The 55,222-nt window shown below is 67.5% G+C and carries 54 protein-coding genes and 1 riboswitch (1 of these 55 cut by a window edge); of the genes, 24 read left to right on the top strand and 30 right to left on the bottom strand.

Annotation, left to right across the window (positions count from 1 at the left end; genetic code table 11):
* Positions 1-907: the 3' portion of a nickel/cobalt transporter gene (locus tag AC6LKD_RS16090; protein ID WP_498116774.1), read on the top strand. Its footprint begins 167 nt before the window's first position; 907 of the gene's 1,074 nt are visible here — the last part of the coding sequence; the start codon falls outside the window, past its left edge; the stop codon is at positions 905-907.
* Between the two features lie 57 nt (positions 908-964).
* Here AC6LKD_RS16090 and xerC read toward each other — a convergent pair whose 3' ends face one another.
* The 5 genes from xerC to AC6LKD_RS16065 are packed head-to-tail and all read right to left on the bottom strand — an operon-like array spanning position 965 to position 5,397.
* Positions 965-1,960, bottom strand: coding sequence for a tyrosine recombinase XerC (gene xerC, locus AC6LKD_RS16085; RefSeq protein ID WP_498116773.1), 996 nt, complete (start codon positions 1,958-1,960; stop codon positions 965-967).
* Between the two features lie 20 nt (positions 1,961-1,980).
* Positions 1,981-2,658, bottom strand: coding sequence for a DUF484 family protein (locus AC6LKD_RS16080; protein WP_498116772.1), 678 nt, complete (start codon positions 2,656-2,658; stop codon positions 1,981-1,983).
* A gap of 3 nt (positions 2,659-2,661) precedes the next feature.
* Positions 2,662-3,573: a diaminopimelate epimerase gene (gene dapF / locus AC6LKD_RS16075; RefSeq protein WP_498116771.1), complete on the bottom strand. Its 912-nt coding sequence runs from the start codon at positions 3,571-3,573 to the stop codon at positions 2,662-2,664.
* 30 nt (positions 3,574-3,603) lie between these two features.
* Entirely contained in the window at positions 3,604-4,494 is an 891-nt protein-coding gene (locus tag AC6LKD_RS16070) for a lysophospholipid acyltransferase family protein (protein WP_498116770.1), read from the bottom strand.
* A 36-nt stretch (positions 4,495-4,530) separates the two neighbouring features.
* Positions 4,531-5,397, bottom strand: coding sequence for a lysophospholipid acyltransferase family protein (locus tag AC6LKD_RS16065; protein ID WP_498116769.1), 867 nt, complete (start codon positions 5,395-5,397; stop codon positions 4,531-4,533).
* Between the two features lie 277 nt (positions 5,398-5,674).
* Here AC6LKD_RS16065 and metK point away from each other — a divergent pair, with 277 nt between their 5' ends.
* Positions 5,675-6,838: a methionine adenosyltransferase gene (metK, locus tag AC6LKD_RS16060; protein WP_013396824.1), complete on the top strand. Its 1,164-nt coding sequence runs from the start codon at positions 5,675-5,677 to the stop codon at positions 6,836-6,838.
* A gap of 61 nt (positions 6,839-6,899) precedes the next feature.
* Here metK and AC6LKD_RS16055 read toward each other — a convergent pair whose 3' ends face one another.
* Positions 6,900-8,327: an amidase gene (locus tag AC6LKD_RS16055; protein WP_498116768.1), complete on the bottom strand. Its 1,428-nt coding sequence runs from the start codon at positions 8,325-8,327 to the stop codon at positions 6,900-6,902.
* Positions 8,328-8,408: 81 nt separating this feature from the next.
* Positions 8,409-9,725 carry an MFS transporter gene (locus AC6LKD_RS16050; protein WP_013396822.1) on the bottom strand — a complete coding sequence of 439 codons (1,317 nt, stop codon included), beginning with the start codon at positions 9,723-9,725 and terminating at the stop codon, positions 8,409-8,411.
* 81 nt (positions 9,726-9,806) lie between these two features.
* Here AC6LKD_RS16050 and AC6LKD_RS16045 point away from each other — a divergent pair, with 81 nt between their 5' ends.
* Positions 9,807-10,811 carry an Lrp/AsnC family transcriptional regulator gene (locus tag AC6LKD_RS16045; RefSeq protein ID WP_207472660.1) on the top strand — a complete coding sequence of 335 codons (1,005 nt, stop codon included), beginning with the start codon at positions 9,807-9,809 and terminating at the stop codon, positions 10,809-10,811.
* 43 nt (positions 10,812-10,854) lie between these two features.
* Here AC6LKD_RS16045 and AC6LKD_RS16040 read toward each other — a convergent pair whose 3' ends face one another.
* Positions 10,855-11,778, bottom strand: coding sequence for a LysR family transcriptional regulator (locus AC6LKD_RS16040; RefSeq protein WP_013396820.1), 924 nt, complete (start codon positions 11,776-11,778; stop codon positions 10,855-10,857).
* Positions 11,779-11,904: 126 nt separating this feature from the next.
* Here AC6LKD_RS16040 and AC6LKD_RS16035 point away from each other — a divergent pair, with 126 nt between their 5' ends.
* From AC6LKD_RS16035 to metF, 9 genes are all read left to right on the top strand, one after another.
* Positions 11,905-12,882 (top strand): tripartite tricarboxylate transporter substrate binding protein, encoded by a 978-nt coding sequence (locus tag AC6LKD_RS16035; protein WP_498116767.1) that lies wholly within the window; start codon positions 11,905-11,907, stop codon positions 12,880-12,882.
* Positions 12,883-12,918: 36 nt separating this feature from the next.
* The gene (leuC, locus tag AC6LKD_RS16030; protein ID WP_498116766.1) at positions 12,919-14,340 is read left to right on the top strand and encodes a 3-isopropylmalate dehydratase large subunit; all 1,422 of its coding nucleotides are present in this window, start codon (positions 12,919-12,921) and stop codon (positions 14,338-14,340) included.
* Positions 14,337-14,984 (top strand): 3-isopropylmalate dehydratase small subunit, encoded by a 648-nt coding sequence (gene leuD, locus AC6LKD_RS16025; protein WP_013396817.1) that lies wholly within the window; start codon positions 14,337-14,339, stop codon positions 14,982-14,984. The genes leuC and leuD overlap by 4 nt, the downstream gene beginning before the upstream one ends.
* A complete protein-coding gene (locus AC6LKD_RS16020; RefSeq protein ID WP_498116765.1) occupies positions 14,981-15,868 on the top strand; it encodes an alpha/beta fold hydrolase in 888 nt (295 codons plus the stop codon). Before leuD ends, AC6LKD_RS16020 begins: the two co-directional genes overlap by 4 nt.
* Before the next feature lie 119 nt (positions 15,869-15,987).
* Positions 15,988-16,224 (top strand): DUF1289 domain-containing protein, encoded by a 237-nt coding sequence (locus tag AC6LKD_RS16015; RefSeq protein WP_013396815.1) that lies wholly within the window; start codon positions 15,988-15,990, stop codon positions 16,222-16,224.
* Positions 16,225-16,302: 78 nt separating this feature from the next.
* Positions 16,303-17,409: a glycosyltransferase family 4 protein gene (locus AC6LKD_RS16010; protein ID WP_498116764.1), complete on the top strand. Its 1,107-nt coding sequence runs from the start codon at positions 16,303-16,305 to the stop codon at positions 17,407-17,409.
* A 35-nt stretch (positions 17,410-17,444) separates the two neighbouring features.
* Positions 17,445-17,579: riboswitch (S-adenosyl-L-homocysteine riboswitch) on the top strand.
* Positions 17,580-17,679: 100 nt separating this feature from the next.
* A complete protein-coding gene (gene ahcY / locus AC6LKD_RS16005; RefSeq protein ID WP_013396813.1) occupies positions 17,680-19,098 on the top strand; it encodes an adenosylhomocysteinase in 1,419 nt (472 codons plus the stop codon).
* 120 nt (positions 19,099-19,218) lie between these two features.
* Positions 19,219-19,554 (top strand): phage holin family protein, encoded by a 336-nt coding sequence (locus tag AC6LKD_RS16000; protein WP_006389784.1) that lies wholly within the window; start codon positions 19,219-19,221, stop codon positions 19,552-19,554.
* Positions 19,554-20,402: a methylenetetrahydrofolate reductase [NAD(P)H] gene (gene metF, locus AC6LKD_RS15995; RefSeq protein WP_013396812.1), complete on the top strand. Its 849-nt coding sequence runs from the start codon at positions 19,554-19,556 to the stop codon at positions 20,400-20,402. Before AC6LKD_RS16000 ends, metF begins: the two co-directional genes overlap by 1 nt.
* 79 nt (positions 20,403-20,481) lie before the next feature.
* Here the strand turns inward: metF and AC6LKD_RS15990 are convergent, their stop codons facing one another.
* From AC6LKD_RS15990 to AC6LKD_RS15940, 11 genes are all read right to left on the bottom strand, one after another.
* Entirely contained in the window at positions 20,482-21,456 is a 975-nt protein-coding gene (locus AC6LKD_RS15990) for a Bug family tripartite tricarboxylate transporter substrate binding protein (RefSeq protein WP_013396811.1), read from the bottom strand.
* 29 nt (positions 21,457-21,485) lie between these two features.
* Complete coding sequence (locus AC6LKD_RS15985) at positions 21,486-22,643, bottom strand: CaiB/BaiF CoA transferase family protein (RefSeq protein ID WP_013396810.1); 1,158 nt, start codon at positions 22,641-22,643, stop codon at positions 21,486-21,488.
* Positions 22,644-22,645: 2 nt separating this feature from the next.
* Positions 22,646-23,503, bottom strand: a complete 858-nt coding sequence (locus AC6LKD_RS15980; RefSeq protein WP_498116763.1) for an HpcH/HpaI aldolase/citrate lyase family protein — start codon at positions 23,501-23,503, stop codon at positions 22,646-22,648.
* Between the two features lie 23 nt (positions 23,504-23,526).
* Entirely contained in the window at positions 23,527-23,979 is a 453-nt protein-coding gene (locus AC6LKD_RS15975) for a MaoC family dehydratase (RefSeq protein WP_042796041.1), read from the bottom strand.
* Between the two features lie 294 nt (positions 23,980-24,273).
* Positions 24,274-25,041, bottom strand: coding sequence for an IclR family transcriptional regulator (locus AC6LKD_RS15970; protein WP_013396807.1), 768 nt, complete (start codon positions 25,039-25,041; stop codon positions 24,274-24,276).
* 58 nt (positions 25,042-25,099) lie between these two features.
* The gene (locus tag AC6LKD_RS15965) at positions 25,100-26,098 is read right to left on the bottom strand and encodes a tripartite tricarboxylate transporter substrate-binding protein (RefSeq protein ID WP_013396806.1); all 999 of its coding nucleotides are present in this window, start codon (positions 26,096-26,098) and stop codon (positions 25,100-25,102) included.
* A gap of 222 nt (positions 26,099-26,320) precedes the next feature.
* Complete coding sequence (locus tag AC6LKD_RS15960) at positions 26,321-27,184, bottom strand: proteasome-type protease (protein WP_013396805.1); 864 nt, start codon at positions 27,182-27,184, stop codon at positions 26,321-26,323.
* 55 nt (positions 27,185-27,239) lie between these two features.
* The gene (locus AC6LKD_RS15955; RefSeq protein ID WP_498116762.1) at positions 27,240-28,043 is read right to left on the bottom strand and encodes a transglutaminase family protein; all 804 of its coding nucleotides are present in this window, start codon (positions 28,041-28,043) and stop codon (positions 27,240-27,242) included.
* A 10-nt stretch (positions 28,044-28,053) separates the two neighbouring features.
* Positions 28,054-29,025: an alpha-E domain-containing protein gene (locus tag AC6LKD_RS15950; protein ID WP_013396803.1), complete on the bottom strand. Its 972-nt coding sequence runs from the start codon at positions 29,023-29,025 to the stop codon at positions 28,054-28,056.
* 2 nt (positions 29,026-29,027) lie between these two features.
* Complete coding sequence (locus AC6LKD_RS15945) at positions 29,028-30,461, bottom strand: circularly permuted type 2 ATP-grasp protein (RefSeq protein ID WP_498116761.1); 1,434 nt, start codon at positions 30,459-30,461, stop codon at positions 29,028-29,030.
* A gap of 424 nt (positions 30,462-30,885) precedes the next feature.
* The gene (locus AC6LKD_RS15940) at positions 30,886-31,560 is read right to left on the bottom strand and encodes a 5-formyltetrahydrofolate cyclo-ligase (protein ID WP_492273936.1); all 675 of its coding nucleotides are present in this window, start codon (positions 31,558-31,560) and stop codon (positions 30,886-30,888) included.
* Between the two features lie 117 nt (positions 31,561-31,677).
* On the opposite strand from AC6LKD_RS15940, the gene AC6LKD_RS15935 reads away from it, so the two are divergent.
* Both AC6LKD_RS15935 and AC6LKD_RS15930 read left to right on the top strand, forming a co-directional pair.
* Complete coding sequence (locus AC6LKD_RS15935; RefSeq protein ID WP_013396800.1) at positions 31,678-33,822, top strand: lytic transglycosylase domain-containing protein; 2,145 nt, start codon at positions 31,678-31,680, stop codon at positions 33,820-33,822.
* The gene (locus AC6LKD_RS15930) at positions 33,819-34,919 is read left to right on the top strand and encodes a tRNA nucleotidyltransferase/poly(A) polymerase-related protein (protein ID WP_013396799.1); all 1,101 of its coding nucleotides are present in this window, start codon (positions 33,819-33,821) and stop codon (positions 34,917-34,919) included. The genes AC6LKD_RS15935 and AC6LKD_RS15930 overlap by 4 nt, the downstream gene beginning before the upstream one ends.
* A gap of 38 nt (positions 34,920-34,957) precedes the next feature.
* Here the strand turns inward: AC6LKD_RS15930 and AC6LKD_RS15925 are convergent, their stop codons facing one another.
* The 3 genes from AC6LKD_RS15925 to AC6LKD_RS15915 all read right to left on the bottom strand — a co-directional run bounded on the left by AC6LKD_RS15925 (position 34,958) and on the right by AC6LKD_RS15915 (position 39,053).
* Complete coding sequence (locus tag AC6LKD_RS15925) at positions 34,958-36,145, bottom strand: class I SAM-dependent methyltransferase (RefSeq protein WP_498116760.1); 1,188 nt, start codon at positions 36,143-36,145, stop codon at positions 34,958-34,960.
* A gap of 89 nt (positions 36,146-36,234) precedes the next feature.
* Positions 36,235-38,016, bottom strand: coding sequence for a DEAD/DEAH box helicase (locus tag AC6LKD_RS15920; protein WP_498116759.1), 1,782 nt, complete (start codon positions 38,014-38,016; stop codon positions 36,235-36,237).
* 275 nt (positions 38,017-38,291) lie between these two features.
* The gene (locus tag AC6LKD_RS15915; protein WP_498116758.1) at positions 38,292-39,053 is read right to left on the bottom strand and encodes a uracil-DNA glycosylase; all 762 of its coding nucleotides are present in this window, start codon (positions 39,051-39,053) and stop codon (positions 38,292-38,294) included.
* A gap of 115 nt (positions 39,054-39,168) precedes the next feature.
* Between AC6LKD_RS15915 and AC6LKD_RS15910 the strand changes: the two genes are divergently transcribed.
* The 3 genes from AC6LKD_RS15910 to AC6LKD_RS15900 all read left to right on the top strand — a co-directional run bounded on the left by AC6LKD_RS15910 (position 39,169) and on the right by AC6LKD_RS15900 (position 43,347).
* Positions 39,169-39,675, top strand: coding sequence for an RNA polymerase sigma factor (locus tag AC6LKD_RS15910; RefSeq protein ID WP_013396795.1), 507 nt, complete (start codon positions 39,169-39,171; stop codon positions 39,673-39,675).
* An 11-nt stretch (positions 39,676-39,686) separates the two neighbouring features.
* Positions 39,687-40,682, top strand: coding sequence for a FecR family protein (locus tag AC6LKD_RS15905; protein WP_498116757.1), 996 nt, complete (start codon positions 39,687-39,689; stop codon positions 40,680-40,682).
* Between the two features lie 196 nt (positions 40,683-40,878).
* Entirely contained in the window at positions 40,879-43,347 is a 2,469-nt protein-coding gene (locus AC6LKD_RS15900) for a TonB-dependent siderophore receptor (RefSeq protein WP_498116756.1), read from the top strand.
* 52 nt (positions 43,348-43,399) lie between these two features.
* On the opposite strand, the gene tenA is transcribed toward AC6LKD_RS15900, so the two are convergent.
* From tenA to nhaA, 4 genes are all read right to left on the bottom strand, one after another.
* On the bottom strand, positions 43,400-44,062 hold the full coding sequence (gene tenA / locus AC6LKD_RS15895) for a thiaminase II (RefSeq protein WP_498116755.1): 663 nt from the start codon (positions 44,060-44,062) through the stop codon (positions 43,400-43,402).
* Positions 44,063-44,162: 100 nt separating this feature from the next.
* On the bottom strand, positions 44,163-44,948 hold the full coding sequence (locus AC6LKD_RS15890; RefSeq protein WP_498116754.1) for a 3-hydroxybutyrate dehydrogenase: 786 nt from the start codon (positions 44,946-44,948) through the stop codon (positions 44,163-44,165).
* Between the two features lie 126 nt (positions 44,949-45,074).
* On the bottom strand, positions 45,075-45,467 hold the full coding sequence (locus AC6LKD_RS15885; protein ID WP_498116753.1) for a DUF488 domain-containing protein: 393 nt from the start codon (positions 45,465-45,467) through the stop codon (positions 45,075-45,077).
* A 65-nt stretch (positions 45,468-45,532) separates the two neighbouring features.
* Complete coding sequence (gene nhaA / locus AC6LKD_RS15880; RefSeq protein ID WP_041654507.1) at positions 45,533-46,753, bottom strand: Na+/H+ antiporter NhaA; 1,221 nt, start codon at positions 46,751-46,753, stop codon at positions 45,533-45,535.
* A gap of 228 nt (positions 46,754-46,981) precedes the next feature.
* On the opposite strand from nhaA, the gene AC6LKD_RS15875 reads away from it, so the two are divergent.
* On the top strand, positions 46,982-47,359 hold the full coding sequence (locus AC6LKD_RS15875; protein ID WP_013396788.1) for a hypothetical protein: 378 nt from the start codon (positions 46,982-46,984) through the stop codon (positions 47,357-47,359).
* Between the two features lie 2 nt (positions 47,360-47,361).
* A complete protein-coding gene (locus AC6LKD_RS15870; protein ID WP_013396787.1) occupies positions 47,362-48,519 on the top strand; it encodes a glycosyltransferase in 1,158 nt (385 codons plus the stop codon).
* A gap of 13 nt (positions 48,520-48,532) precedes the next feature.
* On the opposite strand, the gene AC6LKD_RS15865 is transcribed toward AC6LKD_RS15870, so the two are convergent.
* The 4 genes from AC6LKD_RS15865 to AC6LKD_RS15850 all read right to left on the bottom strand — a co-directional run bounded on the left by AC6LKD_RS15865 (position 48,533) and on the right by AC6LKD_RS15850 (position 51,891).
* Positions 48,533-48,997 carry an HIT family protein gene (locus AC6LKD_RS15865; protein WP_492273937.1) on the bottom strand — a complete coding sequence of 155 codons (465 nt, stop codon included), beginning with the start codon at positions 48,995-48,997 and terminating at the stop codon, positions 48,533-48,535.
* Positions 48,994-49,443 carry a GNAT family N-acetyltransferase gene (locus AC6LKD_RS15860; RefSeq protein ID WP_492273938.1) on the bottom strand — a complete coding sequence of 150 codons (450 nt, stop codon included), beginning with the start codon at positions 49,441-49,443 and terminating at the stop codon, positions 48,994-48,996. The genes AC6LKD_RS15865 and AC6LKD_RS15860 overlap by 4 nt, the downstream gene beginning before the upstream one ends.
* Positions 49,444-49,466: 23 nt before the next feature.
* The gene (gene pap / locus AC6LKD_RS15855; protein ID WP_013396784.1) at positions 49,467-50,933 is read right to left on the bottom strand and encodes a polyphosphate:AMP phosphotransferase; all 1,467 of its coding nucleotides are present in this window, start codon (positions 50,931-50,933) and stop codon (positions 49,467-49,469) included.
* A gap of 94 nt (positions 50,934-51,027) precedes the next feature.
* The gene (locus tag AC6LKD_RS15850; protein WP_041654502.1) at positions 51,028-51,891 is read right to left on the bottom strand and encodes an MBL fold metallo-hydrolase; all 864 of its coding nucleotides are present in this window, start codon (positions 51,889-51,891) and stop codon (positions 51,028-51,030) included.
* Positions 51,892-52,014: 123 nt separating this feature from the next.
* On the opposite strand from AC6LKD_RS15850, the gene AC6LKD_RS15845 reads away from it, so the two are divergent.
* The 5 genes from AC6LKD_RS15845 to AC6LKD_RS15825 all read left to right on the top strand — a co-directional run.
* Positions 52,015-52,350, top strand: a complete 336-nt coding sequence (locus tag AC6LKD_RS15845; RefSeq protein ID WP_013396782.1) for an ArsR/SmtB family transcription factor — start codon at positions 52,015-52,017, stop codon at positions 52,348-52,350.
* Positions 52,347-52,778: a YeeE/YedE family protein gene (locus AC6LKD_RS15840; protein ID WP_013396781.1), complete on the top strand. Its 432-nt coding sequence runs from the start codon at positions 52,347-52,349 to the stop codon at positions 52,776-52,778. Before AC6LKD_RS15845 ends, AC6LKD_RS15840 begins: the two co-directional genes overlap by 4 nt.
* A 1-nt stretch (position 52,779) precedes the next feature.
* Positions 52,780-53,199, top strand: a complete 420-nt coding sequence (locus AC6LKD_RS15835; protein WP_498116752.1) for a DUF6691 family protein — start codon at positions 52,780-52,782, stop codon at positions 53,197-53,199.
* Between the two features lie 18 nt (positions 53,200-53,217).
* Entirely contained in the window at positions 53,218-54,453 is a 1,236-nt protein-coding gene (locus AC6LKD_RS15830) for an NAD(P)/FAD-dependent oxidoreductase (RefSeq protein WP_013396779.1), read from the top strand.
* Between the two features lie 8 nt (positions 54,454-54,461).
* Positions 54,462-55,222 (top strand): sulfite exporter TauE/SafE family protein (locus tag AC6LKD_RS15825; RefSeq protein ID WP_498116779.1); only part of this gene is annotated, 761 nt, incomplete at its 3' end.

Raw genomic sequence — 55,222 nt, 5'->3', positions numbered from 1 at the left:
CTACCGGCAGCTGACGGGCGCGGTGCGCGCCTGGCAGGCGGACGGCGGCGCGGCCTGGGCCTTGATCGGGCTGTCGTTCGCCTACGGCGTGTTCCATGCGCTGGGGCCTGGGCACGGCAAGGCAGTGATCTCTTCCTATGTGCTGGCCAACCGCCAGACCGCGCGCAACGGCGCGCTGCTGGCGCTGGCGTCCGCGCTGATCCAGGCGCTGGTGGCGATTGTGCTGGTGGCGGTGCTGGCGTTGATTTTCAACGCCACCGCCGCAACGATGAACAACGCGACGCGCTGGCTGGAGCTAGGCTCCTATGCGCTGGTGACATTGCTGGGGGCATGGCTGGTGTGGGTCAAGGCAATCCGTCCGCTGCTGCGGACCCGCGCGTGGCGCGCATCCGGCGGTTCCATGCATGAGCACGAGCACTACAACAGCCAGGCCCGCAGTCGCGGGCAGGGCCGGCAGCATGTGTTGCAGCATGCTCACACTCACGCCCCTGTCCATCACCACCACGATCACCATCACGACCACGATTGCGGCTGCGGTCACGCGCATGTGCCCGCGCCCGAACAGGTGTCAGGTCCGCTGAACTGGCGCCGCGCGGGAACGGCGATCCTGGCCGTGGGCCTGCGCCCCTGCAGCGGCGCGCTGATCGTGCTGGTGTTCGCCCTGGCGCAGGGCTTCTTCCTGGCCGGCGTGGCCTCGGCCCTGGCGATGGGCCTGGGCACCGGGTTGACGGTGGCGGCGCTGGCCTGTCTGGCGGTCGCGGCCGGCGGCGCGGCCACGCGTATCGGCAGCCGGCTGTCCGGCGCGGGCGCGGCGCGCCTGCGTTACGGCGTGGAAGCGTTGGCTGCTTTGGCGGTGCTGTTGCTGGGTGTGATGCTGCTGGGCGGTGTGATCGCCGGAGGCGGTTAAGGCCAGCGCTATGAGCGTGCGGCGCCGCTCACGTCTGACGAAGCGGACCCGAGACGTTCAGGATTTACGCCCGGCGCGAGGATGCGCCTGGTCGTAGGCGCGGGCCAGATGCTGGAAATCCAGCCGCGTGTAGATCTGGGTGGTGGAGATGTTGGCGTGGCCCAGCATTTCCTGCACGGCGCGCAGGTCCTGTGCGGACTGCAGCACATGGCTGGCGAAGCTGTGGCGCAGCACGTGCGGATGCACATGCGTGGGCACGCCGGCCTGTTGCGCGATGCGCGCCAGCTGTAGCTGCACCACGCGCGGCGAGATGCGGCGTCCGCGTGCGCCCAGGAACAGCGCGGCCGCGTCCTCGGGCTGCGCGGTGAAGGGCGTGAGCTGCGGGCGCACCGCGATCCATTTGCGCAGGGCCTCCAGGGCGGCCTGGCCCACGGGCACCGAGCGGCGCTTGCCGCCCTTGCCCAGCACGATGACCTCGGCCTCTTCCAGGCTCAGCCAGCCGCGCGATTCATAGTTGCCGGAACGTTCGTAGCGCAGGTCCAACCCCACCAGCTCCGACAGCCGCAGACCGCTGGAATAGAGCAGTTCGAGCATGGCCTGATCGCGCAGCGCGGCGGGTTCGGTCGCGACTTGCGCGGGCGCGCGGTCCAGCAGGGCTTGGGTCTGTTCCACCGACAAGGCCTTGGGCAGGCCGCGCGGCGCCTTGGGGGCGCGCACGCCCGCCACGGGATTGCCTGCAAGTTCGATGGCCGGGGCCCACCATTGATAGAAGCCGCGCCAGGCCGCCAAGGTGCGCGCCAGACTACGCGGCCCGCGCCCCTGGGCATGCAGGCGCGCCACGAACTGGCGGATGTGGCCGTTGCCGATCTTGCCCAGCGGCAGCTTGGCGTGGTCGGCAAGCTCGCGCAGGAAATGCAGTTCGCGGCGGTAGCCGTCCAGCGTATGGGGCGAATAGCGCCGGTTGGTTTCCAGATGGCGCAGCCAGGCGCTCATCGCGTCCGGCAGGGGAGTTTCGGGCGGGGCCGTGTCCTGCGCTTGCGTGGTTTTCGGCATGGCGTCCGCCCGTGTCGCCGCTAGGCCTTGGGTGAGGCCGGATTCAGGCGATGCAGCGCCGCCGAAGCCAGCTGGCTGATGGATTCCAGGAAGGTCGTGCCCATTTCGGGCGTGAAGCGTTCGGCGTCGTCCGAGCCCAGCACCAGCAGGCCGACGGCAGGGCCGTCCGCTTCCAGGCGCAGCGGCACCAGCGCCAGCGACTTGGGCTTGGCGTCCAGCCAGCCTGCCGCTTCGAATTCGGTGTCGGTGCCGCAGTAGGGCGTCTTCAGGCTGTCGGTAAAGGTGCGCACGTCCTGGGTGACGGGCTCGCCGTAGCCGGTGGCGGGCAATTCGGACAGATCCCACAGGCGCAGCGCCACGTGGTTCAGTTCGAATTGTTCGGCCAGCCCCAGGGCGATTTCGCCCGGCACATGCTGCGGATCGCATTCGGACAGCAGGCGGCAGCACCATTTGGCCACGTGCGTGCCGATGCTTTCATTGGCGCTGGCGTTGCGCACCAACTCGTTCAGGCGCCATTCGAGTTCGCGGTTGCGCTCGCGCAGGGTCAGGATCTGGCGTTCGCCCAGCGAAATGGCGCGCGAGCCGTGCGGATGCGGCACCTGCAGCGTGGCGAAGACATCTGCGTGATCGTCGAAGAACCCAGGATTGTCTTGCAGGAAAGCAGCGATGTCCTGGGCGGTAATAGCGGTATCAGTCATGGCTTATCGGTTCAGTCCCATGGAGAAGACGAGCTTGTCGATGTCGACCTGCCCCGTGAAGACGGACTCGGCAGGGCCCGTCATGCGCAGTTGCTCGCCGTTCCAGGCGACGGTCAGCACGCCGCCGCGCGCTTGCACGCGCACCGGCGAGTCCAGCAGGCCGCGGCGGATGCCGGCCGCGACGGCGGCGCAGGCGCCGGTGCCGCAGGCCAGCGTTTCGCCGGCGCCGCGTTCGAACACGCGCAGGCGGATGTTGTTGCGGTCCACGATCTGCATGAAGCCGGCGTTGACGCGGCGCGGGAAGCGCGGATGGGTTTCGATCAACGGCCCGAGGATGGCTACGGGCGCGGTGTCGACGTCGTCCACGACCTGCACGGCGTGCGGGTTGGAAATGGCCACGGCGGACAGCGCGACCGTGCGCGGCAGGCCGGCGGGCGCGTCCAGCTCCAGTTCCCACAGCGTGTCCTGTCCTTCGACGCGCGAGGCCAGGCCGGCGGTGTCGAAAGGCAGGGCGGCGGGTTCGAAGCGCGTGCTGCCCATGTCGACGGTGACTTGCTCGTCGTCGCCCTGGTCCAGCAGCAGAATGCCGGTGGCGATCTCGGCGCGCAGCGGGTTGCGGTCGGACAGGCCTTGCTCATGCACGAAGCGCACGAAGCAGCGCGCGCCGTTGCCGCAGTGCTCAACTTCGCTGCCGTCGGAATTGAAAATGCGATAGCGGAAATCGGCGTCGGGCCGCGTCGCGCGCTCGACCAGGAGGATCTGGTCGGCGCCGATGCCGAAATGCCGGTCGCCCAAGGCGCGGGCGCGCTCGGGCGTCATGTCGATGGTCTGGCGGACCCCGTCGAGCACGACGAAATCATTGCCCGCGCCATGCATTTTGGTGAAGTTCCAGTTCATCACCGGATTATCGCCCATATTGGGGCGCGAGCGGCGCGGACCGCGGACTCAGTAGAGTTTGGGCTCGCCCGGCGGACGCGTCTTGAAGCGCCGGTGGACCCAGTAGTACTGGCTGGGGCAGCGGCGGACCCAGGATTCCAGCTCGCGGTTCAGGCGGGCGGTGGCATCTTCCAGCGAATCAGTTCCCGGAAAGTCGGCCAGCTGGGGCAGAACTTCGATGTGATAGCGGCCGGTATCCGGATTCCAGAAGCCCAGGACCGGCAGTACCGCCGCATCCCATTTCTTGGCCAGTTGGGCGGTTGCCAGCAGAGTGGCCGCCTGGATGCCGAAGAAGGGCACGAATACCGAGCCCTGGCGGCCGAAATCCATATCGGGCAGGTAATAGACAGGGCGGGGCGCGCGCAGATGGCGGATCAGTTCACGCACGCCGTCCTTGCGGCTGACCAGGTAAGCCTCATTGAAACGAGCCCGTCCGGCGGCCATGACGGCGTCGATGTTGGGGTCGCTTTGCGGGGTATACATGGTGGCGGCGCTGGGGATATCCATCGTCAGCCGGGTGCCGCCCGCGTCCATGGCGATGAAATGGGGCGCCAGCAGGATCACCGACCGGCCTTGGGCGATCAGCTCGTTGACTTCGTCCACGCCGCTGAGCGTCACCATCTCCCTGACAGCCTCGGGCGTGCCGTACCAGAGCACGCCGCGGTCGACGATGGATTGCGCCAGCGCGCGGAAGTGGTCTGCGACCCACTGTTCGCGGACCTGTTCGGGCTGCTCGGGAAAGCACAGCTCAAGATTGCGGCGCACGATGCGCGCGCGCGATTTGACCAGCCGTGGCGCCAGCCAGCCCAGGCCCGCGCCGACGCGCAGCCGCGTCGATGGCTTGATGCGGGCGAACCATTTCAACAGGGATACCAGCGCGCGCGTTTTGAAATTAGTCATAGGGTAAGGAAAGTGGAGCGGACGGGGCGCGATGCTTCAGTTGACTGGGGATGCAGTGTCGGCGGCAGGTGCCGGCGGTGCGCCGCGCGGCGTCTTGTAGCGGTTGTAGCTCCAGAGGTATTGCTCCGGGCAGCGGCGGATCAGCGTTTCCATGGCGGCGTTGAGCAGTGCGGCCTGCGCTTCCGCGTCGGCCGGCAGCGGCTCGGGCACGCGCACGTAATGGATGCGCCAGCCCCGGCCTCCCGGCAGCCGTTCGCCCGCGGTCAGGATGATGGGTACGTTCGTCTGCGTGGCCAGCTTGCCCGGCAGCGTCATGGTGTAGGCCATGCGCCCGAAGAACGGGGCCCAGACGCCGTCGCCCACGCTGGGCGCCTGGTCGGGCAGCATGCCCACGGATTCGCCACGGCGCAGGGCGCGCACGAACTCGCGCACCCCCTGCATATTGGCCGGCACGGCATTGACGGCCGAAGTGTTGCGAGCGGTTTCCAGCAGCGGCGCCAGGATGTCCTTGCGCGGCGGCCGGAACATGACCGTCATGGGCATCTGGCGGGCCAGGTAACGGGCCGTGATCTCGAAGCAGCCCAGGTGCGGCGTCAGGAACAGAATGCCGCGGTTTTCCGCGCGGGCCGCGCTGACCACGTCGTTGTCGTCCGAGATCACCTGGGCCAGGCTTTGTTCATTGCGGAACCAGACGCGCGGGCTTTCCAGGATCATGGCGCCGATTTCGCCCGCCGCGCGGCGCGCGAAGGCCGGGTCGGGGTAGCCGGCCTGGACCGCGTTGGCTTGCAGGCGCTGCCGGTATTTGCCCGGCCAGGCGTAGATCGCGCGCCCGGCGAGGCGCCCCGCGGCGTGCGCGACGGACAGGGGCAGGGCGGCGAATAATCTGAACAGGAAGAGCAGCATGCGGCAGGAAAGTGAGACGGGCGGGAAGTGCGCCTGGGGCCGGGGGAATATGTTTAGACCCCTGGCTTTGGCGGCAGAACCGCATTTTCGCTTAAAATAGCGCAGTCGCCGAGTTAACCGACAACTTGCGGAGCGACGGCAAGGGTGTAGCGCTTTGCGCGCCATTTGCCAAATCCGCTAAAGCGTCGCGCCCAGATTTGCGTATGTCATGCGGTCAGGGGTGCAACGCGCCTCGTGAACCTATGCGCCGGCCAAGCCGGTTACCAAGGACGCATCTGTGGCCAATAACGACTTTCTCTTTACTTCCGAATCCGTCTCCGAAGGGCATCCCGACAAGGTTGCCGACCAGATATCCGACTCGATTCTGGACGCGATCTTCACGCAGGACCCGAATGCGCGCGTCGCAGCCGAGACGCTCTGCAACACCGGCCTGGTAGTGCTGGCCGGCGAGATCACCACCACCGCCAACGTCGACTATATCCAGGTCGCGCGCGATACGATCCGCCGCATCGGCTACGACAATACCGAATACGGTATCGACTACAAGGGCTGCGCGGTGCTGGTCGCCTACGACAAGCAGTCGCCGGACATCGCCCAGGGCGTGGACCGCAGCTCCGAGGACTACCTGAACCAGGGCGCGGGCGACCAAGGCCTGATGTTTGGCTATGCCTGCGACGAAACGCCTGACCTGATGCCCGCCCCGATCTGGTACGCGCACCGCCTGGTGCAGCGCCAGAGCGAGCTGCGCAAGGACGGCCGCCTGCCGTGGCTGCGTCCCGACGCCAAGTCGCAAGTGACGTTCCGCTACATCGACGGCCGCCCGGCGGAAGTCGACACGGTGGTGCTGTCGACCCAGCACGCGCCGGAAGTCTCGCAAGAGACCATCCGCGAAGCGGTGATCGAAGACATCATCAAGCCCAGCTTCCCCGAAGGCCTGATCACGCCGCAGACGAAGTTCCTGGTCAACCCGACTGGCCGCTTCGTCATCGGCGGTCCGCAAGGCGATTGCGGCCTGACCGGCCGCAAGATCATCGTCGACACCTACGGTGGCGCTTGCCCGCACGGCGGCGGCGCGTTCTCGGGCAAGGATCCGTCCAAGGTCGACCGTTCGGCTGCCTACGCCGCCCGCTACGTGGCCAAGAACATCGTGGCCGCTGGCTTGGCGCGCCAGTGCCAGGTGCAGGTCAGCTACGCCATCGGCGTGGCCGAGCCCATCAACATCACGGTCTACACGGAAGGCACCGGCGTCATTCCTGACGACCAGATCGCCAAGCTGGTGCGCGAGCACTTCGACCTGCGTCCGAAGGGCATCGTCAACATGCTGGATCTGCTGCGCCCGATCTATGCCAAGACCGCCGCCTATGGTCACTTCGGCCGCTCCGAGCCGGAATTCTCGTGGGAAGCCACGGACAAGGTGCAGGATCTGAAGAAGGCCGTGTAAGCCTTTCTGATTCTGTAAGCACAGCCCCCGCACTGCGGGGGCTTTTTCTTGCGTGCGGGGTTTACAGGCCCCAGGTCGACAGGTTGGGCCGGCGCGGCGCCGGGTCCAGCACCGGCTCCAGCGCGGCAGCGCAGTCCAGCAGTGCGGCGTCGCCGCCCGCGGGCGCCAGCAGTTGCACCGCCATGGGCATGCCCTCGGTATCAAAGCCCGCCGGCAGCGAGATGGCGGCCGCGCCCAGGAAGTTGGCGGGACGCAGCAGCTTGCCCAGGCCGGCGTGACGTGTGTCGTCAGCGTCCAGCGCTTGCGCGGCCTGGTCGCAGGCGGGCATCAGCAGGGCGTCCAGGCCCTGCATGGCCTGCGCGAACGCGGCCATGTCGGCGGCGCGGCGTTGCAGTGCGGCTTCGTAGTCGGCCTGCGTGATGCGGCCGCCGGACGCGATGCGCTTGCGCACCACTTCCCACAGCGGCGTGGCCGGGTCTTCTGCCAGCGCGCCGTAATAGCGGTAGGCCTCGTACGCCAGCACCACGGAGTTGTCGTCGGCCATGCGGGCGAACGACAGGGCCGCGGGCGGATGCCAGGGAGTAGGCGTGTAGCCGGCCTGCGCCAGGTTTTCCTGGGCCTCGCGCCAGGCCCGCAGGCCGGCGTCTGCCAAGGGGGCGGGCCAGGCTTCGGGGGCCAGCACCGCTACCGGGCCCGGGCCCCGCGCGGCAGGCTGGCGCAAGGCCGCGATGGCGCTTGCCGGAAAGTCCAGCGTGGCCGGGTCGCCGATGTCGGGGCCGGCCAGCAGTTTCGTCAGCAGGCGGGCGTCGGCCACATTGCGCGTGATCGGACCCAGCACGTCCAGGGTGTCAGACAGCGGCAGACAGCCGTCGCGGCTGATCACGCCGGTGGACGGCTTGAAGCCGACCAGGCCGTTCAGCGCCGCCGGCGCGCGCACCGAGCCGCCGGTGTCGCCGCCCAGCGCCAGTGGCGCCAGGCCTGCGGCCACGGCCACGCCCGCGCCGCTGGACGAGCCGCCCGGCGCGCGCGCCGTCTGCGCGTCCCAAGGGTTGCGCGCCGTGCCTTGCGTGGGGTTCTGGCCCGACAGTCCAAAGGCGAACTCGGTCATGCGTGTTTTGCCCAGCACCACCATGCCCTGCGCGGCCAGCTTTTGCAGCGGGGCTGCCGTGGCGTCGCTGATGCGCCCCTGCAGGGCGAGTGACCCTAGGCAGACGCTCACACCCTCCCATTGCACGCTGTCCTTCACCGCCACCGGCACGCCATGCAAGGGACCCAGCAGCATGCCCGCCGCGAGCAGGCGGTCGGCGGCCTCGGCCTGGGCCAGCGCGCGCTCGGCCGTGACTTCGCTATAGGCGGCGAGCGCGGGAGCGCGCTCGATGCGGTCCAGGAAGTGGGTGGTGACCTGACGCGAACTCAGTTCGCGCCGACGGATGGCGCCGGCCAGGGCCTGGGCGTCTTGGAAGTGCAGGGCGGTGTCTTGTGCTGGCATGGGTCTCATCGGAAAAGAAAAAGCTTTCCGGTCCTGCGGGAACCGGAAAGCGCTAGTGCGTGACGCTTGTTCTTTATTGGCTTACTTCAGGCTCTGGCCCTTGGTTTCTGGCATGCGGATGAAAGTAATCAGCGTGATCACGGCGCCCGCCAGCACGTAGTAGAAGAACCAGCGCTCCATGCCCTTGCTTTGCAGCCAGGTCAGCAGATAGGGCGTGGTGCCGCCCAGCAGCGCCACGACCAGGTTGTACGGCGTGCCGATACCGACGGCGCGCACGCTGGTGGGGAACTGCTCGGACATGATGGCCGGCGCGATCGAGGTGTACATGGCGTACAGCACCAGGCCGAACAGTTCCACCGCCAGGATCGAACCGAACGAGGGGCCCAGCGTGGTCATCAGCGGATAGAAGAACACCAGGTAGCCGGCGGCGAAGAAGATCAACTGCGGCTTGCGGCCGATGCGGTCGGACAGGATGCCGAACAGCGGCTGCACCAGCATGAACACGATCAGCGCGACGGTGTTGGCGGCGAACGCGGTCTTCGGGTCGGCGTGCACCTGGCGGATGGCGTAGGTGGGCACATAGGCCACGAAGATGTAGAACGCGAACGTGGTCAGGATGGAAAAGCCCACGATGCGCAGCACTTCGCGCGGATGGTCGCGCAGCAAGGTGCGCAGCGGCTGCTTTTCGACGCCGGCCTTCTTGGCGTGCGAGAACGCCTCGGTTTCCGGGATCGAGCGGCGGATCCACATGCCGGCCAGGCCGCCCAGCGCGCCCAGGAAGAACGGAATGCGCCAGCCCCAGGCGGCCATCTCGGCCTTGGTCAAGGTCGAGGTCAGCACCCAGCCGATGGCGGACGCGGCCAGGATGCCCACGGCGGCGCTGAAGAACACGAAGCTGGAATAGAAGCCGCGCTTGTTGGGCGGCGCCATTTCCGCCAGGAAGGTCGTGGCCGAGGCATACTCCCCGCCCAGCGACAGGCCTTGCAGCAGGCGCGCGGCGGTCAGCAGCAGCGGAGCGGCCAGGCCGATGGCGGCATAGGTGGGAGTGACGGCGATGATCAGCGAGCCGCCGGCCATCATCAGGATGGTCAGGCCCAGCGCGGCCTTGCGGCCGTAGCGGTCGGAGAAAATGCCCAGCAGCCAGCCGCCCACCGGACGCATGAAGAAGCCCACGGCGAAAATGCCGAATGTGGCCAGCAGGGCCGTGGTTTCGTTGCCTTCGGGGAAGAACTGGCTGGAAAAGAAAATGGCGAAGGACGCGTAGATGGTCCAGTCGAACCATTCGACCGCATTGCCTACACTACCGGCCAGAATGGTGCGCGCGCGGGAGACGGGCGCGGGGCCGGCCGAGGCGGCTGCCCCCTGCGGCTTGCGCAGGGGCGCTGATGTGCTGCTCATGAAAACCTCAAATAAGAATTTATTTTTGGTCAAAAAGACCATTTAATTTTCTGTTTTTATCAATGCGCGAACGTTAATTTAATGAATATGGACACGTCAAGTAAGGGTAAGCCCCTAGCTCCGGGGCTGGACGACACCGATCTCGCCTGCCTGATCGCGCTGCAGGCGGACCCGCGCGCGTCCTGGCGCGAGCTGGGCGCGGCGACCGGCATCGCCGAGCGCACCGTCGCGCGCCGCCTCAAGCGGTTGATGGATGCCGACGCCTTGCGTGTCATCGCCGAACCCGATCCGCTGGCCACCGGCCGCGGCGTGGTGCTGCATGCCTGGGTGCGCTGCCGTTCGGGCCGCGTGCCGGAGGTGGCGGACCAGCTGGCGCGGCTGGACATCAGCCAACTGGTGGTCACGCTGGCCGGCTCGGCCGACCTGATGGCCGAGCTGACCCTGGCGGACGCCGCCGACATGCCGGACGTGGTGACGCGCGTGCTGCCGTCCATCGATGGGGTGGAGCACGTGGAAGCGCGGCTGGTGCTGCGGCCGTTCCGGCGCGCCGGCCAGTGGCGCATCCAGGCCCAGGCGGATGGCGCCGCAGCCGAGCCCACGCTGTCGCAGCCGCCCGCGGCCCTGACCGACGCTGAACAGCGCATGGTGGCCTACCTGATGCGCGATGGCCGCGCCAGCCTGGCGGAATTGGCCGAGCATGCCGGCGTCAGCGAGCCCACCGCGCAGCGCCTGCTGCACAACATGGTGGAGCGCCGCGCGCTGAGCTTCCGCGTGGAAGTGGAGCCGGCGCTGGTTGGCTTCCCGGTGGAGGCGGTGATTTCCGTGCAGGTGCGCCCGCAAGCCGTGGACGCGCTGGCCGCGCACCTGGCGCTGGATCCCAACACCCGTTGCCTGTTCGGCACCAGCGGCGCGTCGCAGCTGTTCTGGCACGTGCTGTGCCGCGACAGCCTGCATCTGTGGGATGTGGTGACGCGCCGCCTGGGCGAGCTGGACGGCGTGCTCAACAGCGAAGTCGGCGTGGTGATGCGGGCGCACAAGCGCTGCGGCATCGTGCGCGCCGGCGCGCGGCTGGGGGCGGGCGCCTGACGGCTGCGTCAGGGCCGCCGCGGGACAGGACGCGAGCGCCTGTTCACCAGACCGCGGCGTCCGAACCCGGTGCCCGCAGATGCCGGGCGAAGCGCTGCGACAGGAACTCCACGAACGCGATGGTCTTGGCGGGCAGGTTCAGGCGTTCGGGGTAGAGCGCGTGGATGTCGGCGGGCGGCGTGCGCCAGTCGGCCAGCACCACGCGCAAGCGGCCGGCGCGCAGATGGTCCGCGGTTTCCCATTCCGAGCGCATCACGATGCCGTGACCGTCCAGCGCCCATTCCAGGGCGCTCTGGCCGTCATTGGAACTGAGCGGCCCGCGCACCTTCACGGTCTCTGCGCGCAGGCCGGATTCCAGGCGCCAGGTGCCATAGGCCACGTCGTTCTCGCGCACCACGATGCAGCGATGGCGTTGCAGGTCGCCCGGCGCGCGCGGTTCGCCATGCGTTTCCAGGTAGCGCGGCGAGGCGCATAGCAGCCGGCGGTTGGAGGCGATCTTGCGCGCGGTCAGGCGCGCGTCGGGCAGGTCGCCAAAGCGCACCGCCACGTCGAAGCCTTCCTCGATCAGGTTCAGCGGCCTGTCGGTCAGGCGCATCTGCACCTCCACTTCCGGGTACTGGCGAGCGAAGTCCGACACGGCGGGCACGATGTGGGCGCGGCCGAAGCCGAAGGTCGCGTTCAGCCGCAGCAGCCCTTGGGGCCGGGCGCGGGCGCTCGACACGGAACGTTCCAGCGCTTCCAGGTCCGTCAGGATGCGGCCGCCTTCGGCCAGATAAAGCTCGCCTTCCTGCGTGACGCTGACCCGGCGGGTGGTGCGGTTCAGCAGCCGCACGCCCAGGCGCTGTTCCAGCTTGGCCAGGCGCGTGCTGACCGCGGGCGGAGTCAGGCCCAGTTCGCGGGCGGCGGCGGACAGATTGCCGTGCTTGACCACCAGCGAAAAGAAGGCAAGGTCGGAGAGGGCGTCCATGGGCTTATTTATAAACTGAATTTAATAAAGCTTTATTCGGATCATTAATTATAAGAACGGGACCGGCTTATACACTGGGCTCACCACTACAGAGCCGCCTGGCGCGGCCAAACGAGGAGACCAGGAATGAAGATCAACATAGCGGCCGGCGCCTTGTGCGCGGCCATCGCCGCATCCTGTTGGACCCCGCCGGCCGCCGCCGACGCCTTTCCCCAGCGCGCCGTGACGCTCATCGTGCCATTCGCGCCCGGTGGCAGCGTGGACATCGCCGCGCGCCTGATCTCCGACGCCTGGGGCCGTGCGTTGGGGCAGAGCGTGGTGGTGGAGAACCGCGCCGGCGCCTCCGGCAATATCGGCATGGCCGCGGTGGCGCGCGCCGAGCCCAACGGCTACACGCTGGCCGTCAACACCATGTCGCTGGCCATCAACCCGGCGCTGTTCCAGAGCATGCCCTTCGATACGCAGAAGGACCTGCGTTCGGTTGGCACCATAGGGACCTCGCAGCACGTGCTGACGGTGACCAACACGCTGCCGGTGGCCAACGTGAGCGAACTGCTGGCCTATGTGCGCGAGCGGCCCGCCAACGACCTGAGCTTCGGTTCGGCGGGCACCGGCAGCACCTTCCACATGGCCGCGGAACTGTTCAAGTCGGTCTCGAAGACGCAGATCCTGCATGTGCCGTACAAGGGCGGCGGCCCCGCCATGGTGGACACCATCAGCGGCCAGGTGCAGATGAGCTTTCCCGTGCTGTCCGCAGCCAAGCCGCAGGTCGACGGCAAGAAGCTCAAGGCGCTGGGCGTGACCGGTACCACGCGTTCGCCGCTCTTGCCCGACGTGCCCACCATCGCTGAATCCGGCCTGCCCGGCTACGAGTTCAACACCTGGTTCGTCATCAGCGCGCCCGCGGGTACGCCGCAAGCCGTGATCGATACCTTGAACGCCAAGCTGGAACAGGCTTTGCGTTCGCCGGAGCTGGCGCAACGCATGGGCCGCGAAGGCTTCGATCCGCTGATTTCCTCGCCCGCCAAGACCGACGCCATGGTGGCCGCCGAGATGACGCGCTGGGCCGGCATCGTCAAGGACGCCGGCATCCAGGCCAACTGATCGGGCCGCAAGACCCAACTACGAAGGACGCAAGACATGCCCGGCATGACGCTGTACGACAAACTGGTGGCCAGCCATGAGGTGGCCCGGATCGACGCGGAGCACATCCTGCTCTACGTCGACCTGCACATCATGAACGAGTACACCAGCCCGCAGGCCTTCAGCGGCCTGGCCGCGCGCGGCCGCGGTGTGCTGCGTCCCGGGCAGCAGATGGCGGTGGTGGACCACATCATTCCCACGCATCCGGTGCCGTCGGCGCTGCGCGTGATCGCCGACGATGCCTCGTCGCGCCAGGCGCTCAACCTCAAGCGCAATTGCGACGAACAGGGCATTGCGTTGTTCGACACCACCGACCCGCTGCAAGGTATCGAACATGTGATCGCGCCCGAGCACGGCATGATCCTGCCGGGCATGGTGGTGCTGTGCGGCGACAGCCACACCACCACCTACGGCGCGTTGGGCGCGCTGGGTTTCGGCATCGGCACGTCCGAAGTCGAACACGTGCTGGCCACGCAGACGCTGGCGTACCGCGTGGCGCGCAACATGCGCATCCGCGTCGACGGCGCGCTGCCGGCCGGCGTCACCGCCAAGGACCTGGTGATCTGCATCGTGCACCGCATCGGCGCGCAGGGCGCGCGCGGCCACGCGGTGGAGTTCTGTGGCGAGGCGATAGCCGCGCTGTCCGCCGAGGCTCGCATGACCTTGTGCAACATGACGGTGGAGGCGGGCGCTCGCGCCGCGCTGATCGCGCCGGACGCCACCACTGAGGCCTACGTCGCCGCGCACGCGCCCGAACTGCAAGGCGAGACGCTGGCCCAGGCCCGCGCCTATTGGGCCACGCTACGCTCGGACGAGGACGCAGTGTTCGACGTGGAGCACGCGCTGGACGCCGGCGCGATCGCGCCCTTCGTCACCTGGGGCACCAGCCCGGACCAGGCCATGCCGGTGGACGGCGTGGTGCCGGACCCGCAGGCCGAGCCCGACGCGCTGGCGCGCCTGGCGCTGGAAAAAGCCATGGACTACATCGGCCTGACCCCGGGCACGCCGATAGCCGGCCTGCCAATAGACCGCGTGTTCATCGGCTCCTGCACCAACGGACGCATCGAGGATCTGCGCGCGGCAGCAGCCGTGGTGCGCGGCCGCAAGGTGGCCGCGGGGGTGCGGGCCATGGTGGTGCCCGGATCGGGCGCGGTGCGCGCGCAGGCCGAAGCCGAGGGCATCGCCGCGCAATTGATCGAGGCCGGCTTCGAATGGCGCCAGCCCGGCTGTTCCATGTGCCTGGCCATGAACGACGACGTGCTCAGCCCTGGCGAGCGCTGCGCCTCCACCACCAACCGTAATTTCGAAGGCCGGCAGGGGCGCGCGGGCCGCACGCACCTGATGAGTCCGGCCATGGCCGCCGCCGCCGCGCTGGCCGGCCGCATCGTCGACATTCGCGCCTGGGAGCAACACGCATGACCGCAACCATAGCCGGCGTCGCCGCGCCGCTGCCTTTTTCCAATCTGGACACCGACCAGATCATGCCCAAGCAGTTCCTGCGCATCATCGACAAGGCGGGGCTGGACCGGGGCTTGCTGCATGACCTGCGCTTTGACGCCAGCGGCGCGCCCAGGCCCGATTGCGTGCTGAACCAGCCTGCCTATGCCGGCGCGTCCATCGTGGTGGCGGGGCCGAACTTCGGCTGCGGTTCCAGCCGCGAGCATGCAGTGTGGGGCCTGCAGCAATTCGGCATCCGCGCCGTGATCGCGCCCAGCTTCGGCGAGATCTTCTACTTCAATGCGGTCAACAATGGCCTGTTGCTGATCAGCCTGGCGCCGGCCGAGATCGACGCCTTGCTCGCGCGGGTGTCCAATGCGGATACCAACCGTCTCGGCATCGACGTGGCGGCCGGGCGCGTCGTCGCGGCGGACGGCTGGACGGCGGCGTTCACGCTGCCCGAGCGGCATCGCCGCATGTACGTCCAGGGGCAGGACATGGTGGGCGCATCATTGCAGCAGCTGGACGAGGTAGAACGTTTCGAGGCCCGCCATTGGGCGCGGCATCCCTGGATGAAAGACTTGGCGCGCCGCGTGCGCGACCGCCTGGACCGAGAGGCCGTATGACCGCATTTTTTGACCTGCCCGTACGCCGCATCGCCGCCAATGGCATAGAGATCGCCGCGCGTGTCGACGGTTCGGGCCCGCCGCTGCTGTTGCTGCATGGACATCCCCAGACCCACGCCATCTGGCACCGCGTCTGGCCGGAGCTGACCCGCCACCGCACTTGCGTGGCGGCAGACCTGCGCGGCTACGGAGACAGCGACAAACCTGCTGCGTCCGCGGACCATTCGGCGCATTCCAAGCGCGCGATGGCGGCCGACATGATCGGGTTGATGCGCGCCTTGGGTCACGAGCGCTTCGAGGTGCTGGCGCACGATCGCGGCGCGCGGGTGGCGCACCGGCTGGCGCTGGATCATCCCGCCGCCGTCAGCCGCATGGTGCTGCTGGACATCGCGCCCACGCTGGACATGTACGAAGGCACCACGCGCGCCTTCGCCCAGGCCTATTTCCACTGGTTCTGGCTGATCCAGCCTGCACCCCTGCCCGAAACCATGATCGAGCGCGACCCGGTGTTCTACCTGCGTTCCGTGATGGGCGGCCGGCCCGGCGGGCTGGCGCACTTTTCCGCCGAGGCCATGGCCGAGTACGAGCGCGCCGCGCGCCTGCCGGGCTGGGCCACCGGCCTCTGCGAGGACTACCGCGCCTCCGCCACGCTGGACCTGGAGCATGACCGGGCCGGCCGGGACGCTGGCGAGCGCCTGAGCATGCCCTTGTGGGTGCTGTGGGGCGAGCGCGGCACGGTAGGCCGGAATTTCGACGTGCTGGCGCTGTGGCGGGCGGTGGCGGAGGACGTGTCCGGCGGTCCGCTGCCGGGCGCGCACTATCTGGCCGAAGAGTGCCCGGACGCCCTGCTGGCGCAGGCGGCGGAGTTTTTCGGCTGGCGCTGACGCGCTCTGCGAGCCTGGTTGCCGGCGCTTAGCACTGCGGGCGCCGACAGATGTTGAAGTCCGGGCAGGACATAGGGCCTTCTAAAAGGGGACGCACTCCGGGTGTTAACCTAGGCCCAATGAATCAGCACCACGTCGACCTCTCCAAAATTCCCGAGCCCGAAGACGCGCAACGCGCCTTCAAAGCCACGGATTCCCCCTGCGTGGCGGTCTGCTCCACCTTGTTTGACGACATCTGCCGCGGCTGCGGCCGCACGGCCATGGAAGTCGCCAACTGGGTCTTCATGACGGAAGAGGAAAAGCGCGAAGTCTGGGTGCGCATCACGGCGCAAGGGTATCCCCGCCGCAACAACTAGCACCCGGCCGCGCAGGCCGTCTTGGGCATGTCATATGGCGCGGGCTAAATCGCGCTATTGCCCACTTCCGGCTCCATCATGCGCATCGTCCTGGTCACGGATGCCTGGCATCCGCAAGTCAATGGCGTCGTCCGCACCTGGACGACCATGCAGCAGATCCTCGGCGAATGGGGCCACGAGCTGATCGTGGTGAACCCGCAAGGCAGCCGCACCGTGCCGGCGCCCTCCGAGCCGGACCTGCGGCTGTGTCTGCAGCCCGGCCGCCAATTGCGCCGCATCCTGGGCGATATCGTGCCCGACGCCCTGCACATCGCCACCGAAGGTCCGCTGGGCCTGGCGGCGCGCCGCATGGCGCTGGCGCGGGGTTGGCGTTTTACGACTTCGTTCCACACTATGTTCCCCGACTACTTGCAGGCGCGCATGGGCATTCCTGCTGCCTTGCCGTGGCGCTATCTGCGCTGGTTCCACCGGCCCTCGCAGCGGGTGCTGGTGCCCACCCCCACGGTGCGAGACGTGCTGGCGCGGCGCGGCCTGGCGAACTTGCAGATCTGGTCGCGCGGCGTGGACCCGCGCAAGTTCCAGCCGGGCGCCGACCAGGCCTTCCCCGATCTGTCCCGTCCCGTATTCCTGAGCGTGGGCCGCGTGGCGCGGGAAAAGAACCTGGACGCCTTCCTGTCGCTGGATCTGCCCGGCAGCAAGGTGGTGGTGGGCGCGGGGCCGGATGAGGCGCGGTTGAAGAAGCGTTTTCCCGGCGCTGTCTTCCTGGGCATGCGGCATGACGAAGCGCTGCCAGCGCTTTATGGATCCGCCGACGTCTTCGTGTTTCCCAGCCTGACGGACACCTTCGGCCTGGTCATGCTGGAGGCCATGGCCTGCGGCACGCCGGTGGCCGCCTTTCGCAGCGAGGCGCCGTTGGCGGTGGTGGCCCAGGGCGTCACCGGATTCCTGGACGAGGACCTGGCCCACGCCTGCCGCGCGGCCTTGTCGCTGGACCGGCACGCGGTGCGTGAACACGCGCTGACGCGCAGCTGGGACTCGGTTGCCTCGACCCTGCTGGCTGCACTGGTGCCCCTGGACGGGAGCGCCCGTGGCGTGGAACACGCGGAGGTATCGTGCGTGCCCGAAGGGGCCGCGCTGGCGAGGCGGCCCGGCGGCGAAATGCCCGCCAGGGAGCCAGGGGTTTGATCCCTGGCGCACGGTTCCCGGGTACAATCCTCGGCAATCCTGAGGAGCGTTGCGACGACCCTGCGGTTCCCGCCAGCTTGTACGGCTGCGGAACCAGGCTCGCCAGGCTCAGGAATCCTTGTTCAAGCGGCGCGCTTTGCGCGGCGCTACAGCAACGGCGCTCACCTTTGTCGCATATGGCGGGAAAGGCGAGCACTCGACCATCGTGGTGTCTTCGCGTTGTCCGGCCATATCGTGCGCCGTTCGTATTTCACGTGGAGCCTACACACCATGAATGCTGTGACCGATAAATCCTTCTCCGACTACCTCGTCGCCGACATGTCGCTGGCCGGCTGGGGCCGCCGCGAGCTCGCCATCGCCGAAACCGAAATGCCCGGCCTGATGGCCATCCGCGAGGAATTCGCCGCCAAGCAGCCGCTCAAGGGCGCGCGCATCGCCGGTAGCCTGCACATGACCATCCAGACCGGCGTGCTGATCGAAACGCTGGTGGCGCTGGGCGCCGAAGTGCGCTGGGCCTCGTGCAACATCTTCTCCACGCAGGACCACGCCGCCGCCGCCATCGCCGCGTCGGGCACGCCGGTCTTCGCCGTCAAGGGCGAGACCCTGGAAGAGTACTGGCAGTACACCCACAAGATCTTCGAATGGCCCAATGGCGAAAACGCCAACATGATCCTCGACGACGGCGGCGACGCCACCTTGATGCTGCACCTGGGCACCAAGGCTGAGAAGGACCTCTCGGTGCTGGCCAACCCGGGCAGCGACGAAGAGCGCATCCTGTTCGCCGCCATCAAGGAAACCCTCAAGCGCGATCCCAAGTGGTACTCGACCCGCCTGGCCCTGATCAAGGGCGTGACGGAAGAAACCACCACCGGCGTGCACCGCCTGTACCAGATGTCGCAGAAGGGCGAACTGGCCTTTGCCGCCATCAACGTCAACGACTCGGTCACCAAGTCCAAGTTCGACAACCTGTACGGCTGCCGCGAATCGCTGGTCGACGGCATCAAGCGCGCCACTGACGTGATGGTCGCCGGCAAGGTTGCCGTCGTGGCCGGCTACGGCGACGTGGGCAAGGGCTGCGCCCAGGCGCTGGTCGCGCTGCGCGCCCAGGTCTGGGTCACCGAAGTCGATCCGATCTGCGCCCTGCAGGCCGCCATGGAAGGCTTCAAGGTCGTGACCATGGAAGAGGCCGCCGCCCACGGCGACATCTTCGTCACGGCCACCGGCAACTACCACGTCATCACGCGTGAGCACATGAACGCCATGAAGGACCAGGCCATCGTGTGCAACATCGGCCACTTCGACAACGAGATCGACGTCGCCAGCCTGGCCGACTGCAAGTGGGAAGAAATCAAGCCGCAAGTCGACCACGTCATCTTCCCGGACGGCAAGCGCATCATCCTGCTGGCCCAGGGCCGCCTGGTGAACCTGGGTTGCGCCACCGGCCACCCCTCGTTCGTGATGTCGTCCTCGTTCGCCAACCAGACGATCGCCCAGATCGAGCTGTTCACGCGCAACGAAGCCTACACCTCGGGCCAGGTCTACGTGCTGCCCAAGCACCTGGACGAGAAGGTCGCCCGCCTGCACCTGAAGAAGCTGGGCGTGAAGCTCACGACCCTGCGCCAGGACCAGGCCGACTACATCAACGTGCCGGTGGCAGGCCCCTACAAGCCCGAGCACTACCGCTATTGATGGTTGTAGCAAAATAGGGAAGTGCCGCGCCACGTCGGCGCGGGCTTTCCGGCCTGCAGGATCCCTGCCGCGAACGTATCGCCGCGGTAGGGCCGGCAGGCTCACAACAGGAGATCGAACATGGCCTTGATACTCGTCTGGATCCTGAACGCGGTGGCCTTGCTGGCCGTTGCCTACCTGCTGCCCGGCATCACCGTGGCCAGCTTCGGATCGGCGCTCATCGCCGCGCTGGTGCTGGGCCTGGTCAACATGCTGGTCAAGCCGGTGCTGGTGCTGCTGACGCTGCCCATCACGATCGTCACTCTCGGTCTCTTCCTCATCGTCATCAACGCCTTGTTGTTCTGGTTCGTCGGCTCCGTGCTGAAGGGCTTCCAGGTCAACGGGTTCTGGTGGGCCGTGGGCGGTGCGATCCTGTACAGCATCATCTCTGGCTTGCTTACCAAACTGATCCCCTGATGTCTGACTCGACTACTCCCGCCTTCAGCCTGGAATTCTTTCCCCCGCGCGACCTGGCCGGCCAAGAGCGGCTGGTGCGCGCGGCCAAGCAGATGCTGGCCATCCAGCCCAAGTACGTCAGCGTGACCTTCGGCGCGGGTGGTTCCACGCGCGCCGGCACGGCGGACGCCGTGCGTACGCTGCGCAACCTGGGCTGCGAGGCGGCGCCGCACCTGTCGTGCGTCGGCGCCACGCGCCAGGACCTGCGGGACATTCTCCAGGCCTACAAGAACGACGGCGTGCGGCGCGTGGTGGCCCTGCGCGGCGACCTGCCCTCGGGCATGGGCGGCGATGCGGGCGAACTGCGCTACGCCAATGAGCTGGTGTCGTTCATCCGCGAGGAAACGGGCGACTGGTTCCACATCGAAGTGGCGGCCTATCCCGAAATGCACCCCCAGGCGGCCAGCCCCTCGGCCGACCTGGACCATTTCGTGAACAAGGTGAAAGCCGGCGCCGACGCGGCCATCACGCAGTACTTCTTCAACGCGGACGCCTATTTCGACTTTGTCGACCGGGCCCAGGCCAAGGGCGTGAACGTGCCCATCGTGCCGGGCATCATGCCCATCACGAACCACACGCAGCTGCTGCGCTTTTCGGAAATGTGCGGCGCGGAAGTGCCGCGCTGGATCCGCCTGCGCCTGGCCGAGTTCGGCGACGACAAGGCTTCCATCCGCGCCTTCGGCGTGGACGTGGTGACCGAGCTGTGCCAGACCCTGCTGGACAACGGCGCGCCGGGCGTGCATTTCTACACCTTGAACCACGCGGAAGCGCCGATGGCGGTGTGGAAGGAACTGTCGCTGCAGGCGTAGCGGCGGCGCGTTTGGCAACCGCCGTAACGGCCAAGCCCACCCGCAAGGGTGGGCTTTTCTTTGGGCGTGCGCTGGCCGCTTACTCCGGCTGGATGCCCGCCTGCCGGATCTGTTGGCCCCAAGCGTCGTATTGGGACCGCACGAACTGCTGCAGCGGTTCGCCCGTGGCCAGATCGGGCTCCATGCCCATGGCGCGCAGCTTTTCCTGGATCGCGGGCTCGCGCATCGTGGCCGTCAGTTGCTCGGACCACCACTGTGCGGCCTCGGGCGCCAGTCCGCCGGGGCCGGCCACGCCGATCCAGCCGGTCAGGTCCAGGCTGCCCATACCCAGTTCCTGGGCGGTGGGCACGGCCGGCAGGATGGTCGAACGCTTATTGGAAACGAGGGCCACGGCGTTCAGGTTCTTGGCGCGGATCTGGGGCAGCACGGCCCCCAGGTCGGCCGCCACGAAATCGATACGCCCTCCCAGCAGGTCGGTGATGGCTGCCGGTTGGCCCTTATAGGGCACGGCCAGCACGTCGGCGCCCGCAGCGCGGCTGAACGCCGCCGCGACGACCTGACCCGTGCCCGAGCCATAGCCGCTGGTCACCGAGTTTGGCTTCTCCTTGGCCGCCGCCACCAGCTGGCGCGCATCGCCATGCTGGCCGGCGGCGCGGGTGACGATGACCACGTCGAAGCGGACCACGCGTCCGACCTGGGTGAAGTCCTTCATGGCGTCGTAGCGCTGGAAGGCCTTGGACAGGTAAGGGCCGGACGAACTGGTGGCGCTGGAACTCGGCATCATGGTGTAGCCGTCGGGCGCGGCGCGCGCCACCGTGTCCACGCCCAGCACGCCCAGCGCGCCGGGCTTGTTCTCGACGATGATCTGCGCGCCGCTGCGGGCGCGGATATCGTCGACCACCACGCGCGAGACGTTGTCGATGGTGCTGCCGGCGGGAAAGCCGACCACGAAGTGTATAGGCTTGTCCGCCTGCGGGTAGCCGGGGGCCGCGCCTGCCAGGGACGGCAGGCACAGCGCGGCGGCGATCAGGGCGGATTGGATGTTGTTTTTCATGTCTGTCTCCTCGTGCTTGGAACCTGGGCTCAGGCGGCCCGGCCGGCCTGGACTTCCGCCAGGATTTCGGCTGTGTGTTCGCCCAGTCCGGGCGGGTGCCGCCGGATATCCGCCGGCGTGCGGCTGAAGCTGACTGGCAGGCCTGCCTGGATCAGGCGCCCTTCGGTGGGGTGCTCGGATTCATGCCAGAAGCCGGTGGCCCGCAGGTGCGGATCGGCCAGCAATTCCTCGAAGCCATTGACCGGCGCGTAGGGGATGTCGGCGCTCGCCAGCAGTTCGATCCATTGCGCGGTGGTGCGCGTGCCCAACACGCTTTCGACATAGCTGTACAGCTCGGGGAAATGCTTGCTGCGGCTGTTGAGCGTCAGGTAGCGCGGGTCCTGCGCCATCTCGGGGTTGCCGGCCAGCGCGAAGAAGCGCTGCCATTGCGGCGTGGTGTAAGGCACCACGCTCATGTAGCCGTCCTGGGTGCGGAAGGGGCGGCGGTACTCGTTGAGCAGGCGCGTGTAGCCCGCCGGCCCTTCGGGAGGCACGAAGGTCAGCCCGGCCAGATGTTCGGGCGCCAGGAAGGCCACCATGCATTCGAACATCGGCACTTCCACGGCCTGGCCGCCCGCGCCGCGTTCACGCGCCAACAGCGCGCTGGTCACGGCGTTGGCCACGTACAGCGCCACGACCTTGTCGGCGACCACGGAGTTGACATAGCGCGGCGCCTCGGCGCCCGCGCCGCCCTGCAGCCAAGCCATGCCGGACGCGGCCTGGATGGTGTCGTCGATGGCGGCGCGTCCCGCGTAGGGGCCTTGCTCCGAATAGCCGTAGCAGGCGCAATAGACCAGCTCGGGAAAGCGGGGCTGCAGCGTCGCGTAGTCCAGGCCCAGGCGGCGCATGGCTGGGGCGCGCATATTGGAGATGAAGACGTCGGCGCCGCCGATCAGCGCGTCCAGCTGCGCGCGGCCTTCGGCGGTCTTGGCATCGATCACCGCGCTGCGCTTGTTGCGGTTCAGATTCAGATGGGTATGGCTCATGGCGGCGTGGCGCTGAGGCGTGACGTGGCGGAACACGTCGCCCTCGGCGGATTCCACCTTGATCACGTCGGCGCCCATGTCGCCCAGCATCTGGGTGGCCATGGGTCCCATGCCGACGCTGGTCATGTCGATGACGCGTATGCCGTGCAGTGGTCCGGGCATGGTCAGTCCTCCCCCAGCAGGCGGCGCGCCAGGCGCAGGTGCGGACGGTCGATCATCTTGCCGTCCAGCCGCAAGGTCCCCGCGCCCGGGTTTGCGGCGAAGGCCGCGATCACCGCACGGGCCCACTGCAACTGGCCGTCGTTTGGACTCAGCGCGGCGTTGATGGCATCGATGTGGCGCGGATGGATCGCCATCTTGCCGACGAAACCGTCGCGAAACGCCTCGCCGGCCTCGGCCGCGAGCACATCGGGCGCGTCCAGATCGACGCAGACCGTGTCGATCGCACGCACGCTGGCGGCGGCGGCGGACATCAGGCACAGCGAGCGCGCCAGGCGGAAGGGCTCCGTGTAGCGGCCCGCGTCGCGGTTACGCAGCGCACCGACGTCGGCGGCCAGGTCTTCCGCGCCCCAGGACAGTCCCCACAGCCTGGGTGTGGCATCGCGGTAGTCGTGCAGCCCGAACAGGGATTGCGCGGTTTCGGTGACGATGGCGAGGATGCGGGTGGCGCCGGACGCCGTATTGGCGGCGGCCTCGAAAGCGTCCAGATAGTGCGACAGGTGCAGCAGGTCGGCACGGCCGGCGCACTTGGGCAGCACGATGCCGTAGGGGGCGGCAGGCATCACCGCGGCCAGGTCGGCCAGGGCGTCGCCGCTGTCGAGCGCGTTGATGCGTACCCACAGCTGCTTGGCCGGCGCGCCACGCTCCAGCATGGCGCGGACTTCCGCGCGCGCCGCTGGCTTCCGGTCCGGGGCGACGGAGTCTTCCAGGTCCAGGATCAGGGCATCGGCGGCGCTGGCGGATGCGTGATCGAATTTGCGCCCGGAATCGCCGGGTACGAACAACAGGGAGCGGGTCATCATGGTCCTCCTGGGCGGCGGCAGGCTCAGGCCGGACGCTTGCGCATCAGGGCCGAACGCTTGCACGTGGCCACCACCTCGTCGCGATGGTTCAGCGCGGTGTGCTCGAACTCGACGATGCCCGCGTTGGGGCGCGATTTGCTTTCGCGCACCGACAGCACGCGGGTGCGCACGTGCAGGGTGTCACCCGCGAAAACGGGCTTGGGGAAGTTCACGTCGGTCATGCCCAGGTTGGCCACGGTGGTGCCCAGGGTGGTGTCGTTGACCGTCATGCCGATCAGCAGGCCCAGCGTGAACAGGCTGTTGACCAGGGGCTTGCCGAACTCCGTCTGCGCCGCGAAGTGCGCGTCCAGGTGCAGCGGCTGCACGTTCATCGTCAGGGAGCTGAACAGCACGTTGTCCATTTCGGTCAGGGTGCGGGTCCAGGCATGTTCGAACGCCTGCCCGGGAGAAAACTGTTCGTAGTAGAGGCCAGCCATATTCTTTCCTTCGTGTGTGGAGCGCCGGGAGCGGCCCGGATTTCGAGAGCGCGCTGCCGGTAAATTCGACTCGCGTTCTTATTCTTGAACAAAAGTTTATAGATATGAACGAAACCGGGCAATGGTTTTTGCTTGGCGTAAACCCGCAGCAGTCATTTCGGCGGTGGCGGGCGCGGACGCGCGCCACCAACGCGGAGAGCGCGTGGCGTGGGGGCAGGAAAGGGGGGGCGGCCGTCCCATGTCAGGGACAGGGAGGAGGCCGGGGCTTGGAGTGTCCCTTTTTAGGGACTGGCCTTAGTAGGCAGGCGCGGCGGGCGCCGGGCTGTCCAGGCGTTGCGTGAGTTCGCGGCTGGCGGCAAGCAAGGTCTGGCCGATGCGGTCTGCCTTGGCGGCAGAGCGGTCCAGCGGCGCGCCGACGACCAGCGCCAGCACGGCGCCGTACAGCACCAGCGGCGCGGCAACCGACAGGGTGTCGGCCTGATGTTCCGCCAGGTTGACGTGCCAGCCGCGCCTGGCTTCGGTTTCGATCAGCTGCAGCAGCTGCTTGTGTGTCTTGACCGTCTTGCCGGTGTAGCGGTCCAGGGGCAGGCGCGTGGCCAGCGCTTCGCGCTCGGCGGGCGGCATGGCGCCCAGCAGCGCGCGTCCGGAGGCGGAGGCATGCAGCGGTTTCTGCTGGCCGACCCTGGCGGTGAAACGCACGATGCGCTCGGGTTCGGCCACGTCCAGGTAGACCACCTGGTCGCCGGACCGTTGGGCCAGGATCAGGGTCTCGTCCAGCTCGTCGCGCAGCGCTTCCAGCGTGGGCCGGATGCGCGTGGTCAGTTGATCATGCTCGGCGACCGTGCGGGCCTCGTTCAGCCAACGGCGGGTGAGGTAATAACGGCCCGCGGTCTGATGCGCGTAGCCGTCGCCTTCCAAGGTGTCCAGCAAGGCCAGGCAACTGGACTTGGGGATGCCCAGTCCGGCCGAGATCTGCGACAGCGTGGCCGGCGCCCGCGTCGCGGCGAAGAACTGCAGGATGTCCAGGACGCGCCTGGCGCTTTTTACGTCGTTCGTACTCATGCACGGGAATATATATTCATGAACGGGCAGCGGCAACCGCCGCTGTCCCTCCGTGCCGTCAGTCGGCGTACACCCCCGCCTTGCGGATGATGCCGCCCCATTTGTCGACCTCGGACTGCAGCCAGGTCTGCAGGCCCTGCGGCGTCTGCTTGGATTCCGGCACGATCTCGGCGCCCAGTTCCGCCATCTTCTGCGTGAAGGCCGGATCCTTAAGCGCGGCACGCAGTGCCTCGTTGAACTTGGCGATGGCCTCGGGCGGCGTGCCCTTGGGCGCGTAGACGCCATGCCAGACCTTGACCTCGAAGTCCTTCAGGCCGTTTTCCTGCAGGGTCGGCGCATCGGGCAGGGTCTTGATGCGGTCCAGCGTGGTGACGCCGTATAGCTTGACGCGTTCGGCCTTGATCTGCGGAATGGTCTGGGTGGTCTGGTCGCACAGCACGTCCACCTGGCCGCCCAGCAGCGCGGTCATGGCCGGCGCTGTGCCGGCGTAGGGCACGGTGGTGAACTGCACGCCCAGCGATTCCTGCAGCAGCATGCCGCAGAGCTGCGACACCGCGCCCAAGCCGGCGTTGGCCAGGTTGATCTTGTTGCCGTTTTCCTTGGCGTACTTGATGAAGTCCTTCATGCCATCCGCGGGCAGGTCCTTGCGGCCCAGCAGCGTCATCGGTACGTCGGCCACCTGTCCGACATAGGCGAAGTCCGTCAGCGGATTGAACGACAGCTTGCGGTACAGCGCCGGCGCGGTGGCCATGCCGTTGTGGTGGATCAGGAAGGTATAGCCGTCGGGCGCGGCGCGCGCCACGTGCTGCGACGCCAGCGTGCCGCCCGCGCCGGTGCGGTTCTCGATGATGATGCTCTGGCCCAGCGTCTTGGACATGGACGCGCCCAGGCTGCGCGCCACGACGTCGGTCGGCCCGCCCGCCGCGAACGGCACGACCAGCGAAATGGGATGGTTGGGGTAGGCGCCTTGTGCGCCGGCGTTGCCAGAGACCAGGCAGGACAGGGCCAGCACGGGCCAGGCCGCGCGCTTGAGCGCGCGCGCGTAGATGGGGGGCATGTCTCGCTCCTTGTGGTGTTGTCGAGGCCCCCAAGGCAAAGCATGACGGCCGGACACCAGTGTGGCGCGCCCACGCCCGGATGAGAATTCGCGGTTCCGCAAGCCGGGCTTCGGTTGCTGGAAAGGAGGGTTTACGCGGAAGGGCGATCATCCATGTGCAAAAGCCCACCGCAACAAAGCTGTTGCCCGTGGGCTTTCGATAACGGAAGGTGAACAGTGCCCCTAGTTCGCCTGATCCTTGCCCGGATCTTCTGCCAGCACCTGTGGCGCGGCATAGCTTGCCGCGGGCACGTCCACCGGCTCTGCGCGCAGCGGCTGGTGCACGCGGCTGGGGGGCACCAGCGAATCCGGTGAGTCGGGCTGGGTCCACAGCGGGTCCGGGATCTCGGCGAAGACCTGGCGCAGGCGTTCGCCCCAGGTGCCGCGGATCATGCGGAAGTACTCGTTGTGCTCGTCGATGCTGGCGAAGTGCGTGACGCGCAGCGAGTGCGTGTCGTAGACCAGCAGGTCCAGCGGCAGGCCCACCGAGATGTTCGAGCGCAGCGTGGAATCCATGGAGATCAGGGCGCACTTGGCCGCTTCGTCCAGCGAGGTGTCGGGACGCAGCACGCGGTCCAGGATGGGCTTGCCGTACTTGGCTTCGCCGATCTGGAAGTACGGGCACTCCTGGCCGGCTTCGATGAAGTTGCCGGCCGAATACACCTGGAACAGGCGGCAGCGCTCGGTGCCGATCTGGCCGCCGAAGATCAGGTTGACGTTGAAGTCCACGCCCTGCTCGCGCAGGGCGGGGGCTTCGCGGTGATAGACGTCGCGCACCGCGGCGCCGACGCGGCGGGTGGCCTCGAACATGTCGGGCGCGTTCCAGACGGTTTCGCCGCCTTCGTCATGCTGGCGCGCCAGCGCGTTCAGCACGGCCTGGCTGACCGCCAGGTTGCCGGAGCTCATCAGCACCATTACGCGGTCGCCCGGACGTTCGAATACGGTCATCTTGCGGAAGACGCTGATCTGGTCGACTCCGGCATTGGTGCGGGAGTCGGCCAGGAAAACCAGGCCGGAATCAAGGCGGGCGGCGACGCAGTAGGTCATGATCTGAAATTGGGAAAACCACGCCGCATTGTATTGCGGCGCGGCCGGCGGGATGTTACTGCTGGGCGCTGGTCTGGACCTGCACGCTGACCTCCATGGATTCCTGGCCGCCGCCGCTGCGCACGCCGCGCACCGGCGAGGCCGAGTCGTAGTCCCGCGCCACCGCCAGCCGACAGTGGCAGTCGGAGGCGAACTGACGGTTGGTGATGTCCACGCTGGTCCAGCCCACGTCGGGCAGCCAGACGTCGGCCCAGGCGTGGCTGGCCGCGTGCTCGGCGGTGGTGTACAGGTAGCCGCTGACATACCGGGCCGGCACGCCCAGGCCACGCACGCAGGCCAGGAAGAGGTGGGCATGGTCCTGGCAGACGCCGTGGCCCATGGCCAGCACCTGGTTGGCGGCGGTGGTGACATCGGTGGTGCCGGGTTCGTAGGCGACGCGGTCGCTGACCGCGGTGGCCAGGGCCAGGATGTCGTCGGGCGTGTTCAGGCCGCTGGGCAACACGCCACGCGCGAAGGCCATGACGGTGTCGTCGGCCTGGGTCAGCGGCGTCTGCACGCAATAGGCGTGCACCGGCAGGCGGCTGTCCTCGCTGCCCAGCAGGCCGCGTTCCAGCGGCGCCACCAGCACCTGTCCGACCACGCGCAGTTCGATGTCGCTGTGCGGCTGGTTGAGCGTCAGCGTGTGCGTGATGTTGCCGTAGGCGTCCACCTGCTTGTCCAGCGCGCCGGGCGCTTCGATGTGCCAGCGCAGCACGCGCTGGTGCTCGTCGTCGCGCGGGGTCAGGCGCAGGGTCTGGATGCTGTAGGTGACCGGCGCGGTGTAGCGGTAGTGCGTGAGGTGGGTGATGATCTGTTTCATTCCGGTCTCCCTAGGCGGACAGCGGCACCAGGAAGTCCTGGCTGATGCGGTTGCCCAGATCGTTGATGCGGTCCAGGAAGCGCTCCAGGTACTGGTGCAGGCCGCTGTCCAGGATGTCTTCGACGCGCCCGTATTGCAGTTCCGCGCACAGCATGCCGGCGCGCCTCTCGGTTTCGGTCGAGCGCTGGTTGGAGACGCGCGCCAGGTCGTCGGCCACCGCGCGCATCGAGGCCAGTAGCGAGCGCGGCATGTCGCCGTGCAGGATCAGCAGCTCCGCCACGCGGTCAGGGGTGATGACGTCGCGATATACCTTGCGGTAGATCTCCAGCCCCGATACCGAGCTGAGCAGCGCCGACCAGCGGTAGAACTCGCTTTGCAGCGCCGCCGCGCCGGCGGGCTCCGTTCGGCCGTCCTGGCCATTGGCGCTGCGTTCGTGGAACTTCACGTCCAGCATGCGCGCGGTGCTGTCGGCGCGTTCCAGATGCATGCCGATGCGCAGGAAGTACAGGGCCTCGTCCTCCAGCATGGTGCCGATGGTGACGCCGCGCGCCAGGTGCGAACGGAACTTCACCCATTCGAAGAACTCGCCCGGGTTGCGCTCCAGCAGGCCGGTATGCAGATGCTTCAGCAGTTCCAGCCAGGTGGTGTTGTAGGTTTCCCAGACTTCGGTGGTGAGGCTGCCGCGCACGGCGCGCGCGTTCTCGCGGGCGGCGCGCATGCAGGCATAGATGGACGAGGGGTTCTCGGGATCGCGCACCATGTACTGCAGCACGTCGTGCGGCGAGATGGAGGCGTACTTGCTCTGGTACAGGCCCTGCAGCTCGGAGATGCGCAGCACCGCCAGCCACGAGCCTTCGCGCGTCTGCGCGTCCTGCGGCAGCAGCGACATCTGCAGGTTCACGTCCAGCATGCGGGCGGTGTTCTCGGCGCGCTCGGTATAGCGGCACATCCAGAACAGATTGTCTGCGGTTCGGCTCAGCATGTTCAGTCCTCCTCCAGCACCCAGGTGTCCTTGGTGCCGCCGCCCTGGCTGCTGTTGACCACCAGCGAACCCTCGATCAGGGCCACGCGGCACAGGCCGCCCGGCACGGTGCGGATGTCCTTGCCGCACAGCACGTAGGGGCGTAGGTCCACGTGACGCGGCGCCACGCCAGATTCCACGTAGGTCGGCACGGTGGACAGCGCCAGCGTGGGCTGGGCGATGTAGTTGGCGGGATTGGCGCGCACCCGTTCCTTGAACGCGTCGACCTCGGCGCGCGAGGCCGACGGCCCCACCAGCATGCCGTAGCCGCCCGAACCGTGGACTTCCTTCACCACCAGTTCGTGCATGTGGGCCAGCACGTGCGACAGTTCGTCCGGCCGGTTGCAGCGCCAGGTCGGGACATTGGACAGTATCGGTTCCTCGGCCAGATAGAAGCGGATCATGTCCGGCACGTACAGGTAAGTGGACTTGTCGTCGGCGATGCCGGTGCCGATGGCATTGGCCAGCGTGACGCGGCCGGCGCGGTACACCGACAGCAGGCCGGGCACGCCCAGCGCGGAATCGGCGCGGAACGACAGCGGGTCGAGGAAGTCGTCATCCAGGCGGCGGTAGATCACGTCCACCTTGCGGGGTCCCTGCGTGGTGCGCATGTAGACGGTGTTCTGCTCGACGAACAGGTCCTGGCCTTCCACCAGTTCCACGCCCATCTGCTGCGCCAGGAAGGCGTGCTCGAAGTAGGCCGAGTTGTACATGCCTGGCGTCAGCACCACCACGGTGGGATCGTCGCCGCCGTGCGGCGCCACTTCGCGCAGGTTGTCCAGCAGCAGGTCGGGGTAATGCGCCACCGGTTCCACCTTGATGCGGCTGAAGGCGTCCGGCATCAGCCGCATCGACATCTTGCGGTTCTCCAGCATGTAGGACACGCCGGACGGCACGCGCAGATTGTCTTCCAGCACATAGAACTCGCCCGCGCCGGCGCGCACGATGTCCACGCCGGCGATGTGGCAGTAGATGTCCTCGGCCACGTCCACGTCCTGCATTTCGGGGCGGTATTGGGCGTTGAGGAAAACCTGTTCGGCAGGCACGACGCCGGCCCGCACAATGTCGTGCCCGTGATAGATGTCGTGGATGAACATGTTGAGCGCGCGCACCCGCTGTTTCAGGCCAGCTTCCAGCAGGCGCCATTCGTCGGCCGGGATGATGCGCGGGATCAGGTCGAAGGGGATGAGCCGTTCGGTGCCGGCCGCGTCGCCCGCCACCGAGAACGTGATGCCCACCCGGCGAAAGCTCAGGTCCGCTTCCAGGCGGCGCGCGGCCATGGCCTGCGCGGACTGCTCATCGTGCCAGCGCTCGAAAGCCTGGCAATGGGAGCGTATGCCGCCGGCGCTGTCGCGCATTTCGTCATAGGCGGCGGGACGGGCTGATCTGTCCTTCATGGCTCCTCCGGTACAGGTGCTGGCCGCCGCGCTCGCGCGCGACAACCGCCCGGCCGATGTCCGGCCGGTTGCAAAGGATTAAGCAACACGCGTGCCAGCCTGGCTGGCACGCGCGGGGCGCGCCCCTGGGGACCAATATCCTCCGAAGGGCGTTGCGGCGCCATCGCCGCGGCGGCTGAGGCCAGGGATGGCGCAAGCGCCAGGCGCGGACTGGCCGGGGCTGGCGGGTGGAACGGGGTCAGTCGGGCTGGCGCGGAAAAGCTGGGCCAGGGGGAACGGATGGGGCAGCGCGGTGGCGCCGCCGAGACGGGCCGCGCAAGGTGCGCGACGTGCTGCGTAATAGGGCCGGGGACGTGGCCGGCCTCGCAGGCTATGTTAGGTCATGCACCGTTTTGGTGCAAGCTGGCGGGCCTAAGCTGGTGCGTCAGTTCATGCGGAAGCTGTGCAGGGTGGTGCCGCCCGTGCCGCCTTGTTCCAGCGGCGCCTGGGGCACCCAGCCGTCCTGGGTCAGCACCGCGTCCAGCGGGAAGTCGTGCGCGGCGGGTTCATGGCCGGCGTCCAGTTCGCCGCAGCTCCAGGCGATGCCGATGGCGATGAACGGGTGGCCGCGGTCGCGTAGCGCGGCCAGGGTGCGGTCGTAATAGCCGCCGCCGTAGCCCAGGCGGTCGCCCTGTTCGGTGTAGCCCAGAGTAGGCACCAGCACCACGTCCGGCAGCAGTTCGGGGCCTGCGACCGGTTCCTGGATGCCGTAGGGGCCGGCGCGCAATTCGGCGTCCGGCGTCCAGGGCAGGAAGGCCAGCGGGGCGTTGCGTTCGCGCACCACGGGCAGCGCCACCGCCACGCCGTTCTCGACCCATTGTTCAAGCAGGGGGCGCAGGTCGGGCTCGTCGGCCATGGGCCAGAAGGCGGCCACGGTGGCAGGCGCGGGGCGGCCGGCGCGCACGGCTTCGTCGCGCGCCACGTTCAGCCAGGTGAACAAGCGGGCGCGCATGAGCAGGCCGCCGCGGCTACGCTGGTCTTCCGGCAGTTCGGCGCGCAGTTTTCGCAATCGCGCGCGTAGCTGTACTGCGGTATCCTCTGGAGTATTTTGCGTAGTCATGCGGTGGCTGTAAGAGGGATGGACAAATGATGGCGAACGTGCGGGCGAAAGTGCGGACGAAAATGCGGATTGCCGGCATGCTGGCGTACGGCAAGGCCAGTGTATGAGGGACAGGGCATGACACAGACTCTGCAATCCGGACGGTATCAGAAAACCGCGCGGAAATCCGGGCCCGCCGCCACATCCGAAGCTGCTCCCGGCCTGCGCCGTTGGCTGCCGCTGCTGGCGCTGTTCACCGCGGCCTGTGCGCCGGTGGATGCGCAACAGCGCAGTGCGTCCGTCAAGACCCAGCCCGAGCCCGCCGTGCAGGCGGCGCAACCCGCCATTTCCGTGCCGCCGGCCGTGCTGGCGGGTCTGCCGCCCACTTCCCAGACGCCCGCGTTGGCCGCCGTGGTTGCGGCGCGCGAAGCCATGAACCGCAAGCAGTGGTCCGTGCTGGGCGCGCTGGTGCCGCAGGCCAAGCCGGACCCGCTGGGCATGTACCCCGAATACTGGCTGCTGCGCTATCAGCTGTGGACCCCGCCCGCCACGGGCCGGCCCACCGCCGACCTGCAGAAATTCATCAGCGGCAATTCCGACGCCTACCTGGCCGACCGCTTGCGCGGCGACTGGCTGCTGGCCGCCGCCCGCAGCGGCGACTTCGAAACCGTGCGCAAGCTCGCGCCCGTCAAGAACAGCAATGCGCAGATCGAGTGCGCCATCCTCGATGCCAAACACATGACCGGGCAGCGCGTTAACGCGGCGCAGGCCGCGGCCGTGTTCGCGCCGGGCGGCGCCTGCTGGGCGCTGTACGACCAGTTGGTCGCTGACAGCATCATGGGCTGGGAACAACTGGAACCCCAGCTGCGTGACGCCATCGAAGCCAACAAGACGGCCGACGCGCGCAAATTCGCTCAGTACATGTTCGAGCCGGGCGACCTGAAAACCTATGACCTGCTCATGAAGGATCCCATGAAGTGGCTGACGCGCCAGAGCCGTCAGCCCGTGGGCCGCAACGAGAAGGAGCTGGTGACCATCGCCTTGGCGCGCCTGGCGCGCTCCGATGTCAGCGTGGCCGATTCCTACCTGCGCCGCGAATGGGGCAAGTCCGGGGATTGGTCCAAGTCCATGGCCAAGTCGAACCTGGCCTGGGTCCGCGGCCAATACGCGCTGGTTGCCGCGCTGAATCTCGACAGCCGCGCCGACGACTGGTACCACGAGGCCGGCCACATCCGCATGACGGAGTACAACGCTGCCTGGAAGGTGCGCGCCGCCTTGCGCCAGCCCAAGATCGACTGGAAGTGGGTGATGGAATCCATCGACCAGATGCCGGCCTCGCAGCAGGCCGACTCGTCCTGGATCTACTGGAAAGCTCGCGGCCAGGCCGCGCGCGGCAACAAGGAACAGGCCGCCACCGCCTACGCCAGCATCGCCGACCGCTTCGACTTCTACGGCCAACTTGCCGCCGAGGAACTGGGCCGCCGCATCACCGTGCCGCCGCGTCCCGCGCCCATCAGCGACCAGGAAATCACCGAGGCCCGCGCCAATCCCGGCCTGCGCCGCGCGATCCAGCTCTTCCGCCTGGGCTGGCGCGCCGAAGCCGTGCCGGAATGGAACTTCACGCTGCGCGGCATGAGCGACCGCCAACTGATGGCCGCCGCCGAACTGGCGCGTGCCGAGAACATCTACGACCGCGTGGTCAACACCTCCGACCGCACGGAAAAAGAGTTCGATTTCAGCCAGCGCTTCATCGCGCCGTTCGAAGGCCGCGTCACCGCCAAGGCCAACGCCATCGCGCTGGACCCGGCCTGGGTCTACGGCCTGATCCGCCAGGAATCGCGCTTCATCATGGACGCGCGTTCGCACGTGGGCGCATCCGGCCTGATGCAACTGATGCCGGCCACCGCCAAGTGGGTCGCGGGCAAGATCGGCATGAGCAACTTCACGCCCGACAGCGTCAACGACTTCGACACCAATACCGAACTTGGCACCAATTATCTGAACATGGTGCTGCGCGACCTGAACGGTTCGCAGATGCTGGCCAGCGCGGGCTACAACGCCGGCCCGCGCCGTCCGCACAACTGGCGCTCGACCTTCACGCATCCGGTGGAAGGCGCCATCTTCGCCGAGACCATCCCGTTCAACGAAACGCGCACCTACGTGAAGAACGTGATGTCCAACTCGGTGTATTACGCGGCCATGTTCACCGGCCAGTCCCAGTCCCTCAAGGAACGCCTGGGCAACATCGTGCCGCTGGGCGCGGAAAGCACCTCGATTCCATGACGCGGGATCCGGCCACCGACGGCCTGCAGGTCTATATCGTGGGCGGAGCGGTGCGCGATGCGCTGCTCGGCCTGCCGCCCGGCGACCACGACTGGGTCGTGGTCGGCGCCACGCCCGAGGACATGGCGCGGCGCGGCTTCGTGCCGGTAGGCGGCGATTTCCCCGTTTTCCTGCATCCACGCAGCAAAGAGGAATACGCGCTGGCGCGCACCGAACGCAAATCGGGGCGGGGCTACAAGGGCTTCACCTTCTACACCGGCGCCGACGTCACGCTGGAAGAGGACCTGCGCCGCCGTGACCTGACCGTCAACGCCATCGCGCAGACGCAGGACGGCGAACTGGTCGATCCCCTGGGCGGCGCGGCGGACGTGCGCGACCGCATCTTCCGCCACGTCGGCGAGGCCTTCGAAGAGGATCCGGTGCGCATCCTGCGGCTGGCCCGCTTCGCGGCGCGCTTTGGCGATTTTTCCGTGGCGCCCGAAACCATCGAACTGTGCCGCCGCATGGTCGAGGCCGGCGAGGCCGATGCGCTGGTGGCCGAGCGGGTCTGGAAGGAATTGTCGCGCGGCCTGATGGCGGCGGCGCCGTCGCGCATGCTGGGCATCCTCCAGCAATGCGGGGCGCTGGCGCGCGTGATGCCCGAGCTGCAAGGTGTGGACCAGACCGCGGCGGATGTGGACCGCGCGGCCGCACAAGACCTATCGCTGCCGGGCCGCTACGCCTTGCTGTGCCGGCTGACGCCAGAACGCGACGCCATGGGCCGCCGCCTGCGCGTGCCTACCGAATGCAATGATTACGCGCGGCTGCTGCCGGAAGTGCTGGCGGGGCTGGATGCCGCGGAGCAGGGCGCGGACCCTGCCGATGCGCAGTTGGGGCTGATGGAGCGTGCCGACGCGCTGCGCAAGCCGGAACGCTTTGTCGATCTGCTGGATACGGCCGCGGTGCTGCGTGCCGTGGACCGCCCGGCTTGGCTGTCGCGCGTGGCGGCCGTGCGCGGCGTGGATGCCGGGGTCATCGCCCGCGCCTGCGCCGGAGATCCCGCGCGTATCAAGGAACAGGTCCGAGCAGCGCGTCTGGAGCGCCTGCGGGCGCAGTGATTCCGCGACCGATTTGAAAGAAGGGGCGCTGCGCGCCCTTACAGCTTGCTCAGCCGGTCGCCGCGCGAGAACCCCGCCAAGGGTTCGGTGATGCCGCGCCCCACCGCCAGCACCTTGAACAGTTCGCCCATTTCCGATTCGGACAAGAGCTTCTGCACGGGCGCTACCGCCTGCGCGTATTGCTGCACGTCGCTCGGATCCAGTTGCGCCAGCAGATCCATCAGCCCCGCGTTCATCAGGAAGCGGGCCTGGGAGGTGTAGCCCAGGACCTGCAGGCCGGCTTCGAGCGCGGCGTCTGCCATGGCGGTGAAATCGACGTGGGCGGTAATGTCCTGCAGGCCCGGCGCGGTGAAAGGATCGCCATGGGCGTGATGCCGCAGATGGCACATGAGCGTGCCGCCCGCGCGCTGCGGATGGTAGTACTCGCTGCGCGGAAAGCCGTAGTCCACCAGCAGCGCCGCGCCGCGCTCCAGCCAGCCGCCCATGGCGGCGATCCAGGCTTCGCCTTGCAGGTTGATCTCGGATACGTAGCCGGGCAGGGCCGGCATGCGGGCGGCGACGGCGGCCGCCAGTGCCGGGGGCGCGGGGCGGTCCTCCCATACGAAGTCTTGCGAGGCATCCACCGCCACGCCGCGTTCCAGTACTTCGCCGGCCTCGCTCCAGTGGAAGATCGACACCGGCATCGCGTCCAGGACTTCGTTGGCCAGCACGCAGCCAGCGAAGCTCTGGGGCAGCGCGTCCAGCCATTGCACGCGGTCGCCGAACGCCGCCAGCCTTTCGGCCTGGCGCGCGCGCAGGTCAGCCGAGACTTCCAGGATCACGTAGCGGGTCTGGGCGAGGCCCATCGCATCCAGTTCGCGCAGCACGCCTTCGGCCAGCGCGCCGGTGCCGGCGCCGAATTCCAGCACGGTCTCGGTCTGCGTCTGGCGCAGCACCTGGGCGGCTTGGCGCGCCAGCGTGCGGGCGAACAGCGGGCTCAGTTGGGGCGCCGTGACGAAGTCGCCGGCTGGGGCGCGGACGTCGCCGTCGGCGTCAGCCAGTTTGACGTTGCCGGCCGCGTAGTAGCCCAGCCCGGGCGCGTACAGCGCTTGCGCCATCCAGTGGTCGAACGACAGCCAGCCGCCATGGGCGGCGATCGTGGCGCGCAGGTGCGCGGCGGCGGCGGCGCTGTGTTCCTGGGCGGCGGGGGCAAGGGCGGGCAGGTTGGCGGGAGCGGATCGTTGCATGGTCGGGTGGTGCGTGGACAAGCAGTCATTTTCCCAAAAAACAAACCCCGCGACAGGCGCGGGGTTTGTGGTGGGCTCAAGCGGGGCGATTAGCCGCGGCGATCAGCCGGCTTGGCGAAGCGCTTGGCGGGGCCGCCGGGGCGCTTGTCGAACGTGGGTTTGCCACGGAAACCGCCTTCGGGGCGGTCGCCGCCGCGGAAGCCGCCTTCACGCTGGGGACGGTCGCCGAAGCTGGGACGGTCGCCAAAGCTCGGACGATCGCTGAAGCTGGGGCGCGAGTCACGGTCGCCGCCGCGGAAACCACCTTCACGCGGGCCGCGCTCGTTGAACGGGCGGGCATCGCGCTGGGGGCGGTCGCCATAGCTGGGACGATCGCCGAAGCTGGGACGCGAATCGCGGTCGCCGCCGCGGAAGCCGCCCTCGCGCTGGGGACGGTCACCGAAGGGACGGTTGCCCTGGTAGCCGCCTTCGCGCTGCGGACGGTCGCCGAAGCTGGGGCGATCGCTGAAGGAACGGGCCGGGCGGTCGCCGAACGGACGATTGCCTTGGTAGCCGCCTTCACGCGGGGCGCCGTCGCGATTGCCCTGGTAACCGCCTTCACGCGGCTTGAACTCGCCACGCGGGCCGCCGAAGGAACGGCCCTCGCGGTTGCCCTGGTAGCCGCCGCCGGGGCGCTTGCCGAAAGGCTTGCCGCCGCGCGGGCCGGCGCCGCCAGCCGAGGGGCGCGGGGTGCGCTTGGGTTCCAGGCCGGCGATGACTTCAGGGGTGATCGATTGGCCGATGTAGTGCTCGATGCGACGGACCTTGTGGCGCTCGGAGTGCGTGGCCAGCGTGAAGGCCAGGCCGCTGCGGCCGGCGCGGCCGGTACGGCCGATACGGTGCACGTAGTCTTCGGCCTGCATCGGCAGGTCGAAGTTGACGGCGTGGCTGATGCCTTGCACGTCGATGCCGCGAGCGGCCACGTCGGTGGCGACCAGGATGCGCAACTGGCCGCGTTGCAGTTGCGACAGCGTGCGGGTGCGCTGGCGCTGGTTCATGTCGCCGTGCAGGGCGGCGGCGGCAAAGCCTTGGTCGGCCAGGCGGTCGGCCAGGTCGTCGGCGCCGCGCTTGGTCGACGTGAAGACGATGGCCTGGTCCAGCGCGGCGTCGCGCAGCACGTGGTCCAGCAATTGCATCTTGTGGCTGGCATCGTCCGCGTACAGCAGGCTTTGCGTGATGTTGGTGTGCTTTTCCTTGGCGCCGGCCATTTCGATGCGCTGCGGATCGCGCATCATGCGCGCCGCCAGCTTGGCGATGGTGCCGTCCAGCGTGGCCGAGAACAGCAGCGTCTGACGGTCTTCCGGCAGGCGGCCGACGATGGTCTCGATGTCTTCGATGAAGCCCATGTCCAGCATGCGGTCGGCTTCGTCCAGCACCAGCGTGTGCACGGTGTTCAGCTTGACGCGGCCCGAGTTCAGGTGATCGATCAGGCGGCCGGGGGTGGCGACCAGCACGTCCACGCGGCGCGACAGCGCCTTCAGCTGCGCGCCGTAGGGCATGCCGCCCACGACGGTGGCGGTGCGCAGGTCGGCCAGTTTGCGGCCGTAGGTGGCGGTGGCGTCGGTGACTTGCAGGGCCAGTTCGCGGGTCGGGGTCAGCACCAGCACTTGCACGCCGACGCCCTTGTTGGCGGGCATCTGGGCGATGCGGTGCAGGGCCGGCAGCATGAAGGCCGCGGTCTTGCCGCTACCCGTCTGCGAGGACACCATCAAGTCGTGGCCGGCCAGCGCTTGGGGAATGGCGGAGGCTTGGACCGGGGTGGGGGTGGAGAAGCCAGCTTCTTGGACGGCCGACAACAGAGCGGGCGCAAGACCCAGGGTTTCGAAAGACATTACTTTCCCTTGCCGCAATCAATGCGACGCAGTGCTTGGTCGGGCCAGGGGATTAGGCGGCCGGATCCAGGCGACGGTTGATGGAGCATCGTGCCGACCGGATCAACCATGCGCGTGGCGCGTTCTCTAGTACTGAGTGGAACGCAGGGCGAAAGGAAAGGGGTCAGGAATCGATGATAGTTCGGCATGGGGCCGGGGCTGTTACCCGGCAGACTGCGAAAACTTCCGCTAAATCAAGGCGGTAAATGCCGAACTCGTTTTGTGCAGTGCGGCGATCATAACCCGAATTCGCCCTGCATGGGAATTATTTTTTTGTCCAGCCCCCAATCAATAGGGTTTTTCCCTTGGTTGGTCAGCCACTGATTGGTCGCCAGGAAATGGCCGCAGCCCAGGAAGGGTACGGGGGGCCTTCTGGCGGAAAGCGGCGAAGGATGGTTGGACATCAAGACCAGGTGGCCGCTGTTGTCCGGGAGCAACGCCCGCTTGGCTTGGGCATGAGCGCCCCAGAGCATGAAAACCTTCGGGGAGGGATCTCTGGCGACCAGGGCGATCAACGCATCCGTCACCGTTTCCCAGCCGCGCTTGGCATGGGACGCAGGCTGTCCGTCTTCCACGGTCAGCGCGGTATTCAGCAGCAGCACGCCCTGATCGGCCCAGTCGCTCAGGTCGTTGCCGGCAGGAACGCTGCTGCCTGGATACTCCTGGGCGATCTCATTGAAGATGTTGCGCAGGCTGGGCGGCCGCTTGCAGTCGTCCGGCACCGAGAAGGCCAGCCCCTGGGCCTGACCGGGGCCGTGGTACGGGTCCTGTCCCAGGATCACCACGCGCACGTCCGACGGCGCCAGGCCGTGCAGGGCGCGGAAGGGCGTCGCGGGATAGATGGTCGCGCCTTCGCTCAGGCGCTTTTCCACGTGAGCGGTCACGGCGGCCAGCGCGTCGGCGACGGCGCCAGGTGTAAAGGCGGCGGCCCAGGCGTCGGGTAGTTGCGCGGTCTGGGTACCAAGGGCGTCAGGGACGAGGCGATTATCGGTAGGCATGGGCGCGATTTTGGCACAGAGGGTGAGGTGGCCCGTCTCGTGGACATGCTGTTGTATTCGAATTGAGAATCATTGTTAATATTGCGGCCTTCCTGCATTCGCCGCGATTGCCGCCATGTCCAGTCCTCCCAGCAGCCTGAAAGGTTGGCTCGCCCACTACGGCGAGTTGGTGGGTGCGTGGGCCAAGCGCAATTCAAGGCCCAGCGAGGCTGAGGACGCCGCGCAGGATGTGATGGCCGGCTTGCTGAGCGGCGGCAGCCGCAGCGTATCCAACGGCAAATCCTATTTGCGCCGGGCGGCGCAGAATCGGCTGATCAGCGAGATGCGGCGGCAGGCGCGGCATGATGAGGTATCGCTGGAAGCCTGGGCCGCCGATGACCCTGCCCAGTGGCATGACCCGGAGTCCAGCGCTCGCGCTCGCCAGTTGGCTGACGCGCTGGAATGCGCCCTGGCCAGCTTGCCGCTAAAGAAGCGGCAAGCCTATGTGTGGTGCCGGCTCGAAGGCTATTCGCAGCCCGAAGTCGCGGCGCGGATGGGCCTGGCGCTCAATACCGTCGAGCGCTATATCATGGACGCCACGCGAGAAGTCCGCGAACAGCTGAAACACTTCTGCCCGGATTGATCCGCCGCGCAATGACCGACCCCATCGACCCCGACACCCTGACCGATCCCCGCGATGCGGCCGCCTATTGGTTCGCCCGTGTGCATTCGGAACAGATGAGCCAGGCCGAGCGCCTGCAGTTCGAAGCGTGGCGGCGGGCGCATCCCTCGCACGACCTGGAGTTCCGCCGCGCGCGCGGCATCTGGAATGCCAGCGCGCAGTTGGGGGAAGAGCGGTTGCGCGCGCTGACGCAGGAGCCGTTAGCCGCATCCAGCCGCCGCGCGCCGCCGCGGCGTCGCCTGGCGGCAGGACTGGTCCTTGCAGGCGCCGCCGCCGTGGTCGCGGCCGTGGCATTGCCGCGATGGGGCGAGGGCGATCCCGGCTACGCCGCGCAATACGCAACGCAGTTGGGGCAACGCCAGCAGGTGTCTCTGCCCGATGCGTCCATCGTCGACCTGAACACCGCCACGCAATTGTCGGTAGCGCTACTCGCGGACCGCCGGGTGGTGGAGCTGAAAGCGGGAGAGGCGACATTTTCGGTGACGCCGGACGCCAGCCGGCCGTTCTATGTTGAGGCCGGCGGCGTGACCATCCGCGTGACGGGCACGCGCTTCAATGTCCGGCGCGACGCCGATGTTGTGCGCGTGGCCGTGGAATCGGGCACGGTGGCGGTCCAGTCTGGCCATTGGTGGAACCGCAGCCAGGTACTGCTGACGGCGGGCCAGGGCACGCGCACGGCGCAGGATGGACGCTTGTCGCCGTCCGAAAAACTGGACGTGGCGACTCTGCTGGCCTGGCAGCGCGGCCGCGCGGTATTCCGCGACGTGCCGCTGTCCGAAGCCGTTTCCGAAATGAACCGCTACGGTCACGCGCCGATCCGCGTGTCGGGTGATGATGTGGCGGCGATGCGGATTTCGGGCGTGTTCAGCGTCGACAATCCCAAGGCCTTCCTGGATTTGCTGCCCGCGATCGCGCCGGTGCGCGTGCAAAGCGGCGCGGATGGCTCGGCGCTGATCGTGCGCCGCTAGCTTCTCGCGGCCATCTCGCCGGCCCGCCTAATTACGAATAGTTACTATTCAATCGCGTTTCTCCATCAGGGATTTGTCCGCGACAGGCGTCTTGTCTCCCAAGGGCATCGATCCGATGCCGCGGCTGCGCCAGCATCCTCCGTCATGGGCTGACTGGCGCGCCTTGTCTCAAGACCCTTCCAGGAACGCTAGTCTCGTGAACCGTAAACCCTCTGGACCCACATCGCGCCTTGCCGAGCCGACGCGCGGGCTGACCGTGCTGGCCCTGTCCTTGATGCTGGCGCTGGCCATGCCGCAACGTGAGGTCCACGCGCAGGAAGCGCCGCTGGCCGTGAATATCCCCGCGCAGTCGCTGGAAGGCGCCTTGACGCAACTGGCGACGCAGGCATCGCTGGAATTGGCGTACGCGCCCGATACGGTGCGGGGGCTGCAGGCGCCAGCCGTGGCGGGCAATCTGACGCCGGACCAGGCCTTGCGGGCGCTGCTGGCAGGGTCCGGGCTGGCGTTTGAACGATCGGGCAGCAATGTGTCGGTGTCGCGCGTAGGGGACGCCAACAGCGTGGTGATGAACACCATCACCGTCGTAGGCAAGGGCAACTCGATCACCGAGGACACCGGTTCCTACACCACTGGCGCCATGAGCACGGCGACCAAGCTGCCGCTGACCATCCAGGAAACGCCGCAATCCGTCAGCGTGGTCACTCGGCAGAAGCTGGACGACTTCGCCATGCAGACGATCGACGACGTCGCCAACAGCACCACTGGCGTCACGGTCAACCATTGGAGCAATGACCGGTCGCGCTATTTCTCACGCGGCTTCACCATCAATACCTTCCTGATGGACGGCCTGCCCGTGTCGTACGAGACGGACACCTCCACCTACAGCACCACGGCCATATACGACCACGTGGAAGTCGTGCGCGGCCCCACTGGTTTGATGACCGGCATGGGCGACCCTTCCGGCACCATCAACTTTGTGCGCAAGCAGCCGACCGACGCTGCGCAATTCATTGCCACCGCGCGCGCGGGGTCATGGAACAACTTTTCGGGCGAATTCGATGCCAGCGGGCCATTGAACGACAGCGGTGCGGTGCGCGCACGCTTCGTCACGTCGCAGCAGTCGCGGGACTATTTCACCGACGGCTACAGCAGCCGCAGGCAGCTGTACTACGGCGTGGTGGACATCGATCTGACGGCTAACACCGTCCTGACGCTGGGCGGGCATTCCAATCGCGAAGACAACCCTGGCTCCGAATGGATGGGCGTGCCCACCGCCGTGGATGGCACTCCGCTGGATATCCGGCGGTCGCGCCGCTTTTCGCCGTCATGGAGCTATTGGGACAAGAGTGAATACAGCCTGTTCGCCGAGCTGAAGCACACCTTCGCCAACGGCTGGATGGCGCGCGCGGCGGCCCGGGGCGTCAATGGCAAATCGTCGCTGGATGGCGCGTACTTCGTCGCCAGCGACGGCGGCCAGAGCAGCACCGTATATGACGTGATGGGAGGCCGCTATGACTACGACAAGAAGCAGCGCAGCTTCGACTTGTCCGCCCAAGGCCCGATCACGCTGTTCGGCCGCGAGCACGATATTGCAGTGGGCGCGAGCTACCGCAATGACCACTGGCTGGACAACGGCTATAGCTACCTGGATGAGCCGGGCGGCTACCTGATGGTCTCCGGCGTCGACCCCTCCACCTGGGACCCGGATTCCATGCGCCGCCAGGACTTCGCCAAAGACACGATGTGGCGCCGCGACCAACGCTCCGAGTTGACGTCGTTCTATGCCACGGGCCGCTTCCGCCTGGCCGATCCGTTGAGCATGATCCTGGGCGCCCGCATGGATTGGTACGACTTCGACAATAAACAGACCCAGGGCAGCTGGAGCAGTCAGCGCAAGTTTGGCGAAGATGCCCACTTCACGCCCTATGCCGCGCTGATCTATGACCTGAACGACAACCATTCGGTCTACGCCAGCTATTCCAGCATCTTCAAACCGCAGTACTACCTGGACACGTCCGGCACCGTGCTCAAGCCGGTGGAAGGCACCAATTACGAAATCGGCTTGAAGGGCAGCTATCTGGATGAACGCGTCAACGCCGCCATTGCGCTGTTCTCGACCACGCAGACCAACCTGCCGCAAGCCGTCACGGACATTCCCTCGTGCTTCGTGGCCACCAATTGCTACCGCGCCGTTGGCGAGGTGAAAAGCGAGGGGGTGGAGGTCGACATCAACGGCGAATTGCTGCCGCGCCTGAATGTGGGCATCGGCTATTCGTACACCCGGGCCAAGGTCTCAAGCGGCGGCGTGGATGGCGCATCCGGCCAACCTTACGCCAGCTATGTTCCGCAGCACCAGTTCAAGGTGTCGGCGATGTATCACTTGCCAGGAAAATTGGAGCAGTGGCGGGTGGGCGGAGCGGTGCGCGCGCAAAGCAAGATCACGACGCAGTCCTTGACCAGCAGCGCCGGGTATGTGATCAAGCAATCGCCCTACGCGGTGGTCGATCTGGTGGCGGGCTATCGGGTGAACCGCCAGCTGGATTTCCAGCTGAACGTGAACAACCTGTTCGACAAGCGCTATTTCGATACGCTGGCGGGCAACAATGGTGGCAACTACTACGGTACGCCTCGCAGTTTCCTGCTGAGCACGCGCTATCAGTTCTAGATGCGGCGGGGCGCGCGTACGAACACGCGCGCCCTGGGGGTTGCGCCAGCGTTCAGACCGGCCAGCCGTCCTGGCGATAGGCCGAATCCCAGAACATCCATTCCAGCTGCGCGGCGCGCGTGTAGGCCGCGTGCATCTGCGCCAGCGTTTCGGCGGACGCCTTTTCGGCAACGCGGTCGACCGTGGCGATGACCCGCTGCACCAGGGCGTGGAAGTCCTCGCAGGCATAGGCCTCGATCCAGGCCGCATAGGGATTGGGCTGGGCCGCGTGCGCATGGATCTCGCGGCCGATCTCGGCGTAGATCCAGAAGCACGGCAGCAGGGCCGCCAGCGTTACCGGATACGGCGCGCTCCAGGCGGTGGCGATCAGGTAGCTGGTGTAGTGGTGGCAGGCCGGGGTCAGCGGCGTGGCTGCGAAGGTGGCGTCGTCGATGCCGAACTGCTTCAGGAAGCCGGCGTGCAGCGTGCGTTCGGCGACGACCGCGCCTTTGGCCGCATCCGCGAACTGCACCACGCCGTCGGCGTCGTCGGCCTTGGCCGAAGCAATGGCCAGCGCGCGTCCGAAGGCCACCAGATAATGCGCGTCCTGAATCATGTAGTGCTTGAACGCGTTCTCGTCGAGCTGGCCGCTGGCCAGTTCCCGGTTGAACGGCATGTCGCGCGTGGTTTCGTACAGCGCGGCGTTGCGCGCCCAGGCGTCGGAGCTGAAAGACATGGGGTTCCTCAAGGCAGGCTGCCGGCGCGCGACTGCGCGCCGGTCCACAAAGAGGGCTAGGGTATCAAAGACCGCGCGGCAAAAGGCGCCGCGGGCCGAATTACTGCATGTACCAGCCGTGGCTGACCACGAAGGACTGGCCGGTGAAGGCGGCGCTGGGGAAGGTGGCCAGGAACAGGGCGGTCTGCGCCACGTCCTCGACCGTCGTGAATACGCCGTCGACCGTGTCGCCCAGCATGACCTTCTTGACCACGTCCTCTTCGCTGATGCCCAGTTCCTTGGCCTGTTCCGGGATCTGCTTTTCCACCAGCGGCGTGCGCACGAAACCCGGGCAGATGACGTGCGAGCGCACGTTGTGCGCCGCGCCTTCCTTGGCCAGCACGCGCGCCAGGCCCAGCAGGGCGTGCTTGGCGGCCACGTAGGCGGACTTCAGCGGCGAGGCTTCGTGCGAATGGACCGAGCCCATGTAGATGACCACGCCGCCGCGGTCGCCCTTGTACATATGCTTGAGCGCCGCCTTGGTCGTGAGGAATGCGCCGTCCACGTGGATGGCCTGCATCTTCTTCCAGTCCGAGAATGCGAAGTTCTCGATCGGGTTCACGATCTGGATGCCCGCGTTCGAAATCAGGATGTCGATGCTGCCGTAGGCGGCCGCGACGCGGTCGATGCCCTGGTTCACGGCGTCTTCGCTGGTGACGTCCATGGCCACGCCCATGGCCTTGCCGCCGGCCTGTTCGATTTCGCGGGCGACGGCGTCGGCGCCGGCCTGGTTCAGGTCAGCGATGGCGACAGCCGCGCCGGCGCGCGCCAGCGTGAGGGCGATTTCCTTGCCGATGCCGCTGGCGGCGCCGGTGACGACGGCGACTTTTCCATTCAGGTTATGCATGCTGGAACCTCCGGTTGGGATTGCCGGTGGGCCGGGCCGTGCCCTGTCGCCCACGGATGCGGGGAGCATGGCCTGATGGTAGCGCGCCAGGATTAGAGCAGGCTGAACGCGCAAACGGACGCTGGCTCAGGCCTTCTTGCGCTTGCGATGATGGCGGACATAGTCCTGCAGTACGTCGTGCAGCACGACGGCCTGGTTGTGTTCAGTATTACGGGCGCCGTAGAGCAGGGTCAGCGGGCGGTCGCCGGCCGCATCCAGCAAGGCGGCCATGCGGGCCTGCTGCTCGGGTTCCGCCAGTTCGGCCTGGTAACGCTGGCGGAATTCTTCCCAGCGTTCCTCGATGTGGCTGAACCATTTGCACAGTTCCTGGGTGGGCGCGATGTCGCGGGCCCATTCGTCCAGGTGCAGATCCGCCTTGCGCAGCCCGCGCGGCCACATGCGGTCCACCAGCGCCTGGTAGCTGCCTTCCGGGCCCAAGCCCTCGTAGACGCGTTGCACGGCGATGGCGGACGGCTTCATGGCGGCTCCCGGATTGGTTTCGGATCCCGCTACTTTAGCGCCCGCCGTCCGTACTCAGGCCCTGCTCAAGGATTTTCGGCGGTGCCGGCGCGCGTCCCGCAGGCGCGCAGCAGCAGGAAGCCGACCACGGCGGACGCCAGCGAACCCGTCAGCACGCCGATCTTGGTGGCGTCGATGGCGGCCGGATCGGTGAACGCCAGGGCGCCGATGAACAGGCTCATGGTGAAGCCGATGCCGCACAGCAGGGACACACCATATAGCTGCGTGAAGCTGGCGTGGCGCGGCAGGGTGGCGATGCCGCTCTTGATGGCCAGCCAGGCAAAGCCGAACACGCCCAGCTGCTTGCCCAGGAACAGGCCCAGCGCCACGCCCAGGGGTACGGGCTGCGCCAGGCTGCCCAGGCCCATGCCGGCGAACGACACGCCGGCGTTGGCGAAGCCGAAAATCGGCACGATCAGCAGCGCCACCGGCTTGTGCAGCGCGTGCTCCAGCACATGCAGGGGCGAATGCGCGCCGGGATGGCCCTGGTTTTGCGGGCGCAGCGGAATGGTCAGCGCCAGCGCCACGCCGGCCAGCGTGGCATGCACGCCGGACTTCAGGACGAAGTACCACAGCACCGCGCCGATCAGCAGGTAGGGCGTCAGCCGCAGCACGCCGGCGCGGTTCAGGCAGAACAGGCAGGCCAGCAGGGCGCCCGCCATGCTCAGCGCGAACACATTCAGTTCGGCGGTATAGAACAGGGCGATGATGACGATGGCGCCCAGGTCGTCCAGGATGGCCAGCGCCGTCAGGAAGATCTTCAGCGAGGTCGGCACGCGGCTGCCCAGCAGCGCCAGGATGCCCAGCGCGAAGGCGATGTCGGTCGCGGCGGGGATGGCCCAGCCGCGCAGGGTGTCGGGACTGCCGAAGTTGATCAGCACATAGATCAGCGCCGGCAACGCCATGCCGCCCAGGGCGGCGATGCCGGGCAGCACGATGCGGGCGGCGCCGCGTAGCTGGCCGTCCAGGACCTCGCGCTTGATTTCCAGTCCGACCAGCAGGAAGAACACGGCCATCAGGCCGTCGTTGATCCAGTGCAGCACGGTTTCCTTGAGCAGGACCGGACCGACGTGGAAGCCGAGCTTGGTTTCCAGCACGCTGAAATAGGCGGGCGCGGCCGGGCTGTTGGCAACCACCAGCGCGACCAGCGCGGCCAGCATCAGGACATAGCCGCCCAGCGCTTCGGAACGGAGGAACGCTTGCAGGAACGAGACCGGTTTGTGGGGCGGTACGGGCTGTGAATTCATGCAGTACCGGCTTTGCTTACGTTTTGATAAGATGCGCGTTTCATTCCTGAATTTTACCTGAATTGGTATTTCGGGACTCTTCTATTTCGTCGAACGTCTTTCATTTATTTGAAAAAACAGCCAATCAGCGTCGAATTCTTGGCGTTGCTTGCTCGGCGACCGAACCCTTTCGTTGAATCCCGACCAGTATGTGGCTTGCAAGGCCGCCTGGCGACTCTTGCTAGCTAAATGCCACTACGCCCTCTTACGGTATTGACCTATACGCCCGGCAAGCCCGGCGCCGCGAGCCGCCTGGTGGATGTCGGTGACACACTGACCGTGCCCGCGGCTCCCAGTTCGCACGGCATCTACCAAACCCGGCAACTGATTCCCAGCGCACGCCTGCTGGGCTGGGCGCGCGCGGGCGCGCGCTTTGAACTGTCCCGCACTGGCGCGGCCCGCGTCTGGTCCGAAAACCGGCTGCAGGCTTCCGAGTGCCCGCGCGATCACGCCAGCGCGGGTGCGGTGGCGCTGGACCAGGAAGACATTTCTTACCTGGAGGCCTACCTGCTGTCGCAGGGCCGCCGCTGGAGCGACGCGGACACCTCTCAAGGCGGCCATCCCTGATCATGCCGGATCCCAACGAATCGCTCCAGGCCCGGCCCGGCCCCGACGCGCGCCTGCGCATCCTGCATACGGAAGCCGCCACATCGTTCGGCGGCCAGGAGTTCTGCATCTACAAGGAGATGATCGCCATGCGCGAGCGCGGCCATCATCTGGAAGCGGTCTGCCAACCCGACGCGGAACTGGGCAGGCGTTTGCGCGAGGTCGGCTTTACGGTGCATCTCGTTGCCATGGACGGCCCGCTCAATTTCGTGCGTTGCGTCGCCGTCATGCGCCGCCTGTTGCGTGGCGGGCGCTTTGACGTGGTCAATACGCACAGCCGCCGCGATACGGTGTTGGGCGCGATCGCGGCCCGCCTGGCCGGCACGCGGCTCATCGTGCGCACGCGCCATCTGGCCAAGCCCATCAATTCCCTTTACGCCTATACCTGGCTGGCGCATCGCGTCATCGCCGTCAGCCGCTACGTGCGCGGGCAGTTGCTGGACGGGGGCGCGCGGCCGGAGGCCATCGCCACCATCCATTCGCCGGTGGTGCTGCCCCAGGTGCAAAGCGGCGTCTGCGTCAGGCGCGAACTCGGCCTGCCCGAGGACGCGCTGGTGGTCGGTTGCGTGGCCGTGATGCGGGCGGACAAGGGCCATTGCGATCTGATCGACGCCTTCCATCGCATTTCCGCCACGTTCCCGAATGCCCATCTGGTGCTGGTGGGCGAAGGCCAGCCCATGGGCGGGCAGTTGCGGACACAGGCGGAGGCGTTGGGCCTGGCCCAGCGCGTGCATTTCACGGGCCGGCGCGACGACATCGGCAACGTCCTGACTGCCTTCGACGTGTTCGCGCTGCCGACGCTGCGCGAGGCCCTGGGCACGGTATTCATCGAGGCCGCGGCCATGGGGCTGCCGGTGGTGGGCACCAATGTGGGCGGCGTGCCGGAAACCATGCAGGCTGGCGTGACGGGTCTGCTGGTGCCGCCTGCCGATCCGGCGGCATTGGCGGGCGCGCTGGAAAGCCTGTTGGCCGATCCTGCGCTGCGCCGCCGCATGGGCGACGCGGGCCGGGAGCTGATCCGGGGCCAGGGCCAGTTTTCCGCCGAACGCACGGCGGCCCTGGTGGAACAGGCCTATGCCGGCTGGCTGGCGGAACTGCGGGGATCGGCGCGCATCGCCTGAGGCGGGCGGCGGCTCAGTGCCAGAGCAGGGCGTTCATGGCCTCGACCAGCCGGTCGCGGTAGCGCGGCAGCAGCGCCTGCACGCGCGCCTGACGCTCCTGCCATTCCGCGGATTCCGCGCCGGCGGCGACGCGCGGCGGCGCCCAGATCGGATCGGGGAAATGGCGGTCGCCGCGCCAGCGCGGGATCACATGCCAATGCAGGTGCGGCACCATGTTGCCCAGCGAAGCCAGGTTGATCTTGTCGGGTCCCAGGACCGATTGTTGCGCTTCCTCCACCACGTACACGGCCCGCATCAGCAGGTCGCGGCCGTGGGTGGACAGGCTGGTCATTTCGGCCAGGTGGCCGTTCCAGATCACCCGCGTGAAGCCCGGATAGTCGGGGTCGTCCACCTCGATGATGCGTAAGTGCGGGCCACGCCACAGCAGCGTGCCGCCGTCTTCCTGGCATAGCGGACAGTTGGGATCGCGTGCGCTCACGGCATCACCTTGCGGTACTGGATGAAGCCGGAGCGGTCGGCGATGCGGTCGTAGAGCTGGATGGCGGTGGCGTTGGTCTCGTGCGTCAGCCAGTACACGCGCGAGCAGTTGGCGGCGGCGGCCTGCGCGTACACGTGTTCGATCAGCTTGCGGCCGGCGCCGGTGCCGCGCACGTCCGGGTCTACGTACAGGTCTTGCAGATAGCAGTAGTCGCCCGCCGTCCAGGTGGAGCGGTGGAAGATCCAGTGCACCATGCCGACGGCCCGGCCGCTTTCATAGGCCAGCGCCGCGTGCATGGGTTCGGCAGGGTCCAGGAAGCGCGCCCAGGTGTTGCGCGTGACCGCGTCGTCGATGTTGACGCGATAGAAGTCCTGGTAGCCCTTCCAAAGTGGCAGCCAGGCCTCGAAGTCGGCGGCGACGATGGGACGGATTTCTGCGGTACTCATGGCTTGCGGCCTCCAGGCGGGATTCAGAGTTGGTCTTCCATGGCTTCGACGATGTGTCGCAGCACTTGCAATCGAGCGTAGCGCTTGTCGTTGGCCGACACCAGATGCCAGGGCGCGTGCGCGAGGTCGGTACGCGCCAGCATCTCGTTGGCCGCGGCCGCGTAGTCCTTCCATTTGTCGCGGTTGCGCCAGTCGTCGGCCGTGATCTTGAAATTCTTGAAGGGGGAATTCTCGCGTTCCTTGAAGCGCTCCAGCTGCACGTCCGGCGTCACGGCCAGCCAGAACTTCAGCACCAGCGCGCCGCTGGCCGCCAGTTGCCCCTCGAAGTCGTTGATCTCGGCGTAGGCGCGGCGCCAGTTGGCAGGCGCGGTCAGTTTTTCGACGCGCTCGACCAGCACGCGGCCATACCAGGACCGGTCGAAGATGGCGATGCGCCCATGGCGCGGCACGTGACGCCAGAAGCGCCACAGATAGGGCCTGGCCTGTTCCTCGCTGTTGGGCGCGGATACGGGCGTGATGTCGAACTGCCGCGCGTCCAGCGCATGCGTCACACGGCGGATCGCGCCGCCCTTGCCAGCCGCGTCCTGGCCCTCGAATACCAGCACCAGCGAGCGTTCCTGGAATTTCTTTGAGCGCGCCGCCCGCGCCAGCCGGCCTTGCAGCAGGCCCAGTTCGGATTCGTAATCGTCCTTGTCGGTCTTGGCCTCGTAGTCCAGTTCGCCCAGGCGGTCGACGACGCGGGTGGTCCGGGCATGCGCCACGAAGGCGGGCGGGATGCGCGGCACGCCGCGCTGGCGCATGGCGGCCAGCACCGCTTCGGCGGTGCGCGCGGCGCGGATGTCCTCGTCCGCGCTGGGGATCACGACCCAGGGCGCGTGGCCGCTGTCCGTGCGGTTCAGCACCACCTGGCCGGCGTTGCGGATGCGGTCGTACTTCTTGTAGACCTTCAGGTCGATCGGGCTGACCTGCCAGGAGGTTTCGGGGCTGGCCAGCAGGCGTTCGGCGCGGGCCTTCTGCGCCTTGGCCGACAAATGGAACCAGAGCTTGACGATCTGCACGCCTTCGGCGGCGAGCATGGCCTCGAAGTGGCGGATGGCCGCGGCTTGCGCCTCGATGCTGTTCTGGTCAGGCTTCTTGCGCGTGGCCTCGAACAGCAGCGGCGCGTACCAGGATCCGAAGACGATGCCGGTGCTGCCTTTGGGCGGCAGGTCGTTCCAATAGCGCCAGAATGGCGGACGCTGCAGCGCGGCGCCTTCACGCGGCCCGTAGGCCAGCGTCTTGATGTGGCGCGGATCCATCCACTCGTTCAGCAGGTTGACGGTGGCGCCCTTGCCGGCGCCGTCTATGCCCGCGATCACGATCAGCAGCGTCTTGTCGGCCTTCTGCAGGCGCTGGTACTGCGCGTTCAGCAAGGCGACGCGCAGCTTCGCCTCCAGCGGCTTGAATTCTTCCTTGGATAGGCTGGGGTCGGCTTCGGCTTCTGCAAACATGGGGGATCCGTCTGATCGGCAATTCTGCGATCGGACGATCTTGCGGGATAAGCCCGGGGCGCGCAAGCCCGGATCGCGGTGCCCGCCGCCGCTGTCAGAGCGCGTCGACGGGTATTTTCAGATAGCGCACGCCGTTGTCTTCGGGCGGCGGGAAGTGGCCGGCGCGGATGTTCACCTGGATGGCGGGCAGGATGAGGGTGGGCATGGAAAGCGTGGCATCACGCCGCGTGCGCATGGCCACGAATTCATCTTCGCTGACGCCATCGCGCACGTGGATGTTGGCGCGGCGCTGTTCGGCCACCGTGCTCTGCCAGGAGGCGTCGCGTCCGGCGGGCGGGTAGTCGTGGCACATGTGCAGCCGCGTCCCGGCGGGCAGGCTCAGCAGCCGCTGGATGGAACGGTAGAGCTGATGGGCGTCGCCGCCGGGGAAGTCGCAGCGCGCCGTGCCCACGTCCGGCATGAACAGCGTGTCGCCGACGAAAGCGGCGTCGCCGATCAGGTAGGCCATGTCGGCCGGGGTGTGGCCGGGCACGTGGATGGCCTGCGCCGTCAGCGCGCCGATGCGGAAGGTTTCGCCGTCGGCGAACAGATGGCCGAACTGCGAGCCGTCCAGCTGGAACTCCGGTTCCAGGTTGAAGATCTTCTTGAACACGCCCTGCACGGTCTGGATGCTCTGGCCGATGGCGATGACGCCGCCGAGCTGCCGCTGCAGATAGGGCGCCGCCGACAGGTGGTCGGCATGCGCGTGGGTTTCCAGCAGCCATTCGGTCTTCAGGCCGTGCTGGCGCACGTAGTCGGCCACCCGGTCGGCGCTGGCGGTGCTGCAGCGTCCGGACTTGGGGTCGTAGTCCAGCACCGAGTCGATGATGGCGCAGGCGCCGCCCGGCGCGGGCTCATGCACGACGTAGGTGACGGTGGCGGTGACGGGATCGAAAAAGGCCTGGATCTGGGGAGACATGAACGCTCGCATCGCAGCGAGTCGCTGCACGATGAAACACTATATGTATTTCAATAATATTGTTGAATATTATATTGGCAAATATAATGATCAAACTCCCTCACGCCGATTGATACGTATCAAATGAATGAAGCCCTGACCGAGTGCGAAGTCGCCGTCTTGCGCGAATCCGCCTCCCAGGCCTGCGCGCTGCTCAAGGCGCTGGCCAACGAAGACCGCTTGCTGCTGCTGTGCCAGCTGGTCCAGAACGAACGCAACGTGAGCGAACTCGAATCGCTGACTGGCATCCATCAGCCCACGCTGTCCCAGCAATTGGGCGTGCTGCGCGATGAAGGACTGGTCGCAACGCGGCGCGAGGGCAAGTACGTCTACTACCAGATGGCCAGTTTCGAGGTCAGCCAGGTCATGAAGACACTATCGAGTTTGTACTGCGGCCGCGCCATGGAGTCACTCAAGTGAGCCTGGACTGGTCCGCCTTCACTCCCTGGTCCGCGGGCGCGGGCGGCCTGCTCATCGGCGCGGCTGCCGTGCTGTTGATGGCGGGCGCGGGCCGCATCGCGGGCATCAGCGGGGTTGTGGGCGGCCTGCTTCAGGGCGAACGCGACGGCATGTGGCGGCTGGCCTTTCTAATCGGCCTGCTGGTTTCGCCCTGGCTGTACCGCCTGGGCAGCGCCTTGCCGCCTGTGGTGGTGGAGGCCAGCACCACGCGCCTGATCGTGGCGGGCTTGCTGGTCGGCATCGGCACGCGCTACGCCTCGGGCTGCACCAGCGGCCACGGCGTCTGCGGTGTGTCGCGCGGATCGCGCCGCTCGCTGACCGCTACCGCCTTGTTCATGGGCGCGGGCTTTGCCGTGGTCTACGTCATCCGTCATCTGGGAGCGCTCTGACATGGTCGCGCTGATCGCCTTCGCATCGGGCCTGGTGTTCGGCCTGGGCCTCATCATTTCCGGCATGGCCAATCCGGCCAAGGTGCTGGGCTTCCTTGACCTCGCCGGCGCCTGGGATCCGTCGCTGGCTTTCGTGATGGGCGGCGCCGTGCTGGTGACCGCGGCGGGCTTCGCACTCTTGCGCCGCCGCCGCGCCAGCCTGTCGGGCGAACCCATGCGTTGGCCCACGGCCACCCGGGTGGACTTGCGCCTGGCCGTCGGCAGCGTGGCGTTTGGTGCGGGCTGGGGGCTGGCCGGTTTCTGCCCGGGACCGGCACTGGTGGCCGCGGCGGCCGGCGTGACCGAGGCGTTGATTTTCGTGGCCGCCATGGTGGTAGGCATGGCGATATTTTCAGTCCTGGAAAAATTCAAAAGCCGGTAAACCGGCGAGGAGACAAGCATGCCGACAGCAGAGGCGCAGCGCGATTTCGATGTGGTGGTGGTGGGTGGCGGATCGGCGGGCATAGGCGTCACCGCCAGCCTGCTGCGCCGCCGTCCGGACCTGCGCATCGGCGTCATCGAGCCTAGCGACAAGCACTACTACCAGCCGGCCTGGACGCTGGTGGGCGGCGGCGCCTTCGACGTCGCCAAGACCGTGCGCCCAACCGACGCCGTCATGCCCAAACGCGCCACCTGGCTGCGGGCCGCCGCCGCAGGCTTCGAGCCCGAAGCCAACCGCGTGCGGCTGGCGGACGGCAGCGCCGTGAGCTACCAGCAATTGATCGTCTGCCCCGGCCTGCGCCTGGCGTGGGACAAGGTCGAGGGCCTGGCCGATACGCTGGGCAAGAACGGCGTCAGTTCCAACTACCGCTACGACCTGGCGCCCTATACCTGGGAACTGGTGCGCGGACTGAAGGGCGGGCAGGCGCTGTTCACGCAGCCGGCCATGCCCATCAAATGCGCCGGCGCGCCGCAGAAAGCCATGTACCTGGCCTGCGATCACTGGAAGCGCACAGGCGTGCTGGACCGCATCGACGTAGAGTTCGACCTGGCGGGCGCGGCGCTGTTCGGCGTGCCGACCTTTGTGCCGCCGCTGATGCGCTACGTGGAAAGCTACGGCATCGCGCTGGCCTTCAATTCAGCGCTGGTGGCGGTGGACGGCGCGGCGCGCAAGGCCTGGTTCGACCTCAAGAACGCTGACGGCGCGGTGACGCGCGTGGAGAAGTCCTTCGACATGCTGCACGCGGTGCCGCCCCAGGTCCCGCACGACTTCCTGAAAAACAGCCCGCTGGCGGATGCCGCCGGCTGGTGCGAAGTGGATCCCGCCACGCTTTTGCACGTGCGCCATGGCAACGTGTTCGGGCTGGGCGACGGTATCTGCACCAGCAATGCCAAGACTGCCGCGGCCGCGCGCAAGCAGATCGTGACAGTGGCCGAGAACCTGCTGGCGCTGCGCGAAGGCCACGCCATGCCGGTCAAGTACGACGGCTACGGCTCCTGCCCGCTGACGGTGGAGCGCGGCCGCATCGTGCTGGCCGAGTTCGGCTATGGCGGCAAGCTGTTGCCGACCTTCCCGCTGGATCCGACCGTGCCGCGCAAAAGCGCCTGGTTCCTCAAGGCGACCTTGCTGCCCTGGATCTACTGGAATGGCATGCTCAAGGGCCGTGAATGGCTGGCCCGCCCGCTGGGCAACTGAGCGCCGCCATGATCGATACGGTGTTGGCCGTCAGCGCGGCGCTGGGGGCGTGCGTGGGCCTGATACTCGGGCTGACCGGCGCCGGCGGCGCCATCATGGCGGTGCCGCTGCTGGTCTTCGGCCTGCACTTGCAGGTCTCGCAGGCCGCGCCCATCGCCTTGCTGGCAGTGGGCCTGTCCGCCGCGCTGGGCGCGGTGCTGGGCTTGCGCAAGGGCCAGGTCCGCTATCGCGCGGCGGGCTTCATGGCCGTCACCGGCATACTGGTTTCGCCGCTGGGCCTGTGGGCGGCGCGGCGCCTGCCCAATGCGCCGCTGGCCATCATCTTCGCCGGCGTGCTGGGCATGGTGGCGTGGCGCATGTGGAACCAGGGCGCCAAGCCCGCGACGGCGGTCCATGCCGCGCCGCGCACCCCGCCCTGCCAGCTCAACGCCAGTACCGGCAGGCTGCGCTGGACCGCGCCCTGCGCGCGCGCCTTGACGGGCGCGGGCCTGGTCGCGGGCTTTCTGTCCGGTTTGCTGGGTGTGGGCGGCGGCTTCGTCATCGTGCCCGCGTTGCGCCGCGCCACGGACCTGACCATGCAGGCCATTGTCGGCACCTCACTGGCGGTGATCGCGCTGGTGTCCGCCAGCGGCGTCGTGGCCGCCGCGGCGGGCGGGCATCTGGGGTTGGGCCTCGCGGCGCCGCTCACGGCGGCGGGCGGCTCCTTTTTACAACTCCCCGGCCCCCGGGCAAAGGGCACCACCTCCCGTTCCGCCCTTTTCCTTGTAAA

Source organism: Achromobacter sp. D7-1 (genome assembly GCF_059760445.1).
The sequence above is the reverse complement of the archived record's forward strand: the minus strand, read 5'-3'. Positions and strand labels throughout refer to the sequence as shown.

Excerpts from the sequence above, each read along its gene's own strand:
- AC6LKD_RS15835 (WP_498116752.1), top strand. The coding sequence starts at position 52,780 with ATGGTCGCGCTGATCGCCTTCGCATCGGGCCTGGTGTTCGGCCTGGGC.
- AC6LKD_RS15920 (WP_498116759.1), bottom strand. The coding sequence starts at position 38,016 with ATGTCTTTCGAAACCCTGGGTCTTGCGCCCGCTCTGTTGTCGGCCGTC.
- AC6LKD_RS16035 (WP_498116767.1), top strand. The coding sequence starts at position 11,905 with ATGAAGATCAACATAGCGGCCGGCGCCTTGTGCGCGGCCATCGCCGCA.
- AC6LKD_RS16080 (WP_498116772.1), bottom strand. The coding sequence starts at position 2,658 with ATGACTGATACCGCTATTACCGCCCAGGACATCGCTGCTTTCCTGCAA.
- AC6LKD_RS16040 (WP_013396820.1), bottom strand. The coding sequence starts at position 11,778 with ATGGACGCCCTCTCCGACCTTGCCTTCTTTTCGCTGGTGGTCAAGCAC.
- AC6LKD_RS15950 (WP_013396803.1), bottom strand. The coding sequence starts at position 29,025 with ATGCTGAGCCGAACCGCAGACAATCTGTTCTGGATGTGCCGCTATACC.
- AC6LKD_RS15890 (WP_498116754.1), bottom strand. The coding sequence starts at position 44,948 with ATGCATAACCTGAATGGAAAAGTCGCCGTCGTCACCGGCGCCGCCAGC.
- AC6LKD_RS15885 (WP_498116753.1), bottom strand. The coding sequence starts at position 45,467 with ATGAAGCCGTCCGCCATCGCCGTGCAACGCGTCTACGAGGGCTTGGGC.
- AC6LKD_RS15830 (WP_013396779.1), top strand. The coding sequence starts at position 53,218 with ATGCCGACAGCAGAGGCGCAGCGCGATTTCGATGTGGTGGTGGTGGGT.
- leuD (WP_013396817.1), top strand. The coding sequence starts at position 14,337 with ATGACCGCAACCATAGCCGGCGTCGCCGCGCCGCTGCCTTTTTCCAAT.
- AC6LKD_RS15910 (WP_013396795.1), top strand. The coding sequence starts at position 39,169 with ATGTCCAGTCCTCCCAGCAGCCTGAAAGGTTGGCTCGCCCACTACGGC.
- AC6LKD_RS16065 (WP_498116769.1), bottom strand. The coding sequence starts at position 5,397 with ATGCTGCTCTTCCTGTTCAGATTATTCGCCGCCCTGCCCCTGTCCGTC.
- AC6LKD_RS15935 (WP_013396800.1), top strand. The coding sequence starts at position 31,678 with ATGACACAGACTCTGCAATCCGGACGGTATCAGAAAACCGCGCGGAAA.
- tenA (WP_498116755.1), bottom strand. The coding sequence starts at position 44,062 with ATGTCTTTCAGCTCCGACGCCTGGGCGCGCAACGCCGCGCTGTACGAA.
- AC6LKD_RS16000 (WP_006389784.1), top strand. The coding sequence starts at position 19,219 with ATGGCCTTGATACTCGTCTGGATCCTGAACGCGGTGGCCTTGCTGGCC.
- AC6LKD_RS16045 (WP_207472660.1), top strand. The coding sequence starts at position 9,807 with ATGAATATGGACACGTCAAGTAAGGGTAAGCCCCTAGCTCCGGGGCTG.
- dapF (WP_498116771.1), bottom strand. The coding sequence starts at position 3,573 with ATGGGCGATAATCCGGTGATGAACTGGAACTTCACCAAAATGCATGGC.
- leuC (WP_498116766.1), top strand. The coding sequence starts at position 12,919 with ATGCCCGGCATGACGCTGTACGACAAACTGGTGGCCAGCCATGAGGTG.
- AC6LKD_RS15925 (WP_498116760.1), bottom strand. The coding sequence starts at position 36,145 with ATGCAACGATCCGCTCCCGCCAACCTGCCCGCCCTTGCCCCCGCCGCC.
- ahcY (WP_013396813.1), top strand. The coding sequence starts at position 17,680 with ATGAATGCTGTGACCGATAAATCCTTCTCCGACTACCTCGTCGCCGAC.
- AC6LKD_RS16020 (WP_498116765.1), top strand. The coding sequence starts at position 14,981 with ATGACCGCATTTTTTGACCTGCCCGTACGCCGCATCGCCGCCAATGGC.
- nhaA (WP_041654507.1), bottom strand. The coding sequence starts at position 46,753 with ATGAATTCACAGCCCGTACCGCCCCACAAACCGGTCTCGTTCCTGCAA.
- AC6LKD_RS15975 (WP_042796041.1), bottom strand. The coding sequence starts at position 23,979 with ATGGCTGGCCTCTACTACGAACAGTTTTCTCCCGGGCAGGCGTTCGAA.
- AC6LKD_RS15965 (WP_013396806.1), bottom strand. The coding sequence starts at position 26,098 with ATGCCCCCCATCTACGCGCGCGCGCTCAAGCGCGCGGCCTGGCCCGTG.
- AC6LKD_RS16010 (WP_498116764.1), top strand. The coding sequence starts at position 16,303 with ATGCGCATCGTCCTGGTCACGGATGCCTGGCATCCGCAAGTCAATGGC.
- AC6LKD_RS15945 (WP_498116761.1), bottom strand. The coding sequence starts at position 30,461 with ATGAAGGACAGATCAGCCCGTCCCGCCGCCTATGACGAAATGCGCGAC.
- AC6LKD_RS15960 (WP_013396805.1), bottom strand. The coding sequence starts at position 27,184 with ATGACCTACTGCGTCGCCGCCCGCCTTGATTCCGGCCTGGTTTTCCTG.
- AC6LKD_RS15860 (WP_492273938.1), bottom strand. The coding sequence starts at position 49,443 with ATGAGTACCGCAGAAATCCGTCCCATCGTCGCCGCCGACTTCGAGGCC.
- xerC (WP_498116773.1), bottom strand. The coding sequence starts at position 1,960 with ATGCCGAAAACCACGCAAGCGCAGGACACGGCCCCGCCCGAAACTCCC.
- AC6LKD_RS16050 (WP_013396822.1), bottom strand. The coding sequence starts at position 9,725 with ATGAGCAGCACATCAGCGCCCCTGCGCAAGCCGCAGGGGGCAGCCGCC.
- AC6LKD_RS16055 (WP_498116768.1), bottom strand. The coding sequence starts at position 8,327 with ATGCCAGCACAAGACACCGCCCTGCACTTCCAAGACGCCCAGGCCCTG.
- pap (WP_013396784.1), bottom strand. The coding sequence starts at position 50,933 with ATGTTTGCAGAAGCCGAAGCCGACCCCAGCCTATCCAAGGAAGAATTC.
- AC6LKD_RS15985 (WP_013396810.1), bottom strand. The coding sequence starts at position 22,643 with ATGCCCGGACCACTGCACGGCATACGCGTCATCGACATGACCAGCGTC.
- AC6LKD_RS16015 (WP_013396815.1), top strand. The coding sequence starts at position 15,988 with ATGAATCAGCACCACGTCGACCTCTCCAAAATTCCCGAGCCCGAAGAC.
- AC6LKD_RS15955 (WP_498116762.1), bottom strand. The coding sequence starts at position 28,043 with ATGAAACAGATCATCACCCACCTCACGCACTACCGCTACACCGCGCCG.
- AC6LKD_RS15970 (WP_013396807.1), bottom strand. The coding sequence starts at position 25,041 with ATGAGTACGAACGACGTAAAAAGCGCCAGGCGCGTCCTGGACATCCTG.
- AC6LKD_RS15940 (WP_492273936.1), bottom strand. The coding sequence starts at position 31,560 with ATGACTACGCAAAATACTCCAGAGGATACCGCAGTACAGCTACGCGCG.
- AC6LKD_RS15905 (WP_498116757.1), top strand. The coding sequence starts at position 39,687 with ATGACCGACCCCATCGACCCCGACACCCTGACCGATCCCCGCGATGCG.
- AC6LKD_RS15845 (WP_013396782.1), top strand. The coding sequence starts at position 52,015 with ATGAATGAAGCCCTGACCGAGTGCGAAGTCGCCGTCTTGCGCGAATCC.
- AC6LKD_RS15875 (WP_013396788.1), top strand. The coding sequence starts at position 46,982 with ATGCCACTACGCCCTCTTACGGTATTGACCTATACGCCCGGCAAGCCC.
- AC6LKD_RS15870 (WP_013396787.1), top strand. The coding sequence starts at position 47,362 with ATGCCGGATCCCAACGAATCGCTCCAGGCCCGGCCCGGCCCCGACGCG.
- metF (WP_013396812.1), top strand. The coding sequence starts at position 19,554 with ATGTCTGACTCGACTACTCCCGCCTTCAGCCTGGAATTCTTTCCCCCG.
- AC6LKD_RS15850 (WP_041654502.1), bottom strand. The coding sequence starts at position 51,891 with ATGTCTCCCCAGATCCAGGCCTTTTTCGATCCCGTCACCGCCACCGTC.
- AC6LKD_RS15930 (WP_013396799.1), top strand. The coding sequence starts at position 33,819 with ATGACGCGGGATCCGGCCACCGACGGCCTGCAGGTCTATATCGTGGGC.
- AC6LKD_RS16070 (WP_498116770.1), bottom strand. The coding sequence starts at position 4,494 with ATGACTAATTTCAAAACGCGCGCGCTGGTATCCCTGTTGAAATGGTTC.
- AC6LKD_RS15980 (WP_498116763.1), bottom strand. The coding sequence starts at position 23,503 with ATGATGACCCGCTCCCTGTTGTTCGTACCCGGCGATTCCGGGCGCAAA.
- AC6LKD_RS15990 (WP_013396811.1), bottom strand. The coding sequence starts at position 21,456 with ATGAAAAACAACATCCAATCCGCCCTGATCGCCGCCGCGCTGTGCCTG.
- AC6LKD_RS15915 (WP_498116758.1), bottom strand. The coding sequence starts at position 39,053 with ATGCCTACCGATAATCGCCTCGTCCCTGACGCCCTTGGTACCCAGACC.